This window comes from Tahibacter sp., from assembly GCF_032229445.1.
Taxonomy (GTDB): Bacteria; Pseudomonadota; Gammaproteobacteria; order Xanthomonadales; family Rhodanobacteraceae; genus Tahibacter.
This window is the reverse complement of the sequence record NZ_JAVTWC010000018.1, coordinates 57,672-107,814: the sequence shown is the minus strand read 5'-3', so window position 1 is coordinate 107,814 and position 50,143 is coordinate 57,672. Positions and strand designations below refer to the sequence as shown.

Genomic DNA, 50,143 nt, shown 5'->3' with positions numbered 1-50,143 from the left:
ACATCGGAGGTCTTGGAAGCGACTTCCTTGACCATCTGCGCGCCCATGTTCTCGAACTTGTCGGCGAGTTCGATTTCCTTGGCGACGGAGACGCCGTCCTTGGTGATCGTCGGCGCGCCGAAGCTCTTTTCGAGAACGACATTGCGGCCCTTCGGACCCAGCGTGGCCTTCACGGCGTTGGCAAGGATATTGACGCCGCGGACCATACGGGCGCGGGCATCTTCACTGAAACGGATTTCTTTGGCTGCCATGGGATGAGACTCCAGAAAATAGGGGGTGGGAGTGAGGAACTAGAGAGCGCCGGAGGGCTGCGCGTGGCGGAGTGCCTTCGCGCCCGGGCCGTAGCGGTCTCAGCCTTCGATGACGGCCAGAAGATCTTCTTCGCGCATGACCAGCAGCTCTTCGCCGTCGATCTTCACTTCGGTGCCGCTGTACTTGCCGAACAGGACCTTGTCACCGGCCTTGACCGCGATCGGGCGGACCTTGCCGTCTTCGAGGATCTTGCCGCTGCCGGCGGCGATGACTTCACCACGGACGGGCTTTTCGGTGGCGCTGTCGGGAATGACGATGCCGCCGGCGGACTTGGTTTCGGCTTCCAGGCGCTTGATGATCACGCGGTCGTGCAAAGGACGAAGCTTCATGGTTGTTCCCTCAGGGTTTGCAAGAGATTGATTAAAAAAGAATTTCGGCGGGCTGTTAGCACTCGACGCCGGTGAGTGCCAATTCTAGCCGGTCAAGATGACAACGCCAATGCCTCGCCGGTGTGGCCCGTCATATGCGGCGCTGCTCAGCGCTTTCAAGGGCCGGGTGTTCGTTGGCCGCCGGCTGGCCCCCCGTGACTTCGGCGATCCGGTCATGGGCGCCCGCCGCCTGCCGGGTTATCGTGCGCGCCCCTGAAGCCACTGCAGGCCGCCATGTCCGCCCTGATCGCCTATTGCTGCGTGCCCGACCCGGACATAGCCGACCGCATCGCCCGCGCCCTCGTCGAGGAAGGCCTGGCTGCCTGCGTCAACCGCCTGCCCGGCGTGGTATCGACCTACCGCTGGGAAGGCGAGACTCGCGTGGACGCCGAGCTCCTGCTGCTGATCAAGACGACGCGCGCGCGCTTCGAGGCGCTGCGCGCGCGGATCGTCGCGCTGCATCCGTATGAACTCCCGGAAGTGATCGCGGTCGATGTGGCCCTGGGGCACGAGCCGTACCTGGCCTGGCTGGCGCAGGCAACCGCGTCAAAGCACTGAGTCACCCGCAACCGCGACCGCCGCAAGGACCGCGCCCGCACGCCGGTCTGTTCCCGACAAACCGCTGCTGGAGCCGCAATGAGCCGTTTCGCCCGCTATGCCCTGACCGTTGCCGGACTGCTCGGATTCGGCCACGCCCAGGCCCAGTCCGACACGGATCTGCTGCGCGTCGAGGAGGCCTTCGCGCTGACCACCAGCGCGACCGATCGCGGCACGGTCAGGCTCGAATGGAAGATCGCCGACGGCTATTACCTGTATCGCTCGCGCATCAGGACCGGCAAGCCGGCCGACGGCCTGAGCCTCGGCGAGCTGCAGTTGCCGCCGGGCGAACGTAAGCATGACGAGTTCCTCGGCGACGTCGAGGTCTATCACGACAAGGTCGCCGCAACGCAGCCGCTGACCCTGGTCCGCGGCGACACCGCCGAATTCAGCGTCAGCATCCAGGGCTGCCACGAACGCGAGCCCAAGATCTGCTATCCGCCACACGCGACCACGGTCAGCGTGATCTTGCCTGCAGCCAGCAGCGTCGCGGCAAATCCATTGGACACCCCACCGAATCCTCTCGCGGCGCCAGCCGCGGGTAGCGGCTCGCTGCAGTCAGCGCTGGGACAGCTCGGAAAGCCGGCCCTCGACGCGCCGATGGACACGGGTACGGCCGGTACGGCAGATGCGCCGAACGAGAAGCTGCCGCTGCCACCCGAACAGGCCTTCGTCTTCGAAGCCATCGCCACCGGCCCGACGGAACTCCTCGCCCGCTGGACCATGCCCAAGGGCTACTACCTGTATCGCGACAAGAGTGTGCTGCGCGTGCCGGCCGACAGCGGCGTTGCACTCGGCAAGAAGCAGTGGCCCAAAGGCGTACTGCACAGGGACGAGCACTTCGGCGAAGTCACCGTGTATTTCGACCAGGTGGAATTGCCGGTGCTGCTCGACCGCAAGGACGGCGCGGCACAGTCGTTGAAACTGCAAGCCGAGTTCCAGGGCTGCGAAGACAACGGCATCTGTTATCCGATCATGACGCGCGCCGTCAGCGTCGATCTGCCCGCCGCGACCGTCGACCAGCTCAAGGCCGGCAACGAGCACTACGCGGCGGCGGAGAAACAGGCCGAGGCGTCACCAACGGCCGGCAATGTCGATCAGTCCGAGGAACAGGTGCTCGCGGCGCGGCTGTCCGGCGACCGCCTGTTCGCGCTGCTCTCCTTCTTCGGCTTCGGCTTGCTGCTCGCCTTCACGCCGTGCGTGTTCCCGATGCTGCCGATCCTCTCGGGCATCATCGCCGGTGCCGGCGACAACGTGTCGACACGGCGCGCCTTCGTGCTGTCGCTGGTCTATGTGCTCGCGTCCACCGTCGTGTTCACCATCGCCGGCGTGATCGCGGGTCTCGTCGGCGCCAATCTGCAGGCCGTGTTCCAGCAGCCATGGATCCTGATTTCCTTTGCCGCGCTGTTCGTCCTGCTGTCGCTGTCGATGTTCGGCTTCTACGAACTCCAGCTGCCGACCGGCCTGCAGAACCGCATCGCCAACGTCAGCAATCGCCAGCAGGGCGGTTCGCTGACCGGCGTGGCGATCATGGGCGTGCTGTCGGCGTTGATCGTCGGTCCCTGCGTGGCGCCGCCGCTGGCCGCGGGCGTGCTCTACATCAGCCAGACGCGCGATCCGCTGTTCGGCGGCCTTGCGCTGTTCGTGCTGTCGCTCGGCATGGGCGCGCCGCTGGTCGTCGCCGGCACCGCCGCCGGCAAGCTGCTGCCACGCGCCGGTGCCTGGATGGATGCGGTCAAGGCGGTGTTCGGCGTGAGCTTCCTGGCGCTCGCGATCTGGATGTTGTCGCGCATCCTCGATCCGGTCTGGACCATGCTGATGATCGGTGCGCTAGCCGTGGCCAGTGGTATCTACCTCGGTGCGCTGGAACGACTGCCTGTCGGCGCCTCCGGCTGGCGCACGCTGTGGAAGGCGCTGGGGGTGATGCTGCTGATCGCCGGCGCGGCACAACTGATCGGCGCGTTCGCCGGCTCGGCCGACCCGCTGCAGCCGCTCAAGGGCCTGGGCGGCGGTGCCGCGGCCCGCAGCGAGCACCTGCCGTTCCGCACCATCAAGAGCGTGGAAGATCTCGAGCGCAGCCTCGGCGAAGGCAAACCGGTGATGCTGGATTTCTATGCCGACTGGTGCGTGGCCTGCAAGGAAATGGAGAAGTTCACGTTCACCAGACCGCAGGTCCACGCGGCGCTGGAAGGCTACACGCTGCTCAAGGCCGACGTGACCGCGAACGACGCGACCGACCAGGCACTGCTCAAGCACTTCACCCTGTTCGGTCCGCCCGCGACGATATTCTTCGGTGCCGACGGCAAGGAAAAGCGCGGCCAGCGCCTGATCGGCTTCGAGGCAGCCGACAAGTTCGCTGCGCGTGTGGCCAAGGCCGGCCGCTGATGAGCTGGAAGCACACCGCCGCCGTCGGCCTGCTCGCGCTCAGCGCAGGCGTGGCCGGCCTCGTCGTCGGCAGCATCATGACCGGCAAGGGCGCCCCGCGCGGCATCACCGACCTGCTGAGCCGCAGCGCGGCGACGCGCTGGCTGGCCGAGGCCTGGATCGACGCGGCGCAGCCGGCCGCGCCGGCCGGCGTACGGATCGCGCAGAAAGGCGATCCGGCGCCCGCTGTCGCGCTACTCGGTCGCGACGGCAAGGCCGCGTCGCTGACGCAGTGGCAGGATCGCCTCGTCGTAGTCAATTTCTGGGCGACCTGGTGTGCGCCGTGTCGCAAGGAAATGCCCGAACTCGATCGCTTTCAGCAGAAACACGCCGCCAACGGTGTGCAGGTCGTCGGCGTTGCACTCGACGGGACCGCCGACGTCGAAGCGTTCCTGCGCGACACGCCGGTCGGCTATCCGATCCTGCTGGCACCGAATCCGGCGGCAAATCCGTCGCTGCCGTTCGGCAACACCTACGGCGCCCTGCCCTTCAGCGTGCTGCTAGGCCGCGACGGCCGGATTCTCGATACGCGCCTCGGCGAAGTCAGCGAGGCGGTGCTCGAGGGCTGGATCGCGCCGCACCACTGATCGCGCTTGACCCATCGCGGGGTTTGCACCGGCACGCTGGCACGACGAACGGGGTCGTATCGAATCTGCAAGCGCCGTCGCGCCGGGTTGCTGCGTGCCGATCCTTGGCGGAACATGCGCCCCCCGCCACACGACGACACCTTCGACCGATGAGCGATTTTCCGCCCTGCCCGCAATGCCAGTCCGCTTACACCTATGAGGACGGCGGCCAGTATGTCTGTCCCGAATGCGCACACGAATGGACCGCCGCCGCAATCGAAACCGTCGACGCCGCGCGCGTCGTGCGCGACGCCTACGGCAACGTGCTCAGTGACGGCGACACGATCACCGTAATCAAGGATCTGAAAGTGCGCGGGTCATCGTCGGTGGTGAAAGTCGGTACCCGGGTCAAGGGCATACGCCTGACGGAAGGCGACCACGACATCGACTGCAAGATCGACGGGTTTGGCGCCATGCAGCTGAAATCGGAGTTCGTCAGGAAGGCCTGAATGCGGCCGACGCCATTACACGACGGTTAAACATCGGCGAACATCGCCGAACTGGACAAGATCGGCGGCCAAGCGCAGACTTGCGCGCCCCAGCCGGCACTACGTCGGCAACGGAGAGCCGGCTTGGCGAAAATCCTGTTGCTGAATGGCCCGAACCTCAACCTGCTCGGCACGCGCGAGCCGGAGACCTACGGGCACGCGACATTGGACAGCATCGTCGGCGATCTTGTCGCGATCGCGCAAGACCAGGGCCACGAACTGGCGCACCTCCAATCGAATGCGGAACACGCGCTCATCGAGCGCATCCACGCGGCGCGCTGCGACGGCACCGCGTTCATCCTGATCAATCCGGCTGCTTTTACGCATACGAGCATCGCCTTGCGTGATGCCCTGCTGGCCGTTGGCCTGCCGTTTGTCGAGTTGCATCTGTCGAACGTGCACGCGCGCGAGCCGTTCCGCCATCGTTCCTATCTTTCCGACGTCGCCGTCGGCGTCATCTGCGGGTTTGGCACCGACAGCTATCGGCTGGCGCTGCACGCCGCGATGCGTCGTCTGGCCTGATGTTTTTCGTCTGTCACTGCACCTGAGGATCCGTCCGTGGACCTGCGCAAAATCAAGAAGCTGATCGACATCCTGGAAGAGTCGAATCTGGCCGAGCTGGAAATCAAGGAAGGCGAGGAAGTCGTGCGCCTGAGCCGCCTGCCGCGCGGCATGACCTTGCCGATGATGGCTGCCGCGACGCCGCCGGCACCCGTCACGCATGTGCATGTGGAACAGCACCGCGCCACGCAGGCTGGCGCCGCGCCAGCGCCCGAAACGCCGGGAACACCGACCGGCAAGACCCTGCCCGACGGCCACATCGTGCGTTCGCCGATGGTCGGCACCTACTACGCCTCGCCGAATCCGGAGGCGCCGCCGTTCGTCAAGGTCGGCCAGCAGGTCAAGCCCGGCGAAACGCTCGCCATCATCGAGGCGATGAAGATGTTCAACCAGATCGAGGCCGATGTCGGCGGCACCATTCTCGCCGTGCTGGCGACCAGCGGGCGTCCGATCGAATTCGACGAACCGCTGTTCGTGATCGGCTGAGGCGGACACTAGCCCATGCTCGATAAAGTCGTCATCGCCAACCGCGGCGAGATTGCCCTGCGCGTGCTGCGCGCCTGCCACACGCTGGGCATCAAGACCGTCGCCGTCCATTCCACGGTGGACCGCAATCTCAAGCACGTCGGCATGGCCGACGAATCGGTCTGTATCGGCCCGGCGCCGGCGGCCGAAAGCTACCTCAATGTCCCGGCCATCATCGCCGCGGCCGAGGTCACCGACGCTCAGGCCATCCATCCGGGCTACGGCTTCCTGTCGGAAAACGCCGACTTCGCCGAGCGCTGCGAGAAGTCCGGCTTCATCTTCATCGGCCCGACGGCGAGCGTGATCCGCCTCATGGGCGACAAGGTCGAAGCCATCAAGGCGATGAAGGCGGCCGGCGTGCCCTGCGTGCCGGGCTCGGGTGGACCGCTCGGCGATGATCCGACCGAGAACAGCCGCATCGCCCGTGACATCGGCTATCCGATCATCATCAAGGCAGCCGGCGGCGGCGGCGGTCGCGGCATGCGCGTCGTGCATACCGAGGCGCACCTGCACAACGCCATCGGGATGACCAAGTCGGAAGCCAAGGCGGCTTTCAGCAACGATATGGTCTACATGGAGAAGTTCCTCGAGAACCCGCGCCATGTCGAGATCCAGGTGCTCGCCGACGGCCAGGGCAACGCCATCCACCTCGGTGAGCGCGACTGCTCCATGCAGCGCCGCCACCAGAAAGTCGTCGAGGAAGCACCGGCGCCCGGCATTACGCCCGAGCAGCGCGCCGCCATCGGCAAGGTCTGCGTCGACGCCTGCCTGCGCATCGGCTACCGCGGCGCCGGCACGTTCGAGTTCCTCTTCGAGAACGGCCGCTTCTATTTCATCGAGATGAATACGCGCATCCAGGTCGAGCACCCGGTGACGGAACTCATCACTGGCATCGATCTGGTGCGTGAGCAGTTGCTGATCGCCGGCGGTGAGAAGCTGTCGATCCGCCAGGAAGACGTGACCTTCACCGGCCATGCCGTCGAGTGCCGTATCAACGCCGAAGACCCCGACACCTTCATGCCGTCGCCAGGCACGGTGAAGCGTTTCCTCGGTGCCGGCGGACCCGGCGTGCGCCTGGACACGCACATCTACGACGGCTACCGCATCCCGCCGAACTACGACTCGATGATCGGCAAGCTCATCGTCCACGGCCGCGACCGCGCCACCGCGATCGCGCGCATGCGCCTGGCCCTGGCGGAAATGGTCATCGACGGCGTCAAGACCAATATCCCGCTGCAGCAGCGCATCATGAGCGATGTGGGTTTCCAGGCCGGCGGGCAGAACATCCACTATCTGGAAAAGCGCATCGCCGAACAGAAGGAGAAGGGCATTGCGCTGGGTTGACCGTTCGCTGTACTGCACGACGCTGGCGCTGTCCGCCGCGCTCGCCACGGGCTGCGCCAACAGCGGCGGCGCCAGCAAGGATGCTGCCGCGGCCAAGCCGGTGTCGGCCGCAGCCACCGTGGCCGCGCCGCCACCGCAGACCGCGACACTCGAAGGGCTGCCACCGGATTCGCTGGTCATTGTCGTCACCGGCAAGAACGCCTACTCGGTACAGGACGCAACCGCCACCTGCGAAGGACTGGCCGGACTGCTCATGCCGTATCGCCAGACCAATCTCGTCGTGACGGGCGCCCAGGACGTGACGACCACGATCGCCGACGTACTCTGCGTGGCCACGGTCGCCAGGCAGCGCGGCGGCAAGGCCTACATGACGCATCCGGACGGCCTGCGCAGTATCGACATCCAAAACTGAGTAGCACGCACACACCATGCCCTGGATAGAACTCTCGCTGACCATCCACGCCAACGAACAGGAACGCATCGAGCTGGCGCTGGAGGACCTGGGCGCGCTGTCGGTGACCCTGCTCGATGCGGAAGACCACCCCATCTTCGAGCCCGCGCCCGGCGAGACGCCGGTGTGGCCGACGATCAAGCTCGCTGCCCTGTTCGACATTGCGGTAGACCGCGCTGGCCTCGTGCATGCGCTGACTGACCTCGTTCCCGAGATCGCGCCGGACCAGCTCGATTTCCGCGACATCGCCGACGCGGACTGGGTGCGCGCCTGGATGGATACGTTCCAGCCCATGCAGTTCGGCCGGCGCCTGTGGATCTATCCGTGGAACATCGATCCGCCGGACGACGGCGGCGATACCGTCGTCGTGCGCCTCGATCCCGGCCTCGCCTTCGGCACTGGCACGCACCCGACCACAGCCCTGTGCCTGGAATGGCTGGACGGCATCGAACTTAGCGGCAAGCGTCTGCTCGACTATGGCTGCGGCTCGGGAGTGCTCGCGCTCGCAGCCCTGAAGCTCGGCGCGGCCGAGGTTGTCGGCGTGGATCTCGATCCGCAGGCGCTCGAAGCCAGCCGCGACAATGCGCAGCGCAACGGCGTCGCCGACGCCCTGCGCCTGTTCCTGCCGACGGACTACGTCAACGAGCCGCATGACCTGCTGGTGGCCAACATCCTCGCCGGCCCACTGGCGCAGCTCGCGCCGCTGTTCGCCGACGCCTGCAAACCCGGCGCGCCGTTCGCGCTGTCGGGCATCCTTGCCGGCCAGCACGAGGAGTTGCTCGTGCGTTACGGCGAGTGGTTCGAAGACCTGCGCACCGCGCAACGCGAAGACTGGGTGCGCATCAGCGGCCGCCGCAAGTCAGTGGAGAGTGAAGAGAAGTGAGAAAGGAGTGAAAGCGAGGGACCACTTCGCTTGAAATCGTCGGCGGCGCGGTCCACGCTGCGCCAGCTCCCACTCCCACACTCCACTCACTTCTCTTCCCTTCTTATCTCGCATGTATACGCAATGCCCCGAATGCGCGACCGTCTACAACGCCGATGCGGCAGCCATCGCGCGCGGGCACGGCATGGTGCGCTGCAGCCATTGCGATGCACTGTTCGACGCGCTGCTCACGCTGGCCGACCAACTGCCGCCGGAGCCGTTCGAACGTCTGGACATTCATGCGCCCGATCCGGTACCGCCGCGCCTGGGCGTTCCGGTTTACCGGCCGAATGCGCAAGCGGTCAGCTTCACCTTTGATCCCGACGAGCGCCCGCGGGCGCGCGAACCGCGACGCACGTCCGCGCCGGCGTTCGCGCGCCACGCGCGTCGCAGCAGCGGCCGGCGCTGGCCGTGGGCTGTCGGTACCGTGCTGCTTTCGCTGAGTCTGGCCGGCCAGCTCGCCTATGCGGAGCGCGACCAGCTGCTCGACAGCGACCTCGTGCGTCCGTGGCTCGACCGCAGCTGCGCCGCCCTGAACTGCGTGCTGCCGCTACGCCACGCGACGCAGCAGCTCGAGCTGCTGTCGCGCGACATCCGCCCACATCCCTCGGTGTCGGGTGCGTTGATCGTGTCGGCGACGGTGCGCAATGCCGCCGATTACGCGCAGGCGTTCCCGGTCGTGGAAATCACCTTGTCCGACCTCGACGAGAACCGCGTCGCGATGCGTCGCTTCCAGCCGCGCGACTACCTCGGCGACACCCGGGCGATCGAACGCGGCCTTGCCGCTGGCGCAAGCACCGCGCTGGTTTTCGAGGTCCGCGATCCGGGCAGGAACGCGGTTGCCTTCGAATTCAAGTTTCTTTGAACGGAACACGCGTGCCGCCGTACGTCGTCGCGATGCGACCGCGTCGAAATTCACCGGCGTGGCGCTGAGAGATCTTTGCGTATTGCGACAGTTGGCACTTACCAACGCGCAATCACCGCGCTAACATCCCCGCCCCGTCGGCACTCGCATCCGGCGGTCATGGAAGAACAGACCCCAGGTTGCTCGCCGCCGTGAATGCCGTCTCCGTATTGCGCCCCGAACCGGCGCCCGATGCCGCTGTGTCCCAAACCGCGCTGCGCGAGTGTGTCGCACGCGCAGTGCGTCGCTATCTCGTCGATCTCGATACACAGCAGGCGGAAGGCCTGTTCGATTTCGTCATGTGCGAAGTCGAGGCGCCGATGTTGCGCGAAGTCATGTCCTGGTACGGCGGCAATCAGAGCAAAGCCGCGCTTGCGCTGGGCATCAACCGTGCCACGCTGCGCAAGAAATTGTCGCAGCACGGACTGCTCTGAGCCGCCTGCACCGCACCCGGAAAAACCGCGATAGCGTGGCGCCCTGCGGGCTATAATCCGCGGCCTCTTTCGCAACCGGCGATACCCCATGTTCGACGCCACGCTAGTGCCGGTCCGCCGCGCACTGATCAGCGTTTCCGACAAGACCGGCCTGCTCGATCTCGCCCGCGGCCTGGATGCCCTGGGCGTCAGCCTGCTGTCCACCGGCGGCACGGCGCGCACGCTGCGCGACGCGGGACTGCCAGTCACCGACGTCAGCAATGTGACCGGTTTTCCCGAAATCATGGACGGACGCGTCAAGACCCTGCACCCGAAGATCCATGGCGGCCTGCTCGGCCGTCGCGGCGTCGACGACGCCGTCATGGCGCAGCACGGTATCAGCCCTATCGATCTGCTCGTCGTGAATCTCTACCCGTTCGAGAAAGCCACGGCACGGCCCGACTGCAGCCTCGACGAAGCGATCGACAATATCGACATCGGCGGGCCGGCCATGCTGCGCGCGGCGGCCAAGAACCACGAGCACGTCGCCGTCGTGACAGAACCGGCCGACTATGCCGAGCTGTTGCAGTCGCTGCATGCGACGCAGGGCACCACGATGGAATTGCGCCGCCGCCTCGCGGCCAAAACCTACGCCCACACCGCGCGCTACGACGGGCTTATCGCAAACTGGTTCGGCGCACGCACCGGCGAACGCGAAGACAACTATCCGCCGAGCCTGCACCTGAGCTATCGCCGGGCACAGACGCTGCGCTACGGCGAGAACCCGCACCAGTCGGCCGCGCTCTACATCGAGAGCGATCCACCGTCCGGCATCGTCGCCACCGCGCGCGTGCTTGCCGGCAAGGAGCTGTCGTTCAACAACATCGCGGATGCGGACTCGGCGCTGGAATGCGTCAAGGCGTTCGGCAGCGCGCCGGCCTGCGTCATCGTCAAGCATGCCAATCCGTGCGGCGTCGCCCTCGGCGACACGCCGATGCTGGCGTACGAGCGCGCCTATGCCTGCGATCCGACCTCGGCCTTCGGCGGCATCATCGCGCTGAACCGTTCGCTCGATGTGGTCACGGCACGCGCCATACTCGACCGTCAGTTCGTCGAGGTTGTCATCGCGCCCGAGGTCGACGAAGCCGCATTGGCGATATTTTCCAAGAAGCCAAATGTGCGCATCCTGGCCACGGGGCATTGGCCGGAACAGACGGCGCATACGACCGACCTCAAACGCATCGCGGGCGGCCTGCTGATGCAGGACGCCGACCGCGACACATTGTTGCTGTCGGACCTTCAGGTCGTCAGCAAACGCGTGCCGAATGCGGAAGAGTTGCGCGACCTGCTGTTCGCCTGGCACGTCGCGATGTACGTGAAGTCGAACGCGATCGTCTACGCCAAGGGTGGCCAGACCATCGGCATCGGCGCCGGCCAGATGAGCCGCGTGATCAGTGCGCGCATCGCCGCGATGAAGGCCGAGGAAGCGGGCCTCGACGTGCGCGACAGCGTGATGGCGTCAGATGCATTCTTCCCGTTCCGCGACGGCATCGACACCGCCGCGAAGGCCGGCATCCGCGCAGTCATCCAGCCCGGCGGATCCATGCGGGACGACGAAGTCATCGCGGCGGCGGACGAGAACGACATGGCGATGGTGTTCACCGGCGTCCGCCATTTCAGACATTAAGAACAGCAACGAGGGCAGAAGAGTGAGAAACGAGTGAAAGCCTGGCGGTATCGCATGGCTTACTCTTTTCTCACTCCTGCCACTTATTTTTCGCCCGTCAGTTCCACTCGTATAACTTGTAGTACACCGGTGCTACCGGACCGTCCTTAGGATTGCCCTCGAGGCGGCCGTCGCCATCGGTGTCGATATAGGTCCGCGTCACACCGCCCTTGCCGGTGATACGGATCATGTTGACCTTGCCGCTCGTGCGGTACTCCTCGATGGTGTCGTCACCTTCCTTGCGGATGCCGACTTCAGGCTTGTCCGCGCCGCGTGCGTCAGCCTTCGCTTTTTCCAGATCGGATGGCGGCATAGCCTTGGGCTTGACGCCCGGATCGTTCATCGACGGCGGCGGCGCATCGACGAGATCGGCGCGCTGCACCGGCGGGGCCGCCACCGGCTCTTCGGAGGCCGCCTGGACCGTTGTGCAACAGGCCGTCAGCAGGACGGCGAGGATCAGATTCCGCTTCATTGTGGGCTCCGGAAGTTTCAGGGCCGGCCCCGCGCACCTGCCGGGCCGGAATGCCCGCAGCATAGCAAACGGGCCTGAATAGACCGATGTCGTGGCCACGTGACGAAGCCGCTGTAGCGTGTCCGGATTGAAAGGCCGGCGGCGCTGCGCCAAGCTCCGCGTCTGCAAGGAGTAGACCATGCCCACCCTGGTGCTGATCGACGGATCCAGCTATCTCTACCGCGCTTTCCACGCGCTGCCACCGCTGAGCAACGCGGCCGGCGAACCGACTGGCGCGCTGTTCGGCATCGTCAACATGCTGCGCACGACGCTCAAGGCGAAGCCCGACTATGCGGCCTTTGTCTGCGATGCGTCCGGACCCACGTTCCGCGACGAGCTCTACCCGGCCTACAAGGCCAACCGCCCACCGATGCCGGACGAGCTGCGCGCGCAGATCGAGCCCATGTGCCAGATCGTGCGCGCCCTGGGTTTTCCGATCCTGCGCGAATCGGGCGTCGAGGCCGACGACGTGATCGGCACGCTCGCGCTGCAGGCCGCCGCGCTGGGCATCGACGTCGTCGTGTCCACCGGCGACAAGGACATGGCGCAGCTGGTCGGCCCGCACGTGACCCTGAGCAACACCATGACCAACACGACGCTCGACCCGGCCGGCGTGTTCGAGAAGTTCGGCGTGCATCCGGCGCAGATCGTCGATTTCCTCGCGCTGATGGGCGACAGCGTCGACAACATTCCGGGCGTCGAGAAATGCGGCCCGAAGACCGCCGCCAAGTGGCTTGCCGAATTCCAGACGCTCGACAATCTCGTCGCCAACGCCGACAAGGTCGGCGGCAAGATCGGCGAGAACCTGCGCAACGCATTGCAGCAGTTGCCGCTGTCGCGCCAGCTCGCGACGATCAAGACCGACGTTGCGCTGGTCGAAGCGGTAACCGACCTTCTTTTGCGCGACCGCGACACGGAGACGCTGCGCGCGCTGTACACGCGTTATGGCTTCAATGCCGCGCTCAAGGATCTCGACAGCAAGGGTTTCGGCAGCGGCGAGGAATTGCGTGGCGCAGACGTGCCGGCGCAGTACCGCAAGCCGGTCGTCGTCGACAGCGCGCTGGATCCGAGCCTCGCCGCGCCCGGCAACTACGAGTGCGTGACCGAGGCGGAACAGCTGGAGATCTGGCTGCAGCGCCTGCGACTGGCCGACCTCATCGCGTTCGATACCGAAACCACGTCGCTCGATCCGATGCGTGCCGAGATCGTCGGACTGTCGTTCGCCGTGCAAAGCGGCGAAGCCGCCTATGTGCCGCTCGCGCACGACTATCCCGGCGCGCCGGTACAGCTCGGCCGCGACGCGGTGCTCGCAGCGCTCAAGCCACTGCTCGAGGACGAGAGCAAGGCCAAGCTCGGCCAGCACGCGAAATACGACATCAACGTACTGTCGCAATACGGCATCACCGTGCGCGGCGTGAAGTTCGACTCGATGCTGGAATCCTACGTCTGGAATTCCACCGCGACGCGGCACGACATGGATTCGCTGGCCAAGCGCTATCTCGGCTACACGCCGGTTCCCTACGAGAGCGTCGCCGGCAAGGGCGCCAAGCAGATCCCGTTCGGCCAGGTCGCGCTGGAACAGGCCACCGGCTACGCCGCCGAAGACGCCGATGTGACCCTGCGCCTGCATCAGGTCCTCTGGCAGAAGCTGTCGACCGAGCCGCGCCTGCGCGAGGTCTACGAGCAGATCGAGGCACCACTGATCCCGGTGCTCGCACGCATGGAACAGCGCGGCGTGCTGATCGACACCCAGGCGCTGCGGCTGCAGAGCAACGAACTGGCCAAGCGCATGCACGAGATCCAGCAGCATGCGTACATGATCGCCGGACGCAGCTTCAGCCTGGACTCGCCCAAGCAGCTGCAGGCCATTCTGTTCGACGAGCTCAAGCTGCCCATCGTGGTCAAGACCCCGACCGGCCAGCCCTCGACCAACGAGGAGGCACTCGACGCCATCGCCGACCAGCACGAATTGCCGCGGCTGATTCTCGACTATCGCGGCCTGGCCAAGCTGCGCTCGACCTATACCGACAAGCTGGCCGACAACGTCAATCCGCGAACGGGTCGCGTGCATACGAGCTACGGCCAAGCCATTGCCGCGACCGGACGCCTGTCCTCGTCCGAGCCGAATCTGCAGAACATTCCGATCCGTACCGAGGAAGGCCGCCGTATCCGCCAGGCCTTCGTGGCGCCGCCGGGCTTTCGCATTCTCGCGGCCGACTATTCGCAGATCGAGTTGCGCATCATGGCCCATCTGTCCGGCGACGCCGGGCTGCTCAGCGCCTTCGTCAGCGGACAGGACGTGCATCGCGCGACCGCGGCCGAGGTGTTCGGCCTGCCACCCGACCAGGTGGACAGCAATCAGCGCCGCGCCGCCAAGGCGATCAACTTCGGGCTCATGTACGGCATGGGCGCGTTCGGCCTCGCGCGCCAGCTCGGCATAGCGCGCAACGAGGCCAACGACTACATCGCGCGCTATTTCGCTCGCTATCCCGGCGTGCGCCAGTTCATGGACGACATTCGCGAACGCGCCCACCGCGATGGCTACGTGGAAACCGTGTTCGGTCGGCGCCTGTATCTCGACGACATCCGCGCGCGCAATCCGAACCTGCGCGCCGGTGCTGAGCGTGCCGCGATCAATGCGCCCATGCAGGGCACGGCGGCCGACATCATCAAGCGCGCGATGATCACCGTCGACGCCTGGCTCGCGGATCGGTCCGATGCACGCATGCTCATGCAGGTGCACGATGAACTGGTGCTGGAAGTGCGTGACGACTGCGTCGCCGAAATCAGCGAAGGCCTGCGCGAGCGCATGAGCGCCGCGGCGGAACTCGCGGTGCCGCTCGTCGTCGATATCGGCACGGGCGCGAATTGGGATCAGGCGCACTGAGTTCTCGCAACTCGTTGATTTTTCGTTAAATGAACGGATTCTGAATCGAGCCGGCGATGCCTGCGAACCTTTCCCACCGGATACCGTCTTATTCGCCAGGTGCACGCAACGGCACCTGGTTCATTCCCCTCCCTGGATGAACCCCGGAGTCAGGTTCCTCCCCAGACCTGGCTTCGCACCCCAGACCTCGAAGGCCCTCCCCTGGCCTTCGGGGTCTTTCTTTGTGCGCGTCCGTCGCAACCCGCATGGGCCCTGCGCATCGGGCGGCCCGCCGCCGGCGAGCCTGTCGGGGCACAGAAAAACCGCGAAGGCGGATGGACGGAGCCTGCGCACGCTTTGCTTCTACAATTTTCTCGTCACTCTCCGTTGTTCCCTGCTCGTCTGGCACAGTAGCCGCACCAGAATCGACGAGGGCGGGCCATGGGTGCGCAACGGGTATTGATCACCGGCGGCGGCAGCGGCCTCGGCCGCGCGATTGCGTTGCGCTACGCACACGCCGGCTGGCGCGTCGGTTTGGCTGACATTTCACTCGACCGCGCCGATGCCGTCGCCGCCGAGGTACGCGCGCTCGGCGCGCAGGCGGATGCGTTCCATGTGGACGTGGCCAGCGACGCCTCCGTGCTCGCGCTGCGCGATGAAGTGAACGCACGCTGGGGCGGCGTCGACCATCTGTACAACAACGCCGGGGTAGCGTCGGGCGGCAACCTCCTGCAAACCTCCATCGACGACTGGCGCTGGATGCTCGACATCAATCTGCTCAGCGTCGTGCGCGGCTGTCTGGCCTTTCTGCCCGGCATGGTCGAGCAAGGCGGAGGCCGCATCGTCAATACCGCCTCGTTCGCCGCATTGGCCGGCGCCGGCGGCCTGTGCTCGTACTCGGTGGCCAAAGCGAGCGTGGTCACCCTGTCCGAAACGCTGCGCGCGGAACTGGCGCTAGCCGACAGCGCGGTCGGCGTATCCGTGCTCTGTCCGTCGTTTTTCCGTACCAACCTGCTGGAGAACTTCCGCGGCCCGGAACGCACGCGCGACATGGCGCAGAAACTCATGGAAAAGGCCGTCGTAAACGCGGACGACATCGCAGCCGCCGTCGTCGACGCGGTCATGGCCGGACGATTCCTGATCATTCCGACCGCGCCGGAACGCAGGCGCTGGCGCATCAAGCGTTTTTTCCCGGAGTTCTATTTCGGCAAGCTCGTGGCGGCGTTGCGCGCGGCGGGGCGGCGCGCATGAGTCGCTTCCTGATCTACGGCGCGAACGGCTATACCGGCCGCCTGATCGCCACTGAGGCGCTACGCCAGGATCTCGAACCGGTCCTGGCCGGACGCAATGCGGCAGCGCTCGACGCGCTGGGCAAGGAACTCGGGCTGAGCTGGCGCGCGTTCGATCTGAGCGACGCTGGCGTGCTCGAGCGCGAATTCGACGGCCTCCCGCTGGTGCTCAACTGCGCCGGACCGTTCAGCGAAACGGCACGGCCCGTGCTCGATGCCTGCCTCGCCACGCGCTCGCATTACCTGGATATCACCGGCGAGATCGACGTCTTCGCGCTGTGCCACCGCGCGCACGAGCTGGCCGTCGCTCGCGGCATCGTCGTCGCGCCCGGGACCGGCTTCGATGTGGTTCCGACCGACTGCGTCGCGGCGATGCTCAAGCAGCGGCTTCCTGGGGCAAACCAGCTGGTGCTCGCGTTCGAGGCCGGCGGCGGGCCGAGTCCCGGTACGGCCAAGACCAGCGTCGAAGGACTCGCCAAAGGCGGTCGCGCGCGCATCGACGGCGAGCTTGTCGAAGTACCGCTGGGCTGGAAGTCGCGCACCTTCCTGCGTGACGGTGAGGCGCGCAGCGCGATGACCATCCCCTGGGGCGATGTATACACCGCGTATATTTCCACCGGCATTCCGAACATCGAAACCTACATGACGGTATCGCCAGCGACGATACGGCGCGTGCGTCGGCTGCGCTTCTTCAAGCCGCTGCTGGGCCTCGCGCCAGTACAGTCGTGGCTCAAGCGGCGCGCCGGTGCCACTGCCGGCCCCAGCGCCGAGCGGCGTGAGCGCAGCGACTGCCGTGTCTGGGGCGAAGTGCGCGACGCACAGGGCGGCGAAGCGCGCCTCGAACTGTCCACACCCAACGGCTATGCGCTGACCGCGACAGCCTCGGTTGGCATGGTGCGCAAACTCCTTTCCGGTGCGACCTCCGGCGGCTTCCATACGCCGTCCCAACTCATGGGCGCGGACTACGTGCTGCGCCTGCCGGGCGTGCGACTGATCGAATCGTAGGGACATGCTGACCAGGATCTGGCACTAGCGCTCCTGTACTCGGCGCCGGATCTCCACAACCCCGGAATCAAAAGCAGCCGGCGACTTGTTCAAGGGTTCCCTGGCAGTCCTGCGCCGCCGCCGGTTCACACTCACCGGTCCTCGCCGCAGATGCGGCCGCGGCGTTGAAAAGCCGCGGGCGCACCCCCAATCCGGTCGTTCGTCAGGTTCCGCTCGTTCTGCGGACCGGACGTACTCGCGAGAATGACACTCGCGATTGCTAGACTCCCGCGCCTTTTGCCCTGCATGAATCCTATGAGCACTCCCAAACAGAGCCTCGGGCCGCTGCCCGCCCTGATCTTCTCGTCTCGCTGGCTGCAGTTGCCACTGTACCTGGGCCTCATCGTCGCTCAGGGCGTCTATGTCGTGCAGTTCCTGCGCGAACTGTGGCACCTGCTGCACACGGTTGTTCTGCACGGCGGGCTTTCCGAAGCCGCGGCCGCCGCTGGCCAGACCGCCGAAACCGCGATCATGCTGACGGTGCTGGGCCTCATCGACGTGGTCATGATTTCCAACCTGCTCGTCATGGTCATCGTCGGCGGTTACGAAACCTTCGTCTCGCGCCTGGGCCTGCAAGGCCATCCGGACCAGCCGGAGTGGCTGTCGCATGTGAACGCCGCCGTGCTCAAGGTCAAGCTCGCGACGGCCATCATCGGCATCTCCTCGATCCACCTGCTCGCCACCTTCATCAAGGCGCATGAACTCGATACCAAGACCATGCTCTGGCAGACCATCCTGCACCTGACCTTCGTCGTATCCGCCGTCGCGATCGCGCTGATCGACAAGATCATGTCACCGCCGAAGGCGCTGGTCGCCAGCTGACTGCCGCGCCGGCATCGCGCTGCCGCGATGTCGGCACGCAAAGAAGATTCGCGCGATCAGCGCCGCCGCATGATCGCGTCGCGCACGGCGGCAGCCGGTGCGTCGTCGAGCAAGCGCAGCGCACCGTCATCAGCGCGCTGCAATCCCAGTTCGCGGTACAGCGCGTCCAGCGACGGAAATCCACGCCGCTGCGCGTACTCGCGATAGCGCTGCCGCAGCACGTCGCTGCCGATCAGCTCGTCGAGCTTGGCGACGAATTCGGCCGCGCCCCACTCGCGCTTGCGCGCCAGACAACACGCACGGAAGCGCCGCATCGCCTCGTCGATGCTGAGCCTGCCGCCGCTCGCGCGTCGCAGATCGACGTCGACCTGCAGCCAGTACGCCGCGCCCGACCAATACACGGCGTAATACGCGCGCTTCGCATGCATCGCATCGCTCAACTGCGCGAGGGTCAGGCTGTCGTTGGCAGCACCGCGGCCGCGCCCGAAACCCGCGTCCAGTTCGGTCCACGCCTGCGTCGGCGTGAGCAGGCCGCCGCGCGCGCGCAGCACGTTCTGCCAGTAGCTCGCGAGACCTTCGCCCAGCCAGGCACCCTCGTCACCGAGATAGGGGTGCGCCCAGTGCGAGAACTCGTGTACGGCCGTCCAGTCGGCGTCGAGCGCGGCCAGTGAGGCCTGCGGATCGACGTGCATATGCACCGCATTGCCCTGTCCGCGCAGCGACTGGCCAAAGCCCACAGCCTTGCCGCGTCCCGGGCCGAGCAGCAGGACGACCTGGGTCTGCGGCAGCGGCAGCTCTCCGTGGGCCGTACCAACGGCGACGAGTGCACGCCGCACCCACTGCTGCAGCCTCGCGCGCTGCGCGGCGGTCGCGTCGCCCAGCACGCTCAGACGCGCGCTGCCGCCTGGCAGGTCGATACGGCTTTCCTCGAAGCGGCCGATGGCAACGAGCGCCGACCAGCTGAACGGCGTCGCTGGAATGACGTAGCGGCCCGGTTCGCCGTCGAGCCGGCGCCACGGTGGTGCGAACGAGTAGCCCGCAGGCAGGATCACACGGACCTCGGCCTCGGCCTCGCCGTCGGTCTGCATCAGCCATTGCTGCGGTGCGACCAGCAGATCCGCGCCGACACGACTGCCGACATCGTAATCGCGGCGCTGTGCGACAGCCCCGAGACGCGCCGTGTAGTGCAGGCACTCGCCAGCGCGCCAGTCCGCCGCGCGCCAGCGCGAATCGCCGGTACGCTCGATGCGGCCGTGTTCGCGCCGAAGTGCGTCGATATACGCCGCAGCGCCTAGGTGCAGGCGGAAATCGCGCCGTGCCGCGGCCTCGTCGACGCACAGGCGTACCTGCAGGCGCTCGCCCTCGGGTTCATAGCCGAGCTCGTAACGCGGCGCGGCGTGGAGCACTGGTGCGAGCACGCACAGGCCGGCCAATCGCAACAGCGCCACAACCCCGCGGCGCCGCCCAGGTAAAATCGCCGGATGGACGTTTCTCATCTGCTCGATCATCTCAATCCTGCGCAACGCGAAGCGGTCTCGGCGCCCAGCGGCCACTATCTGGTGCTGGCCGGCGCCGGTTCCGGCAAGACCCGCGTACTCATCCACCGTATCGCCTGGCTACTCGAAGTCGAGCGTGCGTCGCCGTACTCCATATTGGCGGTGACGTTCACTAACAAGGCCGCCGGCGAAATGCGCGGGCGCTGCGAAAGCCTGATCGAACACGGCACGCGCGGCCTGTCGATCGGCACCTTCCACGGCATCGCGCATCGCCTGCTGCGGCGCCACTGGCGCGAGGCGCGCCTGCCGGAAACCTTCCAGATCCTCGACGCCGACGACCAGCAACGCCTGATCAAGCGCGTGATCCAGGGACTGGACCTCGACGAATCGCGCTGGCCCGCGCGCCAGGCGGCCTGGTTCATCAACAGCTGCAAGGACGAGGGCAAGCGGCCCGACACGATCGAGCACGGCGACAACCCGACCACGCGCACGCTGCTCGACATCTATTCCACGTACGAAGCGCAATGCCGCCGCTCCGGCCTCGTCGATTTCGCCGAGCTGCTGCTGCGCGCGCACGAGCTGTGGCTCGAGGACGCGGCGCTGCTGGCGCACTACCAGGAGCGCTGGCGCCACCTGCTCGTCGACGAGTTCCAGGACACCAACAGCCTGCAGTACGCCTGGGTGCGCGTGCTCGCCGGGCAGACCGGCAAGGTGTTCGTCGTCGGCGACGACGACCAGGCCATCTACGGCTGGCGCGGCGCGCGCGTGGAGAACGTGCAGCAGTTCCTGCGCGACTATCCGAGCGCCAGGACCATCCGCCTCGAACAGAACTACCGTTCGACCGCGAACATCCTCAAGGCCGCCAACGCCGTCATCGCGAACAACCCGGGCCGCCTCGGCAAGCAGCTGTGGACCTCGGGCGAGGCTGGCGGCGCCATCGAACTCTACGCCGCCTACAACGAGCAGGACGAAGCGCGCTACGTCATCGAGCGCATCCGCGAATACACCAACGCCGACGGTGCAGCGAACGATATCGCCATTCTCTACCGCTCCAACGCGCAGTCGCGCGTGTTCGAGGAACAACTCAATCAGCACCGCATCCTGTATCGCGTCTACGGCGGGCAACGCTTCTTCGATCGCGCCGAAATCAAGGACGCGCTGGCCTATCTGCGCCTGGTCGCGAACCGCCACGACGACGCGGCGTTCGAGCGCACCGTCAACACGCCGCCGCGCGGCATTGGCGAGCGCTCGCTGGACCTCGTGCGCCAGTACGCGCGGCGCGACGCGAGTTCGCTGTGGGAATCCACGCTCAGCATCATCGGTGGCAACGAGCTCGCGGCGCGCAGCCGCAACGCCCTGCGCGCGTTTGTGGAACTCATCGAACAGCTTGCTCGGGAAGCGCTGGGCGCGGTGGAGACCGCCGATACGCAGAACACCGGCCTGTTCGACGGCGGCGGCGATGCGCTCGACGAAATAGAAGTCGGGCTGACCCTGTCCGAGCAGATGGACACCGTGATAGCGCGCAGCGGCCTGCGCGACTACTACGAAAAGGATTCGCGCGGCAGCGCCGAGGCGCGGGTGGAAAACCTCGACGAGCTCGTCAGCGTCGCCGGGCGCTTCCAGCTCACGCCCGAGGACGAGGAAGCCGGCCTGTCCGAACTCGCGGCCTTCCTCGCCAGCGCCGCGCTGGAAGCCGGCGAAGGGCAGGGCCAGCCAGGGCAGGACTGTGTGCAGCTCATGACCTTGCATACGGCCAAGGGCCTGGAGTTTCCGCTCGTGTTCCTGGTCGGCCTCGAAGACGGGCTGTTCCCGAGCCAGAAATCACTCGACGAGCCGGGCCGGCTCGAGGAGGAACGCCGCCTGGCCTATGTCGGCATCACGCGCGCCCGCGAACGCCTGACCCTGAGCTACGCCGAGCAGCGCCGCCTGCACGGCATGGAAACCTACGCGCGCCCTTCGCGTTTCCTCAACGAGATCCCGCGCGAGCTGATGCACGAGGTGCGCCCGCGCGTGCAGGTGAGCCGCCCGGCCTACAACAGCCGCTACCACCATCAGGCCACCGACGAAGCACCGGCGCTGAAGCTCGGCCAACGCGTCGTGCACGCCAGCTTCGGCGGCGGCATCGTGATCGACTACGAAGGTGTCGGCGAACACACGCGCGTCCAGGTGAACTTCGAAGAAGCCGGCGCAAAATGGCTGGTGCTGGCCTACGCCAACCTACAGCCCGCCTGAGCCCCCGCGCTGCCCGTGCAACCGCATCGGGCTGCGGCGCTGCTCGCTCCGCGATAGACAACGCGCACATCGACAGGCACGGCCACTCAGGTCTGCGCCAGATCGGGAAAGCGCAAGGCTCCGGGCCGCAGTGTGTCGAGACCGCGCACGAACAGCGGTGATCCCGTGTACTCGCCGGCATCGGCCGTTTGCAACCACCCGTGCCGCGGCTGGAATCCGAATTCGATCCGCTTCGCCGGCTGTCGCGCGAGCCGCGGCAGCACCGCAGACAGGTCGAAACGCTGCGGCGCCAGCAATTCGTGCAGATGCAACGTGCCGTTTTCCTCACTGACGACCGCCAGCGCATCGACGTCATCCAGCCAGTGCGCGCGCAGCGCGCGGTAGCTCAGATGCCAGAGCAGCGTCGAGTAGTAATCTCCGGCACCGAACTGCGCATCGTGGACCGCAGCGCGACGACACAGCTCAGCGAGGCGCGCGCGGTCTCGCGCGTTGGCCACGTCGCAACACGGCGGCAGCGTAGTTCCGCCGGCAAGGGCAATTTCCGCGACATAACGCTGCTGCGGCAACGGTCGGAAACCGAACCGCGGATAGAAATCGCGCACGTCCTCGTTGGCGAACAACAGCACCGGCGCGGCCAGCGCATCGATGCTTTCCAGCACCTGCTGCAGCAGTTCGCGCGAGTGGCCGCAGCCTCGCCGGGCCGGGTGGGTGGCGACCGCGCCGAACTGGTAGCCGGTGCAGGCGCGACCAGCGACCGACAGCCGCATGCGCGTCACGCCGACGCTGGCAACGGTGTCGTCGCCGTCGAGCAGCAGGCAGGCCTCGTAGTCGTCGTTTCAGCCGCCGCGTCGGTCCCAGAGACGGAAATCGACGCTGCGGAACGTCAGCGGGACGAAAGCGTGGAAACGTTCCCGCTCAGCGACGTCGGCACGGCGGATCCGCAGCAATCGGGTTGACATCGGACAGCACCGGCAGGCGCGGCCGCGCGCGTCGGCCGCCCCCCAATGATATTTGTTGAAATATTTCCTGCGTGATCTTGCTAGTGCGTACGCCGCCGCGAGCTGCGCCGCTTGCCTTCCCCCGCGGTTGGCTTGTCGGCGACTTTTGGCTTGGCCTTCGCAGTCCTGGCTGCGGGCTCCGCAGCTGCTGCCGCTGCCGCGCGCGCGGTGGCGGCTTGCGGCGAGGGCGGCTTTTCCGGCGGCACGTAGTCGCCGATGACCGACTTGACTGGACAGACCGAAAACACCGGGCACTTGCGGCACCCGACGGCCAGGGCAACAGGACACACGACCATGGTTTTCCCCTACTGGGTTGTCGAGAGAGGGCTATCGCCCTTTCTCGAATCGAACGGCGCAAGCGGAGCTTGCCCTCGTTCTCCGAGAGTCGATCGCCTACGCGCTCGACGTCACCCTTCCCCGGGACCCGATCGCTTGCGCGAGCGACTCCCGGACGATCCCTCCTGGATCGAGCTGGCAGGTTGTCTGTCGACCGCCTGCCACGTGGCACCGGGACGCGCCCGGATCGCTGCGTGAATGAGCGTGCCGACGATAGCGCGGATACACAAACGAAAAAACCGCCCTTGCGGACGGTTCTTCCGAATCGCGGTGGAACGCGAGCTATTTCAGCCGCGACCGCCGCGCGAGCGGAACTCACCGAGCGCCTGGGCGATATCGTCGGCCATGGGTTCGATGATCTCGCGCGCCTTTTCCGATGCATTGAGCGAGGTGAAGCTCACCTGTTCGGTCCAGCCGGCACCGAGCGAGCGGCGGCCCTTGAGCGCGAACGCACGCATCGAGACCTGCGCCGTATACAGCGTCGAGGCCTGGCCGTAGTAGGTCAGCACCTGCGAGCCGACCGGGCGCACGAACACAACGATGGCCGCGTTGGCCTTGCCGGCGAGACGTCCGATGTCGCCGTCGCTGTCGTCACGGGTGCGGCCGCCGTCGATGACGTTGAAGCCGGACCGCTGCAGCGCACGCGTGATTTCCTGACGCGCCGGGCCGGCGATGACCGCGTCGCCACCGACGAGCACGGCGACGGTCGGCACGCGTGGCTCTGCGGGCGCCGACGGCGAGTCCTGCGGCGGGTTGGCGCGGGCGATACGCGGGCCCGACGGCTCGTCGTCGCGGGCCACACGCGGACCCGGCGCATTTTCGCTGGCACGCGCGGCGGCGAGGTCGCGCAGCGCGTCGACACGCGAGGCGCGCGGCTCGGGCCCATCACCGGCCGTACCGCTGGTCGGTTCGACAGTCGCGACGCTCTGCGAACCGACCGGGGCGGCATCGGCGGGCAGATTGCCGACGGGATTGGCGGTCAACGTGGCCGCGGTCGCGGACGGATCACCGGCCGGAGTCGCCGGCACGGGATTCGCGGCCGGCGTCGTCTCGGGCGCGCTGGTCGCGCTGGCCGAGAGCGTCGCCACCGTGGCCGGCGTGGGCGACACTGCCGTCGATGCTGCCGGCGTGGCTGCCGGCGTATCAACCGCCGGAGCGGTCACTGTCGCAACCGGCGTGGGCGAGGTTTTCAGGAACGGAATCTTGTCGCGGAACGCAAACACGCTGCCGCCGACAGCGAGCAGCACCGCAGCCGCAATCGCCCACGGCAGCGGCGAGGCACGACGGGCGGTCGCCTGCTGCGGCACGCGACTCTGCCGCGTCGCGCGCGGCGCGGCGCCGTGCAGCGGCGGCGGCGTGGGCATTGCCGAAGCGCTCGTGCCGGCGTTGAGATTGCCCGGGCGCGGCGTCGGCGCGGTCTGCGGCAGCGGACGCTGCGCCGAAATCGGCGTCTTCATGCCGATCACCGTGGATGCGGCCGTCGACAGCAACGGCTTGACGCCGATGGTAGGCGCGCCGCTCAGCAGCGGGTGCCGACCGAGATCCTCGGCCAGTTCGTGGCAGTTGTTGTAACGCTCGTTCGGATCCTTCGCGATCATGCGCGTGAGGATGCGCGACAGTTCCGCATCGACGTCCGCGTTGAGCTGGCGCACATCGGGGATTTCGGCGCGCACGACCTCGAGCATGAGGCCCAGGGGCGATTCATCGGTGAACGGCATGCGGCCGGTCAGCATCTCGAACAGCACGATACCGAGCGAAAAGATGTCCGAACGCGAATCCACCGGCTTGCCGAGGCAGACTTCCGGCGACAGATAGCCCGGCGTACCGACGAATTCGCCGGTCGAGGTCAGTTTCTTGGAGAAGTCCTGGGTGACCAGGGCGATACCGAAGTCGGCGATCTTGATCGCGCCGCGGCTGTTAACCATGAGGTTGCCGGGCTTGATATCGCGGTGGACCACGCCCTTGTCGTGCGCGGTGGCCAGGCCCATCGCGGTCTGGAAGATGACGCGCGCGGCCTGATCCGGTCGCAGCTTGCCTTCGCGCTTGAGCAGCGAGCCGAGCGACTCGCCCTCGACGAACTCCATGACGAAGAAGGTCTGGCCTTCGTGCTCGCCGATGAAATAGATCTGGATGATGTGAGGATCGTTGAGTGAGGCCATGCTGCGCGCTTCGCGCAGGAACCGCTCCTTGACGCTTTCGTCGTGGGCTAGCGATTCGGCGAGCACCTTGATGGCGACATAGCGGTTGAGCGAGGACTCGTAACCCTTGTAGACCACGCCCATTCCGCCGCGACCGAGTTCGGCAACGATGTCGTAGTGGCCCAGCTGCGTTTTCATGACGGCTCCGGTTAGGCGATGACGCCTGTTGACACTGTTGACAAGCTTAGCACCGTATGTTCTCGATGCCGTGGCGGGCTTGGCGCGTCCGGGTGCGAACGGCTCACTGAGCAACTGTGACCTGTTCGGCACTCTGACCCGCGATGGCCGCCCCGTACCAGCCAATACGCAAAACGGCGCCGGGCGCTGGCAGCGAACACGGCGCCGGCGGCACGCCGGCCGGAGATCTGAACGCGGTGCGGGCAGGGCCGGGGCTTCGCCGCGACAGGCCGCGCCTGTTTCCCAGCCATACCAGTGCCCGGTGACGGCGCTGTCCGGTCCCGTACAGCGGCTGCCACGCGCCTTTCATCTTGGCGTCGCACAATCGACAAGGTAAGTCTCCCGGGTCCGCGTTCCGGCCACCCCATTTTCCGAACCCTAACGTCGCTCGTGGTATCAGCTCGCGGATGATCGCCAAGCCCCACCCAGCCCTCGTCCTCATCGTCCTCGCCTTCGCCCTGGCGCTGCTGCGCGCCGTGCCACTGCTGTCGCATACGCCGCTGCTCGCGATTGCCAACAGTTTCGATCAGGCGCGCTATACCGGCTGTTTCGAGCTGTTTCCGGATCGCCCGGCACCGATACGCCCCGACGAGAACAGCCCGAACGCGCCGTTTGAGTTCTACCGTTTCCAGGTCAATCCGGTGCGCTTGTGCTACGGCTCCAGCGAGCTTGTGCAGCAGGCCGCGGTCGTCGCCGCATACAAGGCCGAGCAATCCCTGGGTATCGAACGCCACTCGGTGCGCTGGCTCGGCGCGCTGCGGCTACTGGTGCTGAGCGTGCTCGTCGCGGCCTTCTGCCGCGCCTGGTGGAAGCGCGGACTCTGGCCAGCGGCGCTGGCCAATGCCGTCGTGTTCGCGGCCGTGCTCAGCGATCCTGCCAACACCATGTACTTCAATACCTTCTATGCGGAGGCCACAGCCCTCGTAGCGGCCTATGCGCTGTTCAACCTCGTGCTGCTGTATGCCGAGGACACCCGCAGCCGCGCTGGGATGCTGCTGCTCGCGCTGGCCGCGCTGCTGCTGGCGACGAGCAAGATCCAGCATCTGGTGCTGCCGCTGTGCCTGGCGGTCGGCGTGCTCGCGTTTGGCCGCTGGCATACGGGACGCTGGCCCTGGCAAGGCTGGGCGATGCTCGCGGGCGCCGTGCTCGGCAGCGCATTCCAGTTCGCCCAGCTGGCCCGCGACGATGCGATGATGACGTCCATCCGCTCGGCCAACCGGTCCAACATCGTCTTTACCGGCTTGCTGCCGGCCGCCAGCGATGCGCTCGCCATGACGCGCCGGCTCGGCCTGCCCGACGCCTGCGTCGCACACAGCGGCAAGTCCGCCTGGCAATTGCCGGGATTGCCCGAGGACGTCTGTCCGGGCATGGAAAAGCTGGGACGCCTGCAATTCCTGCGCGAGTTCCTGCGCGAGCCCATGGCCCTGCTGCGCTTCTTCCGCAATGGCGTGGCCGTGCTGAACCCATGGCTGCCGCGCAACCTGGGCCATGTCGAAGGACAGATTCTCGGCAAGCTGCCGGCGGGATTCGTGAGCTGGAACGGCGTGCTGGACCGCAATGCCGCCCTGCGCACATCGGTGTTCATCCTGCCGTTGCTGGCCGCGGTATTCGCGCTATGGCGGCGGAATCGTTTCGTGTTGCTGAGTCTGCTGTTCGCGATCCTGATGCCAGCCACGTTCGGCGTGACCATCTTCGGCGATGGTCTGGCAGACGTGGCCAAGCAGGGCCATCTGATCTTCAACGCGGCGTTGAGCTGGCTATGCGTCGGCTGCGTGCTGGGAGTAGCCGCGCTGCTGCGCCGGCACCGCGTTCAGCAGCGCTCACGCGTCGGCGGTGTGAACGCCGTCCAGTTCGACCAGCAGCTCGACGCGGCAGATGTCGCCCAGCAGGATCAGCCGCTTCGCCGTGTCGGGTAGGCGCTGACGCAGGATCGCCGCGACGGTGGCGAGGTCCTCGCGGCGCCGTACGTAGGCCTTGAGCACGCTGCCGGCGCCGAAACCCGACAGATTGCCCGCGCTCGCGAGCAGGCTGTCGAGATTGGCGAAGGTTTCGTCGATCTGCGCGGCGAGATCGCCGTCGTGACGCGACTGGTGCCCGACGACCGCGGCCGTGCCGGAGATATGCAGTTGCGGCGTCGCGCACGGACCGCGCATGGCGCGAGCGAAGGTCGGCGAGGTCGGGCCATATGCGCGCGGATAGCGCCAGGCGCTGACCTGACGGGGATTTTCGACCGCAACGCCAGCTTCTCGCGCGGCCAGCCAATACACCTGCAGCACGGGCTCCCCGTCGCTGCGCCCGATCGCGCTCGCGGCGGAAAACCCGCGCCCGAGCACGCTGCGCATGCCGGCCGAACGCCCGGTGCAGAAGTACCGGTAGCGCTCGTCGTCGCCTTCGCCTTCGTTGATTGCCGCGAGGTAATTCCAGATCCGCAGCAGATGCGGCCAGCGCCGCGACTGCGTGAAGCGTGCAAGCTCGGTATAGGCCGCCTCAGTGGCTGCGGCGAGATCGGCATGGTCGGCTTCCGCCAGTTCTATCGCGCCGAAACAGTAATCGTCCGAGGCCGCCCAGCGCACCCGTCCGTCACGACCGTGATCCACGGGACCCGGCACACGCCACACCTCGAATACCGACGTTTCGTCCATCGGATCCAGCCCGACGCGCAGATAGCGAGGATCGGACCGCGCCGGTGCCGCGGCACCGAAGCCGAGTACCGCGAGCACGCCGTCGTCGTTCAGCAGTACGTCCAGGTCGGTCTCGACGTAAGCAACATCCAGCACGGGCAAACCGCGATCGCTGCTCATGCGGGAGTCATCATCCCGCGGGGGCGCGCCGGTCGGCGCGACGTCGATGGCAAAGGCATGTAAACAGAGTCCCTGAGCCCGCCGGGGTGGCCAGGCAAACCCGTATGATACACTCGCGCGCCGCAGCGGCCGCCGGTCCGGCGCCGCGCCGCCACCTCTGGAAACCCCGATGTCGCAACTTTCTCCCGCCGAGCGCGAGCTCGCCGAGCTCCTGGTCGACAGCCTGAATCTGGAAGGCGTCAGCGCCGACACATTCGAACCCGAAGCACCGCTATTCGGCGGAGACCTCGGCCTGGACTCGATCGATGCGCTCGAAATCGCGCTCGCCGTGTCCAAGCGCTACGGCTTCCAGCTGCGCTCGGACAACGACGAGAACAAGCGCATCTTCAGCTCCCTGCGCGCACTTTCGGCGCATATCGAGCACAACCGCGTCAATTGACCGCAGGTCCGGGAGTCGTTCCCGCACCGCCAGCCCGGACGCATGCTGCGGACTCGGGCGCATCGGCCGCTGTCACGCGCGGACGCCGGCTCAGACCTTGTCCACCGGCGTATTGCCACCCGTGAACTGCGTCGCCGACTGACGCCGGCGCTCGCGCAGGTCGCTCCACCAGCGTCGCAGATTCGCCAGCCCGGTCGCCGCGTAGATGGCCTTGAACAGATGCAGGCGGCGCATCACCGGGCCGCTGTCGAACACGTCGCCAGCAAGCATCGAGATCACGCCCTGCTCGACTTTCAGCACGTTGCGTGGCGAGGCGAACAGGCTGCGCATGACCGGCGAATTGAAGCGATAAATGAACCAGGAGAACACGCGCACGCCGCGGCGGATGCGTTTTTCGAACTCCCGCTGCAACGCGGCTTCGCGTTGCGGATTCCTGAGAATGTCGTCAACCAGCGCCGCCGCGTGCTTGCCGCTGTGCATCGCGAGATAGACGCCCGAGGAAAACACCGGATCGACGAAGGCGAACGCATCGCCGACCATGACGAAGCCTGGGCCGGTCATCGCGCTGGAGGTGTAGGAATAGTTGCCAGTCACGCGCACCTCGCCGACGATCTCCGCGTCGGCCATCCGCTCGACCGCGCCGGGCATGAGCTTCAACGTCTCGAGCAGGAATTCGCCGGTACGGCCACGGCGCTGCTTGAGGTATTCGGGAAAACACACGCAGCCGATGCTCATGAGCCCGTCGCTGAGCGGGATGAACCAGCACCAGCCGTAGTCGAAGCGATAGATGCTGATGTTGCCCGCCTCGTCGCCGGGGCGGCGCGTCACGCCCTTGAAGTGGGCGAAGATCGCCGCACTCTGGTGCTTCTGGTTTTTCACCTTGAGCTTGAGCGCACTGCCGAGCAGCGTGTCGCGGCCGCTCGCATCGACCAGATAGCGTGCCCTGATCGTGAGCTTCTCGCCGCTTGCTGCGGTCGCGTGCGCGAGCGTGCTGCGGTCGGCCTGGATTTCCACTTTGTCCACTTTGACACCTTCGCGCGCGTCGACGCCGCTGCGTTGGGCATTGCGGAACAGGATCTGGTCATAGTCCTCGCGCTTTACCTGGAACGCATACGGCGGGGTTTTGCCGAGCGCGCGCGCGAAACGGTAGGTGTAGTAGTTGTCACCCTTCTCGGGAAAGTCGGCGCCGAGCTTGCGTACGCCGATACCACGCACTTCCTCGAGCACCCCGAGTTCCTCGAGGATCGGCATGTTCGCCGGCAGCAGCGATTCGCCGATATGAAAACGCGGGTGATGATCCTTTTCCAGCTGCAGCACGCTGAGGCCGCGGCGTTTCAATAGCGTCGCGGTCGTCGACCCGGCCGGGCCGCCGCCAACCACGAGCACGTCGCAGCTGACGATGTCGGCCAACGCCCGACTGTCTGTCGTGTTCTCCATGTCCCGCCACCCGCCCCTACTGAGTTGTCCGGAAAGAGGCTTTGCCTCCTTTCCCGGTCGAAGCACACTGTCGCCCGACACCCTGCCAGCCGACACAGCGCCGTATCATAGCCGGCTTGCGCGCCGCTCCGGCCCGCCCTTCCGTATCGTCACGCATGAGTTCCGCTACCCCGTCGCTGCGTCTGCCACACCTTGCGCTGGCCCTGCTGATCGCCTATCCGCTGCTGCTGCTGCCGGCGCTGTGGATGCAGTTGAGCTGGCTGTCGGCACTGGCCGCGCTGGACCTGATCACACTGCTGCTGCTCGGTGGCCTGCGGCGCGGCTACCGGCCGGCCTGGACGGCCTGGTTCCTGGCGATGACCGGCACGGCGTGGCTGCTGCAGCGCAATCAGGTCGAGATCATGCTGATGCTCGTCCCGGTGCTGCTCAACGCCGGCATGGCCTGGTTCTTCGGCGGCACCCTGCTGCCGGGACGGCGCCCGCTGGTCGCACGCGCGATCCTTGCGTTCGAGGGCGAACAGCGCCTGGCCCAGCCCGGCGTGGCGCGTTATGCGCGCGGGCTTACCTGGGCCTGGACCGTGCTGCTGACGCTGCAAGCCTTGCTGATGCTGGTCTGTGCCACCGGCGCGCAGCCGAACGGCGTCTTCGCCCGCCTCGGACTGCCGGCACCGTTGCCGCTGCCCGAACCGTGGGCCAATGGATATCTTCACCTGGGCGGCTTTCTCGTGATCGGCCTGTTCTCGGTCGCCGAATTCGCCTGGCGCAACTGGCACCTGCGCCACCTGCCGCACGATAGCCCACGGCAGTACTTCACGAAGATCGTGCAGAACTGGCGCCACGTACTGCACGACGGCGCCGGCGACGACTGAACGTGCGCCGCGCTGCATGGCTTGCCGCGATCTGGCAAACCCGCGATCCTTGCGCGCATTCCGCTGGCAGGCTGTCGGGAAACATCCTGCTGGAGCGACCCAGGATGAATCTTCCGAGAGCCGACCGCGGAAGCAATCGACCCGCGGCGAACGTGGGCAAACTTGGCTTGCTCCGTTCGATTGAGCAGAGGGCAGGAGCCCTTGTCTCGACAACCCATCAGGTATTTGTTGTGCACCACGACGATTTCCGCATTCCGGCCACGCATCCAAGCCTGGCCGGCCATTTCCCCGGCAATCCGGTGGTTCCGGGCGTGGTGCTGCTCGATGAGGTCGCCGCGGCACTGCGGCGCCACCATGGCCGGCGCATTGCCGGCTTCAGCCAGGTGAAATTCGTCGCGCCGCTGTTACCCGAACAGACAGCAGTGCTGCAACTCGAACTGACGGACGAACGCCTGCGTTTCCGCGTACTGCGTGACGATGTCCTGATCGCCAGCGGCGAGGCGAACACTGCATGAGCAATCCGCACTGGACCGCTCGCCCTGAGGGCGGCGGCCACTTCGCGATCTGGCTGATCCGCTCGATCGCGCTGTACGGCGGCCGGCCGGTCGCGCGCCTGATCCTGTATCCGATCACGCTGTATTTCTATTTCCGGCGCAAGCCCGAACGCGAAGCCTCGCGCGCATTCCTGAGCCGCGCGCTGGGTCGACCCGCCCGTGCGCGAGACGTGATGCGGCACCTCCACCGTTTTGCCGGCGTGGTCCTCGACCGGGTCTTCCTGCTCGCGCGCGACGACGTGCGCCAGTTCCAGCTCGACATCCATGGCCTGGAACTGCTCCTCGACACCTACCACCAGGGCCGCGGCATGCTGCTGCTCGGCTCGCACCTCGGCAGCTTCGAGATCCTGCGCGTGCTGGCCCGGGAGAAGCCCGAGGTGCAGCTCAGGGTGGTGCTGGACAAATCGCAGACGCCGGCCGTCACTGAACTGCTGCATGCGCTGAACCCGGCCATCGGCAGCAGCGTGATCGACGCCTCCGGCGGTGGCACGGCAATCGTGCTCGGCATCAAGGACGCCGTCGAGCAGGGCGCCGTCGTCGCCCTGCTCGGCGACCGCGCGCGACCGCAGGAACCCACCCGCCGCGTGCCGTTTCTTGGCGAATCAGCGCCGCTGCCGGTCGCGCCCTACCTGATCGCCTCCGTGCTGGATACGCCGGTACTGCTGTGCTTCGGGCTGTATCGCGGTGGCAACCGCTACGAGCTGCATTTCGAGCGTTTCGCCGAGCGCATCGAGATTCGGCGCAGCGAACGCAACGCGCGCCTGGACGACTGGCTGGCGCGCTACGCCGCGCGGCTGGAGCATCATGCGCGCCTGGATCCCTATAACTGGTTCAACTTCTATGATTTCTGGCAAAGCGATCGCGTTGAGCCTGCTGTTGCCGATGGCGAGCCACGCCGCGCCTGAGCACGCCGCGTCCCAGGCGGCCTGTAGCACGGACTGCGCAAGCGTGCAGACCGTGCGCCTGATCGAGCGCCTCAAGCGGCCGCTGCCGGCGACGACCGGATACACCGAAGTGCGCTTCGTACAGATGCTCGACACACCGCTGAAATTGCGCGGCGAGCTGACCTATACGAGCGGCAATGAACTCGGCAAGCGCGTCGTGTCTCCGTACGAGGAAACCACGACCATCGCCAACGGCCAGGTCGAGATCACACGCACGGGCAAGCCGGCCAAGCGCTTCAGCCTCAAGCGCGCGCCGGCACTGGCGGGTTTCCTCGAGAGCTTCAGTGCAACACTGCAGGGCGATGTAAAGCGCCTCGAACGCAGTTATGTGCTTTCCAGCGACGGCAATGACGAACGCTGGCAGCTGCAGTTGGTGCCGCGTGAGGCAGCGCTGTCCAAGCACGTCAAGCGGGTGCTGATCAGCGGCCAGGACACCACACCGTTGTGCTTCGAGGTCGAGGAAGCCGGCGGCGACAGCAGTGTCCTGCTCGTCGACAGACTGGCCGACACGCCGCTGGACGGCGTGCCGCAGCGCACGCGATTGCAGCAGCTCTGCCAGGGCGCGCCATGACCTTGCGTGCGCGGCTGGCGCTGCTGTCGGGCTGGCTCGCGCTGCTGGCCAGCCTGTTGTTCTACGTGCTCGGCGCGCTCGAGGTCAGCACCGATCTGCGCAGCTTCATGCCGCCGGCACGTACGCCGGAACAGCGCCTGCTGCTCGACGAGATCGGCGAAGGACCCGGTTCGCGCCTGCTGCTGCTCGCGCTGCACGGCGACGAGCCCGACGTGCTTGCCGATATCAGCAAAGCGCTCGTGGTGCGGATCCGCGACGACAGGCGCTTCGTGCGCGCGCTCAACGGCGAAGGCGATCTCGGCGCGCTCGCGCAGGACCTGCTGCCCTACCGCTATCTGCTGTCGCCGACGCTGGATACGCAGGCCTTCGACGCGGACTATCTGCGCAGCGAACTCGAACAGCGCGTGCAGGACCTCGGCTCACCGGCCGCGGCCTGGCTCAAGCCGCTACTCGCCAACGATCCGACGCTGGAAATGCTGAAGCTCGCCGAAGCCTGGGCGCCCCCCGGCGAACCCGAGCGCTACGCGGACGTCTGGTTCACGCGCGACGGGACGCAGGCGCTGCTGCTGGCCGAGACCGTCGCCGGTGGCTTCGACCCGTCGGCGCAGCGCGAGGCCCAGGACGCGCTCGAGAACTACTTTCGCGACAGTGCGAAAGCGTCAACCGCGCAACTCGTGCTCAGCGGCCCCGGCGTGTTCACCGTGCGCATCAATGCGACCACGAGCGACGAGGCCAACCGCATCGGCCTGTTCGACTCGATCGGCTTCATCACGCTGCTGCTGCTCGCCTATCGTCGCGTCGGCACCGTGCTGGCCGGCGCGCTGCCGCTGGTCAGCGGAGGGCTCGCCGGCATGGCGGCACTGGCGCTGCTGTTTGGCGGCGCACACGGCATCACGCTCGCGTTCGGCTTCACCCTGATCGGCGTCGCGCAGGATTATCCGATCCATCTGTTCAGCCATCTGAGCCGCGAACGTTCGCCGGTCCGGGTGGCGCAGCTGCTCTGGCCGACGCTGGCCACCGGCGTGGCCTCGACCTGCATCGCCTACCTCGCGTTCTTCGCCTCGGGCGTGGACGGGCTGGAACAGCTCGCGGTGTTCACGATCGTGGGACTCGCCACAGCCGCGCTGACGACACGCTTCGGCCTCGTCCATCTGCTCGGCAGCCGGCCGCACGATGCGGCACAGGCGCCCTGGCTCGCCGCGCTCTGGCGTCGCGTCGCGGCGCTGCCACGGCCGCGCTGGCTCGCACCGCTGCTGGCGACCGCGGCCATCGTCGCGGTGTATCTGGCGCCGGGGCCATTCTGGGAAAACAATCTCGCCGCGCTGACGCCGGCACCGCCGGACCTCGTCACGCAGGACACGCGCCTACGCCAGGAACTCGGCGCACCGGACGTGCGCCACCTGCTCGTCATCGAAGGCGCCGACGCCGATGCAGTGCTCGCGGCCAGCGAAAGACTCGACCCGCTGCTGGCGCAACTGCAGCGCGACGGCGCGATCGCCGGCTACGAATTGCCGTCGCGCTACCTTCCCAGCGCCGCGACGCAACGCGCGCGCCAGGCGAAGCTGCCCGATGCGGCGAGGCTGCAGGATACGCTCGGTCAGGCGCTGCAGGGCCTGACGTTCAGGCCCGGCAGCTTCGATGCGTTCGTGCGCGACGTCGAAGCCGCGCGCACGCTGCCGCCGCTGGACGCGCAGCGCTTCTTCGCATCGCCGCTGGGCCTGCGCCTCAAGGCGCAGCTGCAGGCGCGCGACGGCCACTGGATCGGGCTGGTCAGCCTGATCGGCGTGAACGACAGTGCCGCGCTGATCGCGCTGGCCTCGCGCCCGGACGTGCCGGCGCGCCTGCTCGATCTGAAACACGCCTCCGAGTCCCTCGTCGCAGCGTACCGCACGCGCGTGCTCTACTCGCTGGCCGTCGCGGCGCTGCTGCTGGTCGTCGTGGTCGGTATCGCGTTGCGCCGGCGCGTCCGTGTGCTGCGTGTGCTGCTGCCGATGGCGGTGACGACGCTGCTGATCCTCGCGACGCTGCGCCTCGGCGGCGTGTCGCTGTCGCTGTTCCATCTGATCGCACTGGTGCTTGCGGCGGGCCTTGGCCTGGACTACGCGCTGTTCTTCGAGCACGCCGAGGACAACGAGCACGAGCAGCGCCGCACCCTGCACGCGATCCTCGTCTGCAGTGCGAGCACCTTCCTGGTGTTTCTGCTGCTGGCGCTGTCCTCGCTGCCGGTGCTGCGTGCAATCGGCACGACGGTGACCTTGGGCGTCGTCTTCAACTTCGTGCTCTCGCTGTTGCTCGCGCGGCCACAACGGGAGATCCGCGATGCATGATGGGCTGCCGAAATCGCAGTGGGCGGCACTGATCCCGCACCAGGGCCTCATGTGTCTGCTCGACAGCGTCGCGCACTGGGATGATGCGCGGATCCATGCGCGCAGCGGCTCGCACGCTCGCGAGGACAATCCGCTGCGCAGCGAAGGTCGCCTGCGCGCCTTGCATCTGTGCGAATACGGCGCGCAGGCCATGGCGGTCCACGGCGGACTGCTGGCGCAGGCAGCCGGAGGCCGCGCCGCACCGGGGCTGCTGGTTTCGCTGCGCGCCGTGCAGCTATCGCGCGAATACGTCGACGACCTGCCCGGTCTCGTCGACGTGCATGCGGAACGGCTGCTGGCCGCGGCGGACAGCTGGCAGTACGCATTCCGCGTCGAATACTGCGGCGAGCTGCTCGCGCAGGGGCGTGCCGCGGTGATGGTGCGGCCTTGAGTGTTCAACGCAATCCGTGGCCACCGGCGTGGCTCGAGAGAGTCCCCTTCAGGGGGCGGGCCTACACAGCGCGAGCAATGACATGACTCCTTCCCAACCCCGCGCCCTCGTCACCGGCGGCAGCGGCGACATCGGCGGCGCGATCTGCACCGCGCTCGCACGCCAGGGCGTACACGTGATCGTGCATGCGAACAGCGGACTCGCGCGCGCCGAAGCTGTCGTCGAAGCCATTCGCGGCGACGGCGGATCAGCCGAGGCAGTGACTTTCGACCTCTGCGACACCACCGCCACGCGCGCCGCCGTCGAAGCGCTGCTCGCCGACGGCACCATCTCGATACTGGTACACAACGCCGGCATTCACGACGACGCACTCATGGCCGGCATGCGCGAGACGCAGTGGCATCGCGTCATCGACGTGTCGCTGCACGGCTTCTTCCACGTCGCACAACCCTTGCTGCTGCCGATGGCGCGGCAGCGTCGCGGCCGCATCATCGCGATCTCCTCGGTCGCGGCCGTGCTGGGCAATCGCGGCCAGACCAACTACGCCGCGGCCAAGGCCGGCCTGCACGGGGCGGTCAAGTCGCTGGCACGGGAAATGGCCAGCCGTAGCATCACCGCGAACGTGGTCGCCCCCGGCGTGATTGCCGGACGCCTCAGCGACGCGACTTTTTCGCCCGAGCAGATCCGCCAGACCGTACCGATGGCGCGCGCGGGCAAGCCTGAGGAAGTGGCGGCGCTCGTTGCGTTCCTGGCCAGCGATGCGGCCGCCTACATTTCCGGCCAGATCATCGGCGTCGACGGTGCGATGAGTTGAAGCCGCGGCACTGAGGCGGCCCGCGGCAACCCAACGAAGCGTGTGGAAGGAGTGCATCGCTGACGGCGCTGCTGGCGCGACGTGTCGTCCGAGTCCAGGGGATCAACCAGGCGCAGCATCGCAGGCAGCACGGACCGCGATCGCGGCTTCGGTATCGGCGCCGGTCTGGCGACGTACCGCGCGTGCCGCCGGCGTTCACAGGCAGTGGGGTTTTTCCACCCCCCGTTCGGATCTGGGCAAAGTCGCGCGCCTGACGCAAGCTGGCCTGGCGCTATCCACAATCGGGGGAATTCCATGTTGCAACGCTGCGCTGTCGCTTCGCTGGTCCTGCTCGCCGCCACCGCCGCCCAGGCCGATACCATCACCCTTCCGCGCACCGCGCCCTACGCCGACGAGAGCGAGATCGCGACCAATATCAGGACCGAGTGCGATCTGCCGGCGAAACTGCCGCTGTTCATCGCCGAATTCGCCAAGGAGCACCGCATCGAAACGCGCTTTGCCGAGCAGGTCTCGCGCAACGACGCCGGCAAAGTCCTCGTGGTGGAGATCGACGAGGCGGTATCGCGCGGCAATGCATTCATCGGTCATCAGAAATTTTCGCGCGCAAAGGGCACGCTGTATCAGGACGGCCAGGAGATTGGCAATTTCGTCGCGCAGCGCTATTCGATGGGCGGCGCGTTTGCCGGCTACAAAGGCTCCTGCTCGGTGCTCGGGCGCACGATCAAGGCCATCGGCAAGGACGTGGCCGAGTGGATGAAGGCGCCGACCCGCGATGCGCAGCTCGGCGACCGGTAAGGCGCCTCTTCGAAGCAGACCATCGCCGGCGTCTGCCGGCCCGTTGCAGCGACGCCGGCGCGCTTTCGCCCCGGCGTCGTTGTTTTCAGTCCCGCCATTGTCCGATTGCAGGTGCGACCCGATGGACACGATCCGTTTCTACCGCCCCAGCGAAGACTACGGCGAATTCTCCAATTTCTCGCCGCACCGGATCCATCTCGACGGCAAGAGCTGGCCGACGTCGGAACACTATTTCCAGGCGCAGAAATTCCATGACCCGGCCTACCGCGAACGCATCCGGACGGCGCGTTCGCCGATGGATGCGGCGAACCTCGGGCGCGATCGCAAGCAGAAGCTGCGCCCGGACTGGGAGTCGGTGAAAGTCGAGGTCATGCGCAACGCCGTGCGCGCGAAATTCAGCCAGCACGCCGAACTGACCGCCCTGCTGCTGGCCACCGGCGACGCAAAGCTCGTCGAGCACACCGCGAACGACGCCTATTGGGGCGATGGCGGCGACGGCCGCGGCAGGAACATGCTCGGGCAGGTCCTGATGCAGGTGCGCGAGGCTTTGCGCGCCGCCGCGGCGTCCGAATGAGCTTCGGCGCGGCTACGGAGAACCCGAGACGCGCTGTTTCAGGGTGCCGTAGAACTGCTGTTGCGCATCGTTCTCCAGCGTGACACGGACATCGTGGCCACCCACGTCGCCGAGCGCCAGCGTCACGCTCTCGCGCGTGACGCTGGCATCAGCGTAGAAAAACCAGTCGTGCTGCTGGCTCCAGTCGAGCACGGCCACGAGTTCCGCCTTGTCCTTGAGTGCATCGAGCAGGCGCTGTTCGCGAACCGCGAATCCCTGCTGCAGCGCCGGATCGACCTGGCCGACGTAGGGAATCTTCAGCCCCTGCGACACCACGAGCAGTTGCGGCAGCTGACGCGGCGGGGCCACCGCGAAGTCCTCGCGGTACTGCCAGGCGATCGGTCGCTTGTCACGCTCGGATTCGGCCCGTGCCCATTGGCCGGCGCGGGCGCCGTCACGCGACGGGTCGGCCGGTTTCACAACGTCCGGGGGCGAAGCCGGTGCCGCGGGCGGCGCGGAATCGGCGCATCCGCCGAGCGCGGCCAGCATCAGCATCGCAGCAGCGGTCCGGCGCGCGCTCACGCAGCGAGCTCGAACAGCAGCGGTGCCGCCTGCGCATCACCGGCGACCGTAAGCCCTTCCAGACCCGGGCAATCGCTTTGCGCCTGCGCCACCATGCCCGCCGCCAGATTTCGCAACATGTCCACATTGCGCCGTATCTGTGCGCGCACGCCGTCGTCGTCGAGCGGGTCATGCAGCGTGCGGTTGAGCTCGTAGAACCACGGCAGCTCGCCCTGGTCGAGCATGGCCGCGGGGTTGTTCGGCGGATTGACCGCCATCCAGCGCATGAAGAACGCCTGCATCTCGATGTTGAGCTGGCGCACGGCTTCGAGTTCAGGCTTCAGGTCGCTGAACAGGCGCAGGTCGGTAAGGCGGTCCTGGAACACGATCTGGCACAGCACGCCCCAGTAGTAGGCATAGTCCCAGATCACCTTGGTCGACATGACTTCGGCATCGCCGAACAGCGGGTACTGATCCCGGTACAGGGTCAGCGTCGATTCGTAGAACGAGAAATAGATCTGCTGGTAGATCTTGGCGTACGGCCCGACCGGATCGCCCTTGCGGTCGTGCTCGATCAGCGCGCAGATGTAGCTGTTGGACATGCCGATGAAATCGCTGCCCGGCGAATAGAACGGATCGAGGAAGACGCCGGCGTCGCCGGTGATCGCCCAGCGGTCGCCGGAGAACACCTGCTTGCAGCCGTGCGAGAATCCACGCAGGAACTTGAAATCGAGGAGCTTGTCGCGGCGCGTGTCGCATTCGCGATAGACCAGCGGCTGGAATTTCTTCAGCCACTCCATCGCCTTCTCGAACGTGTTCATGGTTTCCAGCGGGTGCATCTTGGCGTCGCAGACGATGCCGACCGAATGTGCGCCCGAGCCCAGCGGGATCAGCCAGACCCAGTAACCCGGACCGCACAGGTGATTGGTCGAGCGCCAGCGCTCCGGCGGCGAACATTCCAGGCGCCAGCGCTCGTCGTTGCACCACTGGTCGATCTCGAGCTTGTCGTCGATGCGAAACCAGACCGAGTTCGCGTCGTGTCCGTTGGCCTGCGCCAGGTCGAACTTGCGCTTGAGAATGTTGGCGCGGCCAGCCGCGTCGATGACCCAGCGTGCACGCGCGACGTGCTTCTCGCCGCCGTAGTCGTAGCCGACGCTGTGGTCGCCGTCGCCGCTCGCTATGTCGACGCTGCGCACCACGGCGCCGTCGAGGAAGTCGATGCCGTGGCGGCGCACTTCTTCGCCAAGATGGTTCTCGAGGATGCCGCGATCGAGCTGATAGGTAGGCCGCGGCAATACCGCGCGCACGCCCAGCTCGGTCAACGCGGGCAGGTCCTCGCGGCCTTCGGAGTAGAAGAAGCGGAAACCGAACTTGCGGATATGTTTCTCGTCGAGGTGCTCGCTCAGCCCGATCACGGTGTCGAAATAGTGTGCGCCGATCTCGACGCTGGATTCGCCGACCTTGTGCGCGGCCAGTGGCAGCGGATGGCCGGAACGCTCTAGCACGCGCACGGCTATGCCGGGAAAGCGCTTGTGGAGCTGCAGCGCGAGGCACAGGCCCGCCAGTCCGCCGCCCATGATCAGCACATCGTGTCGCGTCTCGCTCATCGTTTCCGTCCTTGCAGTGCGGTTCATTGCCGCCGGTGCTGCCGGCGATGCTCGATCTTACCGGCGCGCGCGGTACCGCGCGTCCCGTGCGCCGCTATCCTGGCGCCTTGTCGCCGCCAGGGATACCTGCACCGTGGCGACTCATAAGCAGGCTCAGCAGCGGAGACGTCATGAGTGTCGTGATCACGGCCATGAGCATGAGCAGGGTGAACATCTCCTTGCCGATCACGCCGACATCCAGGCCGACCTTGAGCACGATCAGCTCCATGAGGCCGCGCGTATTCATCAGCGCGCCCATCGCGAACGCGTCGCGCCAGCCCATGCCGCAGACGCGCGCGCCAGCCGCGCCACCCAGCACCTTGCCGACGATGGCGAGCAACAGGATCAGGCCGAGCGTGGCCAGTCCCATGCCGCCGAAGGCATCGGTGCTGGTATTGAGTCCGGCCAGGGCGAAGAACACCGGCATCAGTACCAGGACAGCGACGTGTTCCAGACGCTCGACCAGGGTATCCAGGAGCTGGTCGTCGCGCGGCAGGCAGATACCGAACAGAAAGGCGCCGAACACCGCGTGCAGCTGAAGCCACTGGGTCAGTGCCGCGAAAGCGAACGTGATGATCAGCAGCAGCGCCAGCACCATACCGTCGGGCCGGCCATCGTTGGCATGCCGACGCAGCAGCGCCGCCACGGCCGGTCGCACCAGCGCGAAGGCCACGATGCCGAGCACGACGAGGCCGGCAAGCATGCGCGTTAAACCAAACCAGCCGCCATCGGCCGCGATCAGTGCGACGACGAGTGCCAGCAGTATCCAGGCCAGCACATCGGCCACGGCTGCCGCGATCAAGCTAAGCGCGCCGACCGGGGTACTCGCCAGCCCTTTGTCCTTGAGGATGCGCGCGAGCATCGGGAAGGCGGTGATCGCCATCGCAGTCGCCACGAACAGGGCGAACGGAAGGAGCGCGACGCCTTCCGGCGCGAGCTGCGGATGCAGCCATGGCGCCATCGCGAGCCCGAACAGGAATGGCAGCAGCATGGACAGCCCGCCGACCCAGGCCGACGCGACCATTTGAGAACGCAGCCCAGTCGGCATGCGCAACTCGGCGCCGACAATGAACATGAAAAGCACGAGGCCGATCTGGCTGATACCGGCCAGCGCCGGCAGGCTCTGCGGCGGGAACAGCGCCGCGTGCAGGTCCGGCGCGACATTGCCGAGCAGGATCGGACCGAGCGCCAGTCCCGCGATCATCTCGCCGATCACGGCCGGCTGGCCCAGATAGCGCAGCAGCAGCGCGAGCACACGCGCGGTGCCGAGAATCACCACCAGTTGCAGCAGCAGCATCGAGTTCCCCATTGGCTACGCCCGCTCCGGGGCCGTTGCCGTATCCGTAGGCGTCGGATGGCCAGCCGTGTCCGGATCGATGACCTGGATCGGGGTGTTGCGCGCAATCCCGTAGGTGCGCACGACCGAGCCAGCCTCGACGACGCGGCCGAAGACATGCGAGGTGATACGGCAGAAATCGCGCAGCGGCTTGAAATGGCTGCGGCGGAACTCGCCCGCATAGCGCACCTCGATCGGCACGGCGGCAACGCGCGTGCGCAGACGCCGTGCCGCTTCGATGAGGATGTCGGCCTCGAACACGAAGCCCTGCGGCGCCACGTCGACCGCCAGTTTCACGACTTCGCGCGGATACCAGCGCTGACCGCTTTGCGAATCGACGAGACGCTGCCCCACGGCCCAGGCGATGCCCCAGTCGGCGATGTCATTGGCGACATGGCGGATCCACGGCTGGCGCTCACGCCCGATCAGGCGTGCGCCGACGACGATATGTCCGGGCAGGCCTGCGGCGGCGCGCAGGATGCGCGGGATGTCGCCGTAGTGGTGCTGGCCGTCGCCATCCATGGTCAGCACGCCGTCGACATCCAGCTCCAGGGCGCGCCGGAACCCCGCACGCAGTGCATTGCCCTTGCCGCCGGGTCGTTCGTGCCGGATCAGATGGATCGGCAGCCCGGCCAGAGCGGCGACCGTGCCGTCGCTGGAGCCGTCGTCGACGACGATCACCTGCTCGCTGTGCTGCAGCGCGCCCTGGACGATGGCGCGGATCGCGCGCTCCTCGTTGAGGCAGGGAATCAGTACGGCGGCACGCGGCAGCGTCATGGCATCACCTGCGCGACCAGCGCGAACGAGGGACCGGCATCGATGCGCAGCGTTGCCGGTTCACCCACAGCGAGCGCCTGCAGCAGCGCAAGGCTGTCGGCACAGGCATTGCGCGCCCGCAGCGCTCGCGCCCAGTCCAGCGTGGGTTCGCTCGCCACCCCCGCCGTGGTCGCGGCGCTCAGGCGCAGGCGCGCGCCGACGGTGGCCGGCCCGTCGGGCGCCAGCACCAGCGCCAGCGCGAAACCGCAGTCGAACGGGATCGTCGTGCACAGCGGGCCGACGGCCGCCGCGTCGTAGACGACCAGCAGCACCGGCGCCGCGTCGTCGGCCGCCTGCACGGCCGCTTCGAACAGGCCGCTGCCGAAGCTGTGGACCCAGGCGCTGACCGCCGTCGACGGCGCACGGCAGCCAGTGGCGATGCCCCAGTAGCCCGCAGCCGCGTTGTGGACGGAATTGTGGAATTTTGTCGGCGACAGCTCGCGCGGTGCCGTGGCCAGCGTCGAGCACATGTAGTGGGTGATTGCGATGTCGCCCTGGGTAGAACTGAAGATGCACGGCAGCGTAGCCGGATCGGCCTGGGCCATGGCACACGCTTCGGCCGCTGCCTGGGTGGCGTAGAGCACCGTGTCCGGCGCGCGCCGCCGTTCGACCGCGGGAAGCAGCGGCGGTGCGGGCCGCGGCGGCTCCGACGGGTCCGGCACGTCGCCGCCGCGCAGGGCCGCGGCGGCAACCGGCCAACCGGTCAAGCCCAGCGCATAGATGCCGATACCGGCCACGCGTACGACGACCTCGCTCATGCGCGGTCCCCGCGTCCGAACACCAGCACGGCGTTGTTGCCGCCGAAGCCGAACGAGGACGACAGCGCGACCTGCGGCGCACGGTCGACATTGTCCTGCGCAAGCTGCGGACCACACAGGGGATCGGGCACGTCGCAGTTGAGCGTGCCCGGAATGAAGCCCTGCTCGAGCGCGATCAGGCAGGCCACCGCATCGACGATGCCGGCCGCGCCGAGCGTGTGGCCGGTCCAGCCCTTGGTCGAACTCGCGCGCGTGCCGGCCGGAAACGACTCGGCGACAACGACAGCCTCGACCGCATCGTTGGCTGGCGTCGCCGTGCCGTGCAGGTTGACGTAGTCGACCGCGGCCGCCTCGAGTCCCGCGCGCTGCAGCGCCGCGTCGATGGCCAGGCGCGCGCCGAGTCCCTGCGGATGCGGCGAGGACATGTGGTGCGCATCGCTGGACTCGCCCCAACCGAGCAACTGTGGTGCGGCGCGATCGACAGCGCCGCGTTCGAGCAGCGCGAAACCGGCGGCTTCGCCGATGGAGATGCCGCGCCGTGCCACATCGAACGGCCGGCACGGCGCGTCGGAAACCAGCTGCAGCGCGTTGAAACCGAACAGCACGCTATCGCACAAGGTGTCCACGCCACCGACCACGGCCGCGTCGGCCCAGCCGTGGCGGATCAGGCGTTCGGCCTGGGCGAATACCTTGGCGCTGGACGAACAGGCCGTCGCCACCGTGCAGGCCGGCCCGGTCGTGCCGAGCACCCCCTGTACGAAGGCCACGAGCGAATGCGGCGAATGCAGCAGGAAATTGCGGTAGGGCGGCGCAAAGCCACCGTCGACGCCAAGTTGGCGGTAGGCCTCTTCGGTCGCGCCGATGCTGGCGGTGGAGGTGCCCAGCACGACCGCGACGCGGTCGGCGCCGTAGCGCCGCACCGCAGCGCGCGCAGTATCGAGGAAACCGTCGGCCGTGAGGCCCTTCCAGGCCAGGCGGTTGTTGCGACAGTCGATCGCGGCGAACGCGTCCGGCACGGCGTCCTGTTCGAGGCCATCAACCCGGCCGATCCAGCATTCCAGCGGCGCGCTGCTGAAATCATTGGCCCGCAGTCCGCCGCGGCGCTCGCGCAGCGACCGGGTGAACGCGGCCACGCCGCGGCCGGCGGCCGAAGTGGCGGTATGGGCCGTCACGGCCAGGGGTGGAATGGGGGATGGCAAGCGCGGCACCTTAAGGCAGTCCTGAACAAGTCCTTGCGCTGTCGCCCCTAGGCTCAGCACCCGATCTCCACGTGCTCCGCCAGGCACCTGCCGCGCAAGCAGCCTGGCCGCCCCCGGACCGAGGGGCTGCAGAAGCAAGAACCGGTTCGGGTTTCGACGCTTCCATGGGGTTGCGGATTCACCCGGCTTGCACCGCCGGGGCGCACGACTATACAACGGCGATTGCATTCATGAATCCCTGCCCCCTCCGCGCACGATGACTGCTTCTTATTCGCCTTTTCGTGACGGCCCCTGGCGCCATCTGGGGGACCGCGATGTCTGGCACTCCCTGCTCGTGACAGCGCTTGCCGTCGTGCTCAGCGGCGGCCTGCTCTGGCTGTATGTCTTCCTGCGCACCGTGCATCTGGCCCGGGTCGCTCCGCTGCGGCCGCGGGCAGCCGCGACGCTGCTGCTATTCGGCAAGCGCCTCGACGCCGGAGCCATCGACGCCGACTACGTCGCACGTCTGTCCCGCGCCCTCGCACTGGTCCGCGAAGGGCCCTACGCGCTGCTGTTGCTCGGCGGGCACACCGGCGCCGGGCTCAGCGAGGCCGCTGCGGCGTTGCAATGGCTGCAACAACATGGCCTGCCCACGGAGGCCGACGTGCGCTGCGAGGACGCCTCGACCGACACGCTCGAAAACCTGCGCAACGCACGCGACCTGCTCGGTCCGGACGCCGCCGAACGCATTGCCCTGGTCAGCAGCCGCTATCACCTGCCGCGCTGCCTGATGCTGGCCCGTTCGCTCGGCCTGGATGCGGAAATCGTCGCCGCCGAGCCACGCCTGCGCGGGAACGCCAGCCTGCTGGTGCGGCTCGTGCTGGAGGCGAGCTACTGCCTCTGGCTCGGCGTCGGCCGGCGCTGGGCGCAGCTCATCGGCCACCAGCGCATGGTCGACCGCGTGACCTGAGTCCGGCACCGCGGCAATCGCCCGCGTCCGCGACGCCGCCTGGCGTAGTGCGCCAACCCCTGAGTTTCCGAACATTGCGGTGTCTTGACCCGGACTGTCTTGTCCGAAAACCTGGCGGCCGGCACACTCGCCGCGGGCCGGCCGGCCCACCCATCGATGGAGCGATCATGCTGCGTAATAGATTTGTTCTTATTTTGCTTTTGCCGATCCTGTTGCTGCTGAGCGGCTGGCGCGAAGCGCCGCTGGTCAATCCAGACCCGATCGCGATTCCGGCCAAGGCCAAGAGCGCCGATGTCGCCCGGGTCGTCAAGAAGGCGCTGGTTGCGCGCAAGTGGATCGTGTCGGAAGACAAGCCTGGCGCGATCAAGGCCACCTTGCTCGTGCGCGAGCACAAGGCGCGCATCGCGATCGACTGGAACGCCAAGGACATCCGCATCAGCTACATCGATTCGGAGAACCTCAACTACACCGAAAAGAAAGGCCAGAAGCTGATCCACCAGAACTACAACAGCTGGATCAACAACCTCGTCGTCGACATCAGCGGCGAACTCACCCTGATGTAAGCGCAATACCTCCGGGGCCGGCCGCGACGCGCTCGCCCGGCCCCGCGTTGCCAGCGCGCCGGTGGCATGACCCCGCCTCGGCCGGTTCGCGCAGCACACGCCTGCGGCACAGGGACGCGGCACCGGGCTGGTGCACGGCCACAGGCTACTATCGGCGCTCCTCCCCTGCGCCCTCCGCCGACCGCGCCGCCATGACCGAGACCGCCGTATCGCGCCTGCAAACCTTCCTGCACGGCCTGCAGGACCGCATCTGCACCGCCCTCGAACAGATCGACGGCGAAGCCCGTTTCAGTGAAGACAGCTGGCAGCGCCCGGAAGGCGGCGGCGGACGCTCGCGCGTGCTCAAGCAGGGCGGCGTATTCGAGCAGGCTGGCGTGGGCTTCTCGCGCGTGCAGGGCGAACGCATGCCGCCATCCGCCACCGCGCAGCGGCCGGAACTCGCCGGACGCAGCTGGAGCGCACTCGGCGTCTCGCTGGTACTGCATCCGCACAATCCCTACATCCCGACCACGCACATGAACGTGCGCTACTTCGAGGCGCACAAGCCCGATGCGGACCCGGTCTGGTGGTTCGGCGGCGGCTTCGACCTGACGCCGTTCTATCCGTTCGACGACGACGTGCGGCACTGGCACGAAACCGCGCGCACCGCGTGCGCGCCGTTCGGCGAGGAGGTCTATCCGCGCTACAAGCGCTGGTGCGACGAGTATTTCTTCCTCAAGCACCGCAATGAGACGCGCGGCGTCGGCGGGCTGTTCTTCGACGATCTCAACGACGGCGGATTCGAGCACTGCTTCGCGCTGACCCAGTCCGTCGGCAATGCGTTTCTCGATGCCTATCTGCCCATCGTCGAACGCCGCCGCGCCCTGCCCTTCGGCGAGCGCGAGCGCGAGTTCCAGCTGTACCGGCGCGGCCGCTACGTCGAGTTCAACCTCGTCTGGGACCGCGGCACCCTGTTCGGCCTGCAGTCGGGCGGACGCACCGAATCGATACTGATGAGCTTGCCGCCGCGCGTGCGCTTCGAATACGGCTACCAGCCCGAGCCCGGCAGCGCCGAGGCGCGCCTGGCCGATTACCTCGTGCCGCGCGACTGGTGAACGATAGCGACCTTGGTCGACACACCGGCGCCCCGGATACTGCAAGCCACGGCCATGCGCTAACCTCGTCGGGCTGACTGGCTCGGGCAATCCCGGGTGCCGGTCTCGACGGGGCGCGCACCGACGCGCGCACGAACGGCAAGGTCGCGCACGGCATCGGATGGCCGTGGGTAACCAGAAGGCAACCTGCATTGATGAAATCCCGGCTCGATTTCCTGCGCGGCACCGCCCAGCTCGCGGGCGAAGGCTTCCTCGGCGCCCTCGATGTCGTCGAAGGCATGCATCAGGCTGTGCTCGATCCGTTCGCGCGCCTGCTGCCGTTCGGCCAGCTGATCGCGCGCACCACCGATTTCGTCTATGCGCGGCTGCGTGACGTCGGTCATGTCGCCAGCACCGCGGCGATCGGGTCGCTCGGCCTGTACGAGCGCTACGTGCTGCCGCGCAGCAGCGACGAGGCCGAGCACAACGCGTCGAACGCCTGGATCAGCGCGCTGAACGGCGCGATCGGCGACCACCTCGAAACCACGCGGAATCCGCTCGCGCTGCGCCTGGAGTTCTGCCGCAATGGCCGCGCGCTGGCGCTCGACGCGACTACGCTCGCACGCGAGCTGCCCTGCTCCAACGGCACGTTGTACGTGTTCGTGCACGGCCTCGGACTCAACGACAGCCAGTGGCAGGATCGCGACGGCGACGATTTCGGCACGCGTCTGGAACGCGACCTGGGCGGCAGCGCCGTGCGCGTGCGCTACAACAGCGGGCGACGCATCTCTGCTAACGGCCGCGATCTCGCGCGCCGCCTGCAACAGCTCGTCGACACACATCCCGGCAACATCGAGCGCATCGTGCTGATCGGCCACAGCATGGGCGGTCTGGTCTGCCGCAGTGCCTGCAGCCATGCGGCGCGTGCGGAACTGGCCTGGCGTGACAGGCTCGCCTCGGCCATCTGCCTGGGCTCGCCGCACCTCGGTGCGCCGCTCGAACGCATCGGCGGCCGCCTCAGCGCCGCGCTGGAATCGCTGCCGTATACGCGCTCGCTGGCCAAACTGACCGAGCGTCGCAGCGCCGGCGTGAAGGACCTTCGTCACGGCTGGTGCAGCGACCGCGACCGCGCGCGCGGCGAACGCAAGGAACAGGCCCTGCTGGAACCGCTACCGGACATTCCCGGTGCGCGCTGGTACCTTGCCGCCGCAACCCTCGCCGGCAGCAGCGACGGTACGCGCGCCCGCTGGATCGGCGACGGCCTCGTGCCGGTGCCCAGCGCGCTGGGCCAGCACGCAGACCCGAGTCAGTCGCTGCAGCTGCCGTCCGAACAGCGGCATGTGTTCCGCGGCTTGGGACACATGGATTTGTTGATTCATCCGCTCGTATACGAACGGATCCACGGCTGGCTCGAACCGGGTTAGCCGCGCCTCACGCGCGGCGGATGTCGTGCTTCTCGCGTACTTCGTCGATGCGCGCCTGCACGCCCGGTGGCACGTGGCCCTTCTCGGCCTGGGCGAAGATCTGCCCGAGCACGCGCCGCTCGTCCTCGTCGACGAGCTGATCGCGCAGCGCTAGGCCGAGCAGGAAGTTGATTTCGCCGATGTCGAGCTGGCCGTCGTCGGCGAACACGGGGATCGACTGGAACGCGATCTCGATATGGCTCTTGGCTTGGGGCATCACGGAAACTCCTTGTGGCCAGGCATGAAACGCAATGCGCCGCCGCAACGGGCAGCGACGCGTCCAGTCCGGGACAATAGCCTGCCGGACCTCCATACGGCCAGTAGCACCGGGCGTCGTCGATCGTTCGCCGATCAGCCTGCCTATGACGCAGAAGGTCCGCCTGTAGCGCGCTACCGTTCGCAAGGTTGCCCGGTGCCGTCCACACAACGCGCACGCGCCGTCACCGGCAGCGCCGAGGAATAGTTCGCGAGCACGCCCTGCTGCGCGCCAGTGTTGACGTAGTTGGTCAGGCGCGTCGCGATCACGGGCAGGCCGGTCAGCCGCAGGCCTTCGCGCGAGGGTCGCAGTGCGACGGGGCCATTGCCGAAAAGGGCCTGGCCGAGTTTCAGCGTGACGTTGCCCACTGCGTTCAGCGGTTCGCCGGGCCCGCCGCCGCAGATCTGGTTCATCGGTCCGTGGAAGCGGGTTCCGAGCAATGGATCGGGTGGGCCGCCGCCAGGCACGGTCACGGCCAGCGCGGTGGCCGGATGGCGCGCGCTGGCTTCGCAGCCGCCGAACTGCGGCGCACCGGAATCGACGAGCACGACCGCCTCACGATCGACGATGAGCACGGCCTGGCGTTCGATCACGGAAAACGGCGCGAGCGCGTTGTACATGGCGCGGAACGGCGGCAGCGGCGCGGTAGTGCCTGGCGGAAGCAGCGTGGGATTGGTATAGAAACGCTTGGTTGGAAACATCTGCACAAATGACGTCGTGGCACCGATGCCTTCGCGCGTGTCGAAATCGGCGCTGATTTCGTCCGCGGCGAGCACGGCGCTGACTGCGTCGACGGCGCGCTCCAGCGGATAGGTCAGGGTCAGGCTGCGATTGTCGGCGACGGCGCTCGCGAGCACGTAACGATCCTGCGGGTCGGTGACCGCATCGGCGAGCGTGAGCTGCTGCGCACCCGGCAAGAAATGCCTGACCACGCTGGAAAGCGTGCCGCGTGGACGGTCGGTCGGATCGATACGGAACTCGTCCAGCGCGACCGCAGCGGCGCCGAAGTAGGTGCCCGCGGCCACATTGATCACGGCGCTGTAGCCGCTCAGACCACCGCGCGGATTGCCGAGGTCACGCGTGGGCAGGGCCGTCCAGTAACCGCCCGGCGCGGTCCACGCGGCGGCGAGTGCTGCGCAATTGCGCGCCACGCCCGGTACGTTGCCGATCGCGCGATCAGTGGCCGTATTCGGCTGCACGGTGGCGATTTCGATGGCCTCGACCCAACCCTCGAACGTGCGCGCCTGTGCATCCGGCGGCATGCCGGCAAGCGCCAGCGGCTGCAGACGCCGGCCCGGGTGGTCGGGCAACGGCGCGCCAAGCGCCGGCAACAGACAGGTCGAATCGTCGCTGATCAGG

The 50,143-nt window shown here is 67.2% G+C and carries 48 protein-coding genes (1 of these 48 running past the window's edge); 32 read left to right on the top strand and 16 right to left on the bottom strand.

Annotated elements, in window-relative coordinates:
- A partial coding sequence (locus RUU78_RS04330) for a TCP-1/cpn60 chaperonin family protein (RefSeq protein WP_313914029.1) occupies positions 1 to 251 on the bottom strand: 251 nt, incomplete at its 3' end.
- Between the two features lie 99 nt (positions 252 to 350).
- Entirely contained in the window at positions 351 to 641 is a 291-nt protein-coding gene (gene groES, locus RUU78_RS04325; protein WP_313914025.1) for a co-chaperone GroES, read from the bottom strand.
- Positions 642 to 914: 273 nt separating this feature from the next.
- On the opposite strand from groES, the gene cutA reads away from it, so the two are divergent.
- From cutA to purH, 12 genes are all read left to right on the top strand, one after another.
- Complete coding sequence (gene cutA, locus RUU78_RS04320; protein WP_313914023.1) at positions 915 to 1,238, top strand: divalent-cation tolerance protein CutA; 324 nt, start codon at positions 915 to 917, stop codon at positions 1,236 to 1,238.
- A 78-nt stretch (positions 1,239 to 1,316) separates the two neighbouring features.
- Positions 1,317 to 3,662, top strand: coding sequence for a protein-disulfide reductase DsbD (gene dsbD, locus RUU78_RS04315; protein ID WP_313914021.1), 2,346 nt, complete (start codon positions 1,317 to 1,319; stop codon positions 3,660 to 3,662).
- Positions 3,662 to 4,288 (top strand): TlpA disulfide reductase family protein, encoded by a 627-nt coding sequence (locus RUU78_RS04310; RefSeq protein ID WP_313914019.1) that lies wholly within the window; start codon positions 3,662 to 3,664, stop codon positions 4,286 to 4,288. Before dsbD ends, RUU78_RS04310 begins: the two co-directional genes overlap by 1 nt.
- Before the next feature lie 149 nt (positions 4,289 to 4,437).
- Positions 4,438 to 4,776 carry a zinc ribbon domain-containing protein YjdM gene (locus tag RUU78_RS04305; RefSeq protein ID WP_313914017.1) on the top strand — a complete coding sequence of 113 codons (339 nt, stop codon included), beginning with the start codon at positions 4,438 to 4,440 and terminating at the stop codon, positions 4,774 to 4,776.
- Positions 4,777 to 4,899: 123 nt separating this feature from the next.
- Positions 4,900 to 5,337 carry a type II 3-dehydroquinate dehydratase gene (gene aroQ, locus RUU78_RS04300; RefSeq protein WP_313914016.1) on the top strand — a complete coding sequence of 146 codons (438 nt, stop codon included), beginning with the start codon at positions 4,900 to 4,902 and terminating at the stop codon, positions 5,335 to 5,337.
- Positions 5,338 to 5,373: 36 nt separating this feature from the next.
- A complete protein-coding gene (gene accB / locus RUU78_RS04295) occupies positions 5,374 to 5,862 on the top strand; it encodes an acetyl-CoA carboxylase biotin carboxyl carrier protein (RefSeq protein WP_313914014.1) in 489 nt (162 codons plus the stop codon).
- Between the two features lie 15 nt (positions 5,863 to 5,877).
- The gene (accC, locus tag RUU78_RS04290) at positions 5,878 to 7,245 is read left to right on the top strand and encodes an acetyl-CoA carboxylase biotin carboxylase subunit (RefSeq protein ID WP_313914013.1); all 1,368 of its coding nucleotides are present in this window, start codon (positions 5,878 to 5,880) and stop codon (positions 7,243 to 7,245) included.
- Positions 7,232 to 7,657 (top strand): hypothetical protein, encoded by a 426-nt coding sequence (locus RUU78_RS04285; protein ID WP_313914010.1) that lies wholly within the window; start codon positions 7,232 to 7,234, stop codon positions 7,655 to 7,657. The genes accC and RUU78_RS04285 overlap by 14 nt, the downstream gene beginning before the upstream one ends.
- Positions 7,658 to 7,673: 16 nt before the next feature.
- Positions 7,674 to 8,579 carry a 50S ribosomal protein L11 methyltransferase gene (gene prmA, locus RUU78_RS04280; RefSeq protein ID WP_313914008.1) on the top strand — a complete coding sequence of 302 codons (906 nt, stop codon included), beginning with the start codon at positions 7,674 to 7,676 and terminating at the stop codon, positions 8,577 to 8,579.
- A gap of 112 nt (positions 8,580 to 8,691) precedes the next feature.
- Positions 8,692 to 9,483 (top strand): DUF3426 domain-containing protein, encoded by a 792-nt coding sequence (locus RUU78_RS04275; RefSeq protein ID WP_313914006.1) that lies wholly within the window; start codon positions 8,692 to 8,694, stop codon positions 9,481 to 9,483.
- A 191-nt stretch (positions 9,484 to 9,674) separates the two neighbouring features.
- Positions 9,675 to 9,956 (top strand): helix-turn-helix domain-containing protein, encoded by a 282-nt coding sequence (locus tag RUU78_RS04270; RefSeq protein ID WP_313914005.1) that lies wholly within the window; start codon positions 9,675 to 9,677, stop codon positions 9,954 to 9,956.
- An 88-nt stretch (positions 9,957 to 10,044) separates the two neighbouring features.
- Entirely contained in the window at positions 10,045 to 11,622 is a 1,578-nt protein-coding gene (gene purH, locus RUU78_RS04265) for a bifunctional phosphoribosylaminoimidazolecarboxamide formyltransferase/IMP cyclohydrolase (protein WP_313914003.1), read from the top strand.
- A gap of 97 nt (positions 11,623 to 11,719) precedes the next feature.
- Here the strand turns inward: purH and RUU78_RS04260 are convergent, their stop codons facing one another.
- Positions 11,720 to 12,133, bottom strand: coding sequence for a DUF2782 domain-containing protein (locus RUU78_RS04260; RefSeq protein WP_313914001.1), 414 nt, complete (start codon positions 12,131 to 12,133; stop codon positions 11,720 to 11,722).
- Positions 12,134 to 12,311: 178 nt separating this feature from the next.
- Here RUU78_RS04260 and polA point away from each other — a divergent pair, with 178 nt between their 5' ends.
- The 4 genes from polA (at position 12,312) to RUU78_RS04240 (ending at position 18,193) form a co-directional block, all read left to right on the top strand.
- Positions 12,312 to 15,059, top strand: a complete 2,748-nt coding sequence (gene polA, locus RUU78_RS04255; protein WP_313913999.1) for a DNA polymerase I — start codon at positions 12,312 to 12,314, stop codon at positions 15,057 to 15,059.
- A gap of 420 nt (positions 15,060 to 15,479) precedes the next feature.
- A complete protein-coding gene (locus tag RUU78_RS04250; RefSeq protein WP_313913997.1) occupies positions 15,480 to 16,289 on the top strand; it encodes an SDR family oxidoreductase in 810 nt (269 codons plus the stop codon).
- The gene (locus RUU78_RS04245) at positions 16,286 to 17,332 is read left to right on the top strand and encodes a saccharopine dehydrogenase NADP-binding domain-containing protein (protein ID WP_313913995.1); all 1,047 of its coding nucleotides are present in this window, start codon (positions 16,286 to 16,288) and stop codon (positions 17,330 to 17,332) included. The genes RUU78_RS04250 and RUU78_RS04245 overlap by 4 nt, the downstream gene beginning before the upstream one ends.
- A 294-nt stretch (positions 17,333 to 17,626) precedes the next feature.
- Positions 17,627 to 18,193: a TIGR00645 family protein gene (locus RUU78_RS04240; RefSeq protein ID WP_313913992.1), complete on the top strand. Its 567-nt coding sequence runs from the start codon at positions 17,627 to 17,629 to the stop codon at positions 18,191 to 18,193.
- A 56-nt stretch (positions 18,194 to 18,249) separates the two neighbouring features.
- Here RUU78_RS04240 and RUU78_RS04235 read toward each other — a convergent pair whose 3' ends face one another.
- Entirely contained in the window at positions 18,250 to 19,611 is a 1,362-nt protein-coding gene (locus tag RUU78_RS04235) for a hypothetical protein (protein WP_313913990.1), read from the bottom strand.
- A 63-nt stretch (positions 19,612 to 19,674) separates the two neighbouring features.
- Between RUU78_RS04235 and RUU78_RS04230 the strand changes: the two genes are divergently transcribed.
- The gene (locus RUU78_RS04230) at positions 19,675 to 21,921 is read left to right on the top strand and encodes a UvrD-helicase domain-containing protein (protein ID WP_313913988.1); all 2,247 of its coding nucleotides are present in this window, start codon (positions 19,675 to 19,677) and stop codon (positions 21,919 to 21,921) included.
- A gap of 86 nt (positions 21,922 to 22,007) precedes the next feature.
- On the opposite strand, the gene RUU78_RS04225 is transcribed toward RUU78_RS04230, so the two are convergent.
- Together RUU78_RS04225 and RUU78_RS04220 are read right to left on the bottom strand one after the other, a co-directional pair.
- Complete coding sequence (locus RUU78_RS04225; RefSeq protein ID WP_313914045.1) at positions 22,008 to 22,733, bottom strand: GNAT family N-acetyltransferase; 726 nt, start codon at positions 22,731 to 22,733, stop codon at positions 22,008 to 22,010.
- Between the two features lie 809 nt (positions 22,734 to 23,542).
- On the bottom strand, positions 23,543 to 25,591 hold the full coding sequence (locus RUU78_RS04220; RefSeq protein WP_313913985.1) for a protein kinase: 2,049 nt from the start codon (positions 25,589 to 25,591) through the stop codon (positions 23,543 to 23,545).
- Positions 25,592 to 26,037: 446 nt separating this feature from the next.
- Here RUU78_RS04220 and RUU78_RS04215 point away from each other — a divergent pair, with 446 nt between their 5' ends.
- Positions 26,038 to 27,546, top strand: coding sequence for a hypothetical protein (locus tag RUU78_RS04215; protein WP_313913983.1), 1,509 nt, complete (start codon positions 26,038 to 26,040; stop codon positions 27,544 to 27,546).
- Here the strand turns inward: RUU78_RS04215 and RUU78_RS04210 are convergent.
- The gene (locus RUU78_RS04210; protein WP_313913981.1) at positions 27,451 to 28,431 is read right to left on the bottom strand and encodes a pteridine-dependent deoxygenase; all 981 of its coding nucleotides are present in this window, start codon (positions 28,429 to 28,431) and stop codon (positions 27,451 to 27,453) included. The genes RUU78_RS04215 and RUU78_RS04210 overlap by 96 nt on opposite strands.
- 169 nt (positions 28,432 to 28,600) lie before the next feature.
- On the opposite strand from RUU78_RS04210, the gene RUU78_RS04205 reads away from it, so the two are divergent.
- Positions 28,601 to 28,870, top strand: a complete 270-nt coding sequence (locus tag RUU78_RS04205) for a phosphopantetheine-binding protein (RefSeq protein ID WP_313913979.1) — start codon at positions 28,601 to 28,603, stop codon at positions 28,868 to 28,870.
- Between the two features lie 90 nt (positions 28,871 to 28,960).
- Here RUU78_RS04205 and RUU78_RS04200 read toward each other — a convergent pair whose 3' ends face one another.
- Positions 28,961 to 30,307 carry an NAD(P)/FAD-dependent oxidoreductase gene (locus RUU78_RS04200; protein ID WP_313913977.1) on the bottom strand — a complete coding sequence of 449 codons (1,347 nt, stop codon included), beginning with the start codon at positions 30,305 to 30,307 and terminating at the stop codon, positions 28,961 to 28,963.
- A 155-nt stretch (positions 30,308 to 30,462) separates the two neighbouring features.
- Here RUU78_RS04200 and RUU78_RS04195 point away from each other — a divergent pair, with 155 nt between their 5' ends.
- The 9 genes from RUU78_RS04195 (at position 30,463) to RUU78_RS04155 (ending at position 38,185) form a co-directional block, all read left to right on the top strand.
- Positions 30,463 to 31,176 (top strand): xanthomonadin biosynthesis protein, encoded by a 714-nt coding sequence (locus RUU78_RS04195; RefSeq protein ID WP_313913974.1) that lies wholly within the window; start codon positions 30,463 to 30,465, stop codon positions 31,174 to 31,176.
- A gap of 230 nt (positions 31,177 to 31,406) precedes the next feature.
- Positions 31,407 to 31,691 carry a hydroxymyristoyl-ACP dehydratase gene (locus RUU78_RS04190; RefSeq protein WP_313913972.1) on the top strand — a complete coding sequence of 95 codons (285 nt, stop codon included), beginning with the start codon at positions 31,407 to 31,409 and terminating at the stop codon, positions 31,689 to 31,691.
- On the top strand, positions 31,688 to 32,635 hold the full coding sequence (locus RUU78_RS04185; protein WP_313913970.1) for an acyltransferase: 948 nt from the start codon (positions 31,688 to 31,690) through the stop codon (positions 32,633 to 32,635). The genes RUU78_RS04190 and RUU78_RS04185 overlap by 4 nt, the downstream gene beginning before the upstream one ends.
- Complete coding sequence (locus tag RUU78_RS04180; protein WP_313913968.1) at positions 32,571 to 33,245, top strand: LolA-related protein; 675 nt, start codon at positions 32,571 to 32,573, stop codon at positions 33,243 to 33,245. Before RUU78_RS04185 ends, RUU78_RS04180 begins: the two co-directional genes overlap by 65 nt.
- A complete protein-coding gene (locus RUU78_RS04175) occupies positions 33,242 to 35,572 on the top strand; it encodes an MMPL family transporter (protein WP_313913965.1) in 2,331 nt (776 codons plus the stop codon). Before RUU78_RS04180 ends, RUU78_RS04175 begins: the two co-directional genes overlap by 4 nt.
- Positions 35,565 to 36,002, top strand: a complete 438-nt coding sequence (locus RUU78_RS04170; RefSeq protein WP_313913963.1) for a phosphotransferase — start codon at positions 35,565 to 35,567, stop codon at positions 36,000 to 36,002. Before RUU78_RS04175 ends, RUU78_RS04170 begins: the two co-directional genes overlap by 8 nt.
- 82 nt (positions 36,003 to 36,084) lie before the next feature.
- Positions 36,085 to 36,816 (top strand): 3-oxoacyl-ACP reductase FabG, encoded by a 732-nt coding sequence (fabG, locus tag RUU78_RS04165; RefSeq protein WP_313913960.1) that lies wholly within the window; start codon positions 36,085 to 36,087, stop codon positions 36,814 to 36,816.
- A 294-nt stretch (positions 36,817 to 37,110) separates the two neighbouring features.
- The gene (locus RUU78_RS04160; RefSeq protein ID WP_313913958.1) at positions 37,111 to 37,611 is read left to right on the top strand and encodes a hypothetical protein; all 501 of its coding nucleotides are present in this window, start codon (positions 37,111 to 37,113) and stop codon (positions 37,609 to 37,611) included.
- Between the two features lie 121 nt (positions 37,612 to 37,732).
- Positions 37,733 to 38,185 (top strand): NADAR family protein, encoded by a 453-nt coding sequence (locus RUU78_RS04155; protein WP_313913956.1) that lies wholly within the window; start codon positions 37,733 to 37,735, stop codon positions 38,183 to 38,185.
- A gap of 12 nt (positions 38,186 to 38,197) precedes the next feature.
- Here the strand turns inward: RUU78_RS04155 and RUU78_RS04150 are convergent, their stop codons facing one another.
- The 6 genes from RUU78_RS04150 to RUU78_RS04125 form a co-directional block, all read right to left on the bottom strand.
- On the bottom strand, positions 38,198 to 38,746 hold the full coding sequence (locus tag RUU78_RS04150; protein WP_313913954.1) for a hypothetical protein: 549 nt from the start codon (positions 38,744 to 38,746) through the stop codon (positions 38,198 to 38,200).
- The gene (locus RUU78_RS04145; RefSeq protein ID WP_313913952.1) at positions 38,743 to 40,332 is read right to left on the bottom strand and encodes an NAD(P)/FAD-dependent oxidoreductase; all 1,590 of its coding nucleotides are present in this window, start codon (positions 40,330 to 40,332) and stop codon (positions 38,743 to 38,745) included. The genes RUU78_RS04150 and RUU78_RS04145 overlap by 4 nt, the downstream gene beginning before the upstream one ends.
- A gap of 94 nt (positions 40,333 to 40,426) precedes the next feature.
- Positions 40,427 to 41,668, bottom strand: a complete 1,242-nt coding sequence (locus RUU78_RS04140) for a cation:proton antiporter (protein WP_313913950.1) — start codon at positions 41,666 to 41,668, stop codon at positions 40,427 to 40,429.
- Positions 41,669 to 41,683: 15 nt separating this feature from the next.
- Positions 41,684 to 42,484 carry a glycosyltransferase family 2 protein gene (locus RUU78_RS04135; RefSeq protein ID WP_313913947.1) on the bottom strand — a complete coding sequence of 267 codons (801 nt, stop codon included), beginning with the start codon at positions 42,482 to 42,484 and terminating at the stop codon, positions 41,684 to 41,686.
- A complete protein-coding gene (locus RUU78_RS04130; protein ID WP_313913945.1) occupies positions 42,481 to 43,281 on the bottom strand; it encodes a beta-ketoacyl synthase chain length factor in 801 nt (266 codons plus the stop codon). Before RUU78_RS04130 ends, RUU78_RS04135 begins: the two co-directional genes overlap by 4 nt.
- A complete protein-coding gene (locus RUU78_RS04125; protein ID WP_313913944.1) occupies positions 43,278 to 44,480 on the bottom strand; it encodes a beta-ketoacyl-[acyl-carrier-protein] synthase family protein in 1,203 nt (400 codons plus the stop codon). The genes RUU78_RS04130 and RUU78_RS04125 overlap by 4 nt, the downstream gene beginning before the upstream one ends.
- A gap of 334 nt (positions 44,481 to 44,814) precedes the next feature.
- Between RUU78_RS04125 and RUU78_RS04120 the strand changes: the two genes are divergently transcribed.
- The 4 genes from RUU78_RS04120 (at position 44,815) to RUU78_RS04105 (ending at position 48,489) form a co-directional block, all read left to right on the top strand.
- Entirely contained in the window at positions 44,815 to 45,429 is a 615-nt protein-coding gene (locus tag RUU78_RS04120) for a YdcF family protein (RefSeq protein ID WP_313913942.1), read from the top strand.
- 167 nt (positions 45,430 to 45,596) lie between these two features.
- The gene (locus tag RUU78_RS04115) at positions 45,597 to 45,992 is read left to right on the top strand and encodes a hypothetical protein (RefSeq protein ID WP_313913940.1); all 396 of its coding nucleotides are present in this window, start codon (positions 45,597 to 45,599) and stop codon (positions 45,990 to 45,992) included.
- Between the two features lie 191 nt (positions 45,993 to 46,183).
- Entirely contained in the window at positions 46,184 to 47,086 is a 903-nt protein-coding gene (hemF, locus tag RUU78_RS04110; RefSeq protein ID WP_313913938.1) for an oxygen-dependent coproporphyrinogen oxidase, read from the top strand.
- Positions 47,087 to 47,280: 194 nt separating this feature from the next.
- Positions 47,281 to 48,489, top strand: coding sequence for an alpha/beta hydrolase (locus RUU78_RS04105; RefSeq protein ID WP_313913936.1), 1,209 nt, complete (start codon positions 47,281 to 47,283; stop codon positions 48,487 to 48,489).
- A gap of 7 nt (positions 48,490 to 48,496) precedes the next feature.
- Here RUU78_RS04105 and RUU78_RS04100 read toward each other — a convergent pair whose 3' ends face one another.
- The gene (locus RUU78_RS04100; protein WP_313913934.1) at positions 48,497 to 48,745 is read right to left on the bottom strand and encodes a hypothetical protein; all 249 of its coding nucleotides are present in this window, start codon (positions 48,743 to 48,745) and stop codon (positions 48,497 to 48,499) included.
- A 173-nt stretch (positions 48,746 to 48,918) separates the two neighbouring features.
- Positions 48,919 to 50,143 carry the 3' portion of a hypothetical protein gene (locus RUU78_RS04095; protein ID WP_313913932.1) on the bottom strand. It continues 302 nt past the right edge of the window, so only the last 1,225 of its 1,527 coding nucleotides appear in the window; its start codon lies off the right edge, out of view — the gene reads right to left on this strand; the stop codon is at positions 48,919 to 48,921.

Bases quoted from the DNA above. Each gene is read 5' to 3' on its own strand.
- RUU78_RS04130 (WP_313913945.1), bottom strand. From the start codon at position 43,281: ATGAGCGAGGTCGTCGTACGCGTGGCCGGTATCGGCATCTATGCGCTG.
- groES (WP_313914025.1), bottom strand. From the start codon at position 641: ATGAAGCTTCGTCCTTTGCACGACCGCGTGATCATCAAGCGCCTGGAA.
- hemF (WP_313913938.1), top strand. From the start codon at position 46,184: ATGACCGAGACCGCCGTATCGCGCCTGCAAACCTTCCTGCACGGCCTG.
- polA (WP_313913999.1), top strand. From the start codon at position 12,312: ATGCCCACCCTGGTGCTGATCGACGGATCCAGCTATCTCTACCGCGCT.
- RUU78_RS04210 (WP_313913981.1), bottom strand. From the start codon at position 28,431: ATGAGCAGCGATCGCGGTTTGCCCGTGCTGGATGTTGCTTACGTCGAG.
- RUU78_RS04250 (WP_313913997.1), top strand. From the start codon at position 15,480: ATGGGTGCGCAACGGGTATTGATCACCGGCGGCGGCAGCGGCCTCGGC.
- dsbD (WP_313914021.1), top strand. From the start codon at position 1,317: ATGAGCCGTTTCGCCCGCTATGCCCTGACCGTTGCCGGACTGCTCGGA.
- RUU78_RS04180 (WP_313913968.1), top strand. From the start codon at position 32,571: ATGATTTCTGGCAAAGCGATCGCGTTGAGCCTGCTGTTGCCGATGGCG.
- prmA (WP_313914008.1), top strand. From the start codon at position 7,674: ATGCCCTGGATAGAACTCTCGCTGACCATCCACGCCAACGAACAGGAA.
- RUU78_RS04200 (WP_313913977.1), bottom strand. From the start codon at position 30,307: ATGGAGAACACGACAGACAGTCGGGCGTTGGCCGACATCGTCAGCTGC.
- RUU78_RS04170 (WP_313913963.1), top strand. From the start codon at position 35,565: ATGCATGATGGGCTGCCGAAATCGCAGTGGGCGGCACTGATCCCGCAC.
- RUU78_RS04275 (WP_313914006.1), top strand. From the start codon at position 8,692: ATGTATACGCAATGCCCCGAATGCGCGACCGTCTACAACGCCGATGCG.
- RUU78_RS04310 (WP_313914019.1), top strand. From the start codon at position 3,662: ATGAGCTGGAAGCACACCGCCGCCGTCGGCCTGCTCGCGCTCAGCGCA.
- cutA (WP_313914023.1), top strand. From the start codon at position 915: ATGTCCGCCCTGATCGCCTATTGCTGCGTGCCCGACCCGGACATAGCC.
- accC (WP_313914013.1), top strand. From the start codon at position 5,878: ATGCTCGATAAAGTCGTCATCGCCAACCGCGGCGAGATTGCCCTGCGC.
- purH (WP_313914003.1), top strand. From the start codon at position 10,045: ATGTTCGACGCCACGCTAGTGCCGGTCCGCCGCGCACTGATCAGCGTT.
- RUU78_RS04195 (WP_313913974.1), top strand. From the start codon at position 30,463: ATGAGTTCCGCTACCCCGTCGCTGCGTCTGCCACACCTTGCGCTGGCC.
- RUU78_RS04245 (WP_313913995.1), top strand. From the start codon at position 16,286: ATGAGTCGCTTCCTGATCTACGGCGCGAACGGCTATACCGGCCGCCTG.
- RUU78_RS04175 (WP_313913965.1), top strand. From the start codon at position 33,242: ATGACCTTGCGTGCGCGGCTGGCGCTGCTGTCGGGCTGGCTCGCGCTG.
- RUU78_RS04205 (WP_313913979.1), top strand. From the start codon at position 28,601: ATGTCGCAACTTTCTCCCGCCGAGCGCGAGCTCGCCGAGCTCCTGGTC.
- RUU78_RS04145 (WP_313913952.1), bottom strand. From the start codon at position 40,332: ATGAGCGAGACGCGACACGATGTGCTGATCATGGGCGGCGGACTGGCG.
- RUU78_RS04155 (WP_313913956.1), top strand. From the start codon at position 37,733: ATGGACACGATCCGTTTCTACCGCCCCAGCGAAGACTACGGCGAATTC.
- RUU78_RS04105 (WP_313913936.1), top strand. From the start codon at position 47,281: ATGAAATCCCGGCTCGATTTCCTGCGCGGCACCGCCCAGCTCGCGGGC.
- RUU78_RS04230 (WP_313913988.1), top strand. From the start codon at position 19,675: ATGGACGTTTCTCATCTGCTCGATCATCTCAATCCTGCGCAACGCGAA.
- RUU78_RS04115 (WP_313913940.1), top strand. From the start codon at position 45,597: ATGCTGCGTAATAGATTTGTTCTTATTTTGCTTTTGCCGATCCTGTTG.
- RUU78_RS04240 (WP_313913992.1), top strand. From the start codon at position 17,627: ATGAGCACTCCCAAACAGAGCCTCGGGCCGCTGCCCGCCCTGATCTTC.
- RUU78_RS04260 (WP_313914001.1), bottom strand. From the start codon at position 12,133: ATGAAGCGGAATCTGATCCTCGCCGTCCTGCTGACGGCCTGTTGCACA.
- fabG (WP_313913960.1), top strand. From the start codon at position 36,085: ATGACTCCTTCCCAACCCCGCGCCCTCGTCACCGGCGGCAGCGGCGAC.
- RUU78_RS04220 (WP_313913985.1), bottom strand. From the start codon at position 25,591: ATGAAAACGCAGCTGGGCCACTACGACATCGTTGCCGAACTCGGTCGC.
- RUU78_RS04160 (WP_313913958.1), top strand. From the start codon at position 37,111: ATGTTGCAACGCTGCGCTGTCGCTTCGCTGGTCCTGCTCGCCGCCACC.
- RUU78_RS04140 (WP_313913950.1), bottom strand. From the start codon at position 41,668: ATGCTGCTGCTGCAACTGGTGGTGATTCTCGGCACCGCGCGTGTGCTC.
- RUU78_RS04135 (WP_313913947.1), bottom strand. From the start codon at position 42,484: ATGACGCTGCCGCGTGCCGCCGTACTGATTCCCTGCCTCAACGAGGAG.
- RUU78_RS04305 (WP_313914017.1), top strand. From the start codon at position 4,438: ATGAGCGATTTTCCGCCCTGCCCGCAATGCCAGTCCGCTTACACCTAT.
- RUU78_RS04215 (WP_313913983.1), top strand. From the start codon at position 26,038: ATGATCGCCAAGCCCCACCCAGCCCTCGTCCTCATCGTCCTCGCCTTC.
- RUU78_RS04100 (WP_313913934.1), bottom strand. From the start codon at position 48,745: ATGCCCCAAGCCAAGAGCCATATCGAGATCGCGTTCCAGTCGATCCCC.
- RUU78_RS04185 (WP_313913970.1), top strand. From the start codon at position 31,688: ATGAGCAATCCGCACTGGACCGCTCGCCCTGAGGGCGGCGGCCACTTC.